The sequence below is a fragment of the Phenylobacterium sp. genome (assembly GCF_036264965.1).
GTDB lineage: Bacteria > Pseudomonadota > Alphaproteobacteria > Caulobacterales > Caulobacteraceae > Phenylobacterium.
In genome coordinates this window covers 54,486-95,899 of the sequence record NZ_DATAPY010000022.1, presented here as the reverse complement: position 1 = coordinate 95,899, position 41,414 = coordinate 54,486, and the positions used below count along the sequence as shown (strand labels likewise).

General features: G+C 66.8%; 36 protein-coding genes and 1 pseudogene (1 of these 37 only partly in view). 14 read left to right on the top strand and 23 right to left on the bottom strand.

Annotated elements, in window-relative coordinates; translation table 11 throughout:
- Nucleotides 1-312, bottom strand: a 312-nt coding sequence (locus tag VHS75_RS02505; RefSeq protein ID WP_329637022.1) for an SDR family NAD(P)-dependent oxidoreductase, incomplete at its 3' end; no start/stop codon positions are given.
- 123 nt (nt 313-435) lie between these two features.
- Between VHS75_RS02505 and VHS75_RS02500 the strand changes: the two genes are divergently transcribed.
- The 4 genes from VHS75_RS02500 to VHS75_RS02485 all read left to right on the top strand — a co-directional run bounded on the left by VHS75_RS02500 (nt 436) and on the right by VHS75_RS02485 (nt 3,038).
- Nucleotides 436-1,068 (top strand): TetR/AcrR family transcriptional regulator, encoded by a 633-nt coding sequence (locus VHS75_RS02500; RefSeq protein WP_329637021.1) that lies wholly within the window; start codon nt 436-438, stop codon nt 1,066-1,068.
- A 271-nt stretch (nt 1,069-1,339) separates the two neighbouring features.
- Nucleotides 1,340-1,591 (top strand): helix-turn-helix domain-containing protein, encoded by a 252-nt coding sequence (locus tag VHS75_RS02495; RefSeq protein WP_329637020.1) that lies wholly within the window; start codon nt 1,340-1,342, stop codon nt 1,589-1,591.
- Nucleotides 1,591-2,910: a type II toxin-antitoxin system HipA family toxin gene (locus VHS75_RS02490; RefSeq protein WP_329637019.1), complete on the top strand. Its 1,320-nt coding sequence runs from the start codon at nt 1,591-1,593 to the stop codon at nt 2,908-2,910. The genes VHS75_RS02495 and VHS75_RS02490 overlap by 1 nt, the downstream gene beginning before the upstream one ends.
- A complete protein-coding gene (locus VHS75_RS02485) occupies nt 2,907-3,038 on the top strand; it encodes a hypothetical protein (protein ID WP_329637018.1) in 132 nt (43 codons plus the stop codon). The genes VHS75_RS02490 and VHS75_RS02485 overlap by 4 nt, the downstream gene beginning before the upstream one ends.
- Before the next feature lie 155 nt (nt 3,039-3,193).
- Here VHS75_RS02485 and VHS75_RS02480 read toward each other — a convergent pair whose 3' ends face one another.
- The gene (locus VHS75_RS02480; RefSeq protein WP_329637017.1) at nt 3,194-3,655 is read right to left on the bottom strand and encodes a MarR family transcriptional regulator; all 462 of its coding nucleotides are present in this window, start codon (nt 3,653-3,655) and stop codon (nt 3,194-3,196) included.
- A 130-nt stretch (nt 3,656-3,785) separates the two neighbouring features.
- Here VHS75_RS02480 and VHS75_RS02475 point away from each other — a divergent pair.
- Together VHS75_RS02475 and hmgA are read left to right on the top strand one after the other, a co-directional pair.
- A pseudogene (locus VHS75_RS02475) lies at nt 3,786-3,878 on the top strand (hypothetical protein); the annotation flags it as partial.
- A 23-nt stretch (nt 3,879-3,901) separates the two neighbouring features.
- A complete protein-coding gene (gene hmgA, locus VHS75_RS02470) occupies nt 3,902-5,236 on the top strand; it encodes a homogentisate 1,2-dioxygenase (protein WP_329637016.1) in 1,335 nt (444 codons plus the stop codon).
- Nucleotides 5,237-5,282: 46 nt separating this feature from the next.
- On the opposite strand, the gene VHS75_RS02465 is transcribed toward hmgA, so the two are convergent.
- The 10 genes from VHS75_RS02465 to VHS75_RS02420 all read right to left on the bottom strand — a co-directional run bounded on the left by VHS75_RS02465 (nt 5,283) and on the right by VHS75_RS02420 (nt 20,959).
- The gene (locus tag VHS75_RS02465) at nt 5,283-6,059 is read right to left on the bottom strand and encodes a hypothetical protein (RefSeq protein WP_329637015.1); all 777 of its coding nucleotides are present in this window, start codon (nt 6,057-6,059) and stop codon (nt 5,283-5,285) included.
- 174 nt (nt 6,060-6,233) lie between these two features.
- Nucleotides 6,234-7,244: a FecR family protein gene (locus VHS75_RS02460; protein WP_329637014.1), complete on the bottom strand. Its 1,011-nt coding sequence runs from the start codon at nt 7,242-7,244 to the stop codon at nt 6,234-6,236.
- Nucleotides 7,231-7,752: an RNA polymerase sigma factor gene (locus VHS75_RS02455; RefSeq protein ID WP_329637013.1), complete on the bottom strand. Its 522-nt coding sequence runs from the start codon at nt 7,750-7,752 to the stop codon at nt 7,231-7,233. Before VHS75_RS02455 ends, VHS75_RS02460 begins: the two co-directional genes overlap by 14 nt.
- A 176-nt stretch (nt 7,753-7,928) precedes the next feature.
- Nucleotides 7,929-10,910, bottom strand: a complete 2,982-nt coding sequence (locus VHS75_RS02450; RefSeq protein WP_329637012.1) for a TonB-dependent receptor — start codon at nt 10,908-10,910, stop codon at nt 7,929-7,931.
- 120 nt (nt 10,911-11,030) lie between these two features.
- Complete coding sequence (locus tag VHS75_RS02445) at nt 11,031-13,727, bottom strand: TonB-dependent receptor (protein ID WP_329637011.1); 2,697 nt, start codon at nt 13,725-13,727, stop codon at nt 11,031-11,033.
- 185 nt (nt 13,728-13,912) lie between these two features.
- Nucleotides 13,913-15,685, bottom strand: coding sequence for a gamma-glutamyltransferase (gene ggt, locus VHS75_RS02440; RefSeq protein WP_329637010.1), 1,773 nt, complete (start codon nt 15,683-15,685; stop codon nt 13,913-13,915).
- Between the two features lie 59 nt (nt 15,686-15,744).
- Nucleotides 15,745-18,999 (bottom strand): TonB-dependent receptor domain-containing protein, encoded by a 3,255-nt coding sequence (locus VHS75_RS02435; RefSeq protein WP_329637009.1) that lies wholly within the window; start codon nt 18,997-18,999, stop codon nt 15,745-15,747.
- Nucleotides 19,000-19,126: 127 nt separating this feature from the next.
- On the bottom strand, nt 19,127-20,083 hold the full coding sequence (locus VHS75_RS02430) for a FecR family protein (protein ID WP_329637008.1): 957 nt from the start codon (nt 20,081-20,083) through the stop codon (nt 19,127-19,129).
- Nucleotides 20,080-20,652: an RNA polymerase sigma factor gene (locus VHS75_RS02425; RefSeq protein ID WP_329637007.1), complete on the bottom strand. Its 573-nt coding sequence runs from the start codon at nt 20,650-20,652 to the stop codon at nt 20,080-20,082. The genes VHS75_RS02430 and VHS75_RS02425 overlap by 4 nt, the downstream gene beginning before the upstream one ends.
- An 85-nt stretch (nt 20,653-20,737) precedes the next feature.
- A complete protein-coding gene (locus VHS75_RS02420; protein ID WP_329637006.1) occupies nt 20,738-20,959 on the bottom strand; it encodes a hypothetical protein in 222 nt (73 codons plus the stop codon).
- A 171-nt stretch (nt 20,960-21,130) separates the two neighbouring features.
- Here VHS75_RS02420 and VHS75_RS02415 point away from each other — a divergent pair, with 171 nt between their 5' ends.
- The gene (locus VHS75_RS02415) at nt 21,131-21,991 is read left to right on the top strand and encodes a DUF4118 domain-containing protein (protein WP_329637005.1); all 861 of its coding nucleotides are present in this window, start codon (nt 21,131-21,133) and stop codon (nt 21,989-21,991) included.
- Between the two features lie 37 nt (nt 21,992-22,028).
- Here the strand turns inward: VHS75_RS02415 and VHS75_RS02410 are convergent, their stop codons facing one another.
- From VHS75_RS02410 to VHS75_RS02400, 3 genes are all read right to left on the bottom strand, one after another.
- Nucleotides 22,029-22,499: a hypothetical protein gene (locus VHS75_RS02410; protein ID WP_329637004.1), complete on the bottom strand. Its 471-nt coding sequence runs from the start codon at nt 22,497-22,499 to the stop codon at nt 22,029-22,031.
- A 140-nt stretch (nt 22,500-22,639) separates the two neighbouring features.
- On the bottom strand, nt 22,640-23,293 hold the full coding sequence (locus tag VHS75_RS02405) for a TetR-like C-terminal domain-containing protein (RefSeq protein ID WP_329637003.1): 654 nt from the start codon (nt 23,291-23,293) through the stop codon (nt 22,640-22,642).
- 43 nt (nt 23,294-23,336) lie between these two features.
- Nucleotides 23,337-25,070, bottom strand: a complete 1,734-nt coding sequence (locus tag VHS75_RS02400) for an outer membrane beta-barrel protein (RefSeq protein ID WP_329637002.1) — start codon at nt 25,068-25,070, stop codon at nt 23,337-23,339.
- A gap of 441 nt (nt 25,071-25,511) precedes the next feature.
- Between VHS75_RS02400 and VHS75_RS02395 the strand changes: the two genes are divergently transcribed.
- A complete protein-coding gene (locus VHS75_RS02395) occupies nt 25,512-25,919 on the top strand; it encodes a heavy metal-binding domain-containing protein (protein WP_329637001.1) in 408 nt (135 codons plus the stop codon).
- 99 nt (nt 25,920-26,018) lie between these two features.
- On the opposite strand, the gene VHS75_RS02390 is transcribed toward VHS75_RS02395, so the two are convergent.
- Entirely contained in the window at nt 26,019-26,732 is a 714-nt protein-coding gene (locus VHS75_RS02390; protein ID WP_329637000.1) for a response regulator transcription factor, read from the bottom strand.
- Between the two features lie 164 nt (nt 26,733-26,896).
- Here VHS75_RS02390 and VHS75_RS02385 point away from each other — a divergent pair, with 164 nt between their 5' ends.
- Entirely contained in the window at nt 26,897-27,472 is a 576-nt protein-coding gene (locus tag VHS75_RS02385; protein ID WP_329636999.1) for a hypothetical protein, read from the top strand.
- Nucleotides 27,473-27,529: 57 nt separating this feature from the next.
- Here VHS75_RS02385 and VHS75_RS02380 read toward each other — a convergent pair whose 3' ends face one another.
- From VHS75_RS02380 to VHS75_RS23030, 7 genes are all read right to left on the bottom strand, one after another.
- Complete coding sequence (locus VHS75_RS02380; protein ID WP_329636998.1) at nt 27,530-29,944, bottom strand: TonB-dependent receptor; 2,415 nt, start codon at nt 29,942-29,944, stop codon at nt 27,530-27,532.
- 213 nt (nt 29,945-30,157) lie between these two features.
- On the bottom strand, nt 30,158-30,880 hold the full coding sequence (locus VHS75_RS02375) for a response regulator (RefSeq protein WP_329636997.1): 723 nt from the start codon (nt 30,878-30,880) through the stop codon (nt 30,158-30,160).
- Entirely contained in the window at nt 30,877-33,567 is a 2,691-nt protein-coding gene (locus VHS75_RS02370) for a sensor histidine kinase KdpD (RefSeq protein ID WP_329636996.1), read from the bottom strand. Before VHS75_RS02370 ends, VHS75_RS02375 begins: the two co-directional genes overlap by 4 nt.
- Before the next feature lie 30 nt (nt 33,568-33,597).
- The gene (gene kdpC, locus VHS75_RS02365; RefSeq protein WP_329636995.1) at nt 33,598-34,191 is read right to left on the bottom strand and encodes a potassium-transporting ATPase subunit KdpC; all 594 of its coding nucleotides are present in this window, start codon (nt 34,189-34,191) and stop codon (nt 33,598-33,600) included.
- 41 nt (nt 34,192-34,232) lie between these two features.
- Complete coding sequence (kdpB, locus tag VHS75_RS02360) at nt 34,233-36,296, bottom strand: potassium-transporting ATPase subunit KdpB (protein ID WP_329636994.1); 2,064 nt, start codon at nt 36,294-36,296, stop codon at nt 34,233-34,235.
- Between the two features lie 31 nt (nt 36,297-36,327).
- Nucleotides 36,328-38,040, bottom strand: a complete 1,713-nt coding sequence (kdpA, locus tag VHS75_RS02355) for a potassium-transporting ATPase subunit KdpA (RefSeq protein ID WP_329636993.1) — start codon at nt 38,038-38,040, stop codon at nt 36,328-36,330.
- On the bottom strand, nt 38,040-38,126 hold the full coding sequence (locus VHS75_RS23030; RefSeq protein WP_414694239.1) for a potassium-transporting ATPase subunit F: 87 nt from the start codon (nt 38,124-38,126) through the stop codon (nt 38,040-38,042). Before VHS75_RS23030 ends, kdpA begins: the two co-directional genes overlap by 1 nt.
- 328 nt (nt 38,127-38,454) lie before the next feature.
- Between VHS75_RS23030 and VHS75_RS02350 the strand changes: the two genes are divergently transcribed.
- From VHS75_RS02350 to VHS75_RS02330, 5 genes are all read left to right on the top strand, one after another.
- Nucleotides 38,455-38,904, top strand: coding sequence for a hypothetical protein (locus VHS75_RS02350; RefSeq protein ID WP_329636992.1), 450 nt, complete (start codon nt 38,455-38,457; stop codon nt 38,902-38,904).
- Nucleotide 38,905: 1 nt separating this feature from the next.
- Nucleotides 38,906-39,265 carry a hypothetical protein gene (locus tag VHS75_RS02345; RefSeq protein ID WP_329636991.1) on the top strand — a complete coding sequence of 120 codons (360 nt, stop codon included), beginning with the start codon at nt 38,906-38,908 and terminating at the stop codon, nt 39,263-39,265.
- A gap of 187 nt (nt 39,266-39,452) precedes the next feature.
- Nucleotides 39,453-39,677: a hypothetical protein gene (locus VHS75_RS02340; protein WP_329636990.1), complete on the top strand. Its 225-nt coding sequence runs from the start codon at nt 39,453-39,455 to the stop codon at nt 39,675-39,677.
- Nucleotides 39,678-39,905: 228 nt separating this feature from the next.
- On the top strand, nt 39,906-41,114 hold the full coding sequence (gene manD / locus VHS75_RS02335; protein ID WP_329636989.1) for a D-mannonate dehydratase ManD: 1,209 nt from the start codon (nt 39,906-39,908) through the stop codon (nt 41,112-41,114).
- On the top strand, nt 41,102-41,414 hold the beginning of the coding sequence (locus VHS75_RS02330; protein WP_329636988.1) for an MFS transporter. It continues 974 nt past the right edge of the window; the window shows 313 of its 1,287 coding nt (coding positions 1-313); it begins with the start codon at nt 41,102-41,104; its stop codon lies off the right edge, out of view. Before manD ends, VHS75_RS02330 begins: the two co-directional genes overlap by 13 nt.

Below are 41,414 nucleotides of genomic sequence, written 5' to 3'. Positions count from 1 at the left end.
TGCCGCAGTGATCACGCGCGCCTTGCCAGGAACCATGCCGGCATTGAGCAGCAGGAAATCGATCGGCCGACCTCGCTTGACGAGCGTTGCAAGCGCGGACTGAACGCTGGACGGTTTGTCCAGGTCCAGTTCCAGCGGTGTGAAGACCTTTCGTTTGGTCTCAGCCGCGAGTTGTGCGGCCGTTTCCCGGGTCTGAGCGACGCCGCGCCCGGTGATGATGATCTCGCGCCATCCCTGTTCGGAAAGTAGGCGGGCTGCCGCATCACCGAGCCCGGAGGTGGCGCCGGTGACGAGAGCGATCGAATGTTCCATGGGTGGCTCCGTGGTAAAGGTAAGATCAAGGCAGTCTCGCGAAGCGGGGGCCGCCTTGTCATTTTTGAACTGTTCGGTTATATATTCGTGCCTAGAGGTCGCGGTCAAGGAATTTAAAACTAAATGTTTCAAAAAGCTGAGAGGCCCCGTGGACGCCCACGTAGCTTCGACGAGAGCGCCGCGCTGGAAAAGGCGACCCGGGTGTTCCGGTCGAAAGGCTACGACGGAACGACGATCGACGATCTCGTCGCAGGCATGGGTGTGGGACGGCCAAGTCTGTATTCCGTCTTCGGGGACAAGCGGACGATATTCTTGCGTGTCCTTCGGGCGTACGCAGAGGCAAAGGGCGCTCGCGCTGCGAAGGCGCTGTTCTCGCCGCCGGCTCTTCGCGACTCGCTCGTCGGCTTCCTGAGGCACGCAGTAGAAAGTGCGACCGAGGAAGGATCGGCCCCAGGATGTCTTCTGGTGTGCGTCGCCCCCCTCGTAGACGACGCTGAGGTCAGGCAGTTCCTGAAGGACGCCGTCGCTGGCGGCGTGGCGCTAGTGAAACGCCGATTCTGCGACGCGATCAGCGCGGGAGAAGTACCGTCTGACTTTCCCGTAGCTGCGCGCGCGAGCCAGGTCCTCGACCTGTCGCGCGGTCTGACCATGCGTGCGCAAATGGGCACGCCGCGCAAGACGCTTCTAAAAGACGCCGAGGAAGCGGCCGAGTTGGTGCTCCTGCCGCGGCGTGGAAATGCAGCCCCAGAAGGTTGATGGTGGATGGGGTGGACGTCGTACCGACCGCTGGCGGCGTCATCTTTACAGGCAGGCCGGCGAAGTCTTCGCCGCAGACCAGGCTGTAGGCAGCCACGCGAAGCCGAATTCTCTCTGATCAAGATTCTCGCCTAAGGTGGCAAACTCCTACATCATACGGAATTCCGTATATTGTGTTATAATACGGTTTTCCGTATATGAAGGCTTTATGCGGTTTTTCGTATATTGACATTTGATACGGAAAACCGTATATTGTCGCCTGAGGTGAATCATGGATCAGGCGACCAGAACCCAGGCTCAATTAGGCGCATATCTGCGTCGGGCAAGGAAGACGAAGGGGCTGACGCAGGACAGCCTTGCTGAGCAAATCAACAAGCGTCAGGCGACGGTCTCCAATCTCGAATCCCCGGAAGGCGGAGCTACGCTTGAGACGCTATTCGCCGTGCTGTCAGCGCTCGACCTTGAGCTTGTCGTAAGGCCCCGCACCAAAGGCAACCGTGACAGCCTCGGGGATATATTCTGATGGCGCGGCGTCCAAAGGCTGTCCGCCTCGGCGTGTTCCTCAATAGCCGCCACGTTGGCTACCTCACCCAGGAAGCCAGTGGCGCAGTCGACTTCCGCTACGCGCCCGAATGGCTCGCGTGGGACTCCACCCTGTCCGTCTCGCTCTCACTTCCCCTGCGGGAAGATCGCTACATCGGTGCGCCCGTCCTGGCGGTGTTCGATAACCTCCTGCCGGACAATCAAGGCATCCGAAAGCGCGTCGCCGAGCGCGTTGGCGCGGAAGGGACCGACGCCATCAGCATGCTGGCGGCGTTGGGGCGCGACTGCGTCGGCGCGCTTCAATTTCTGCCTGAGGGCGTTGAGCCTGGCCCTCCCGGCGTCGTTGAAGGCACACCGATCTCAGATGCGGAAATCGCTGAAACGCTCCGCAACCTAGCGACCAATCCGCTCGGAATGGACAGAGCGAAGGACTTCCGCATCTCGATTGCCGGCGCGCAGGAAAAGACCGCCCTGCTCAAGCGCCGCGGCCGCTGGCAGCGGCCCACCGGCTCGACTCCGACGACCCACATCTTCAAGCCCCAGATCGGCAAACTCCCGAACGGGCTCGATCTCTCGAACTCCGTCGAGAACGAATATCTCTGCCTCAAGATCACCGAGGCCTTTGGCATACCTACCGCCTCGGCTGAGATCGCGACGTTCGAAGATAAGCGCGTCCTCATCGTCGAGCGCTTCGACCGGCTCTGGACGGACGACGGCCGGCTCTTACGCGTCCCGCAGGAAGATATGTGCCAGGTGCTTGGGCGGCCCTGGACGCAGAAATACGAGAGTGAAGGCGGCCCCGGCGTACTCGATATCGAGTATGCGCTCGGCGCCAGTGACGAACCGACCTTGGACCGGCTGAACTTCCTGAAGGCGAACTTGGTGTTCTGGCTCCTTGGCGCGACGGACGGTCACGCGAAGAACTTCAGCGTCTTCCTGTATCCGGGCGGAGGCTTTCGCCTGACCCCGCTCTACGACATCATCTCAGCGCAGCCGAGCTTCGATGCGAAGCATGTCCGCCACAAAGACTTTAAGCTGGCGATGGCGGTGGGGAAGACCCGCCACTACGGGATCCTCGGCATCCATCGCCGTCATTTCGTCGAAACGGCAGAGCTCGCCGCCCTAAGCCAACGCAGCGCGATCAGCATGATCGAAGAGGTGATCGAGGCGACCCCGAAGGCCCTTCACGGCGCGATCAGCAAGTTGCCCAAGGACTTCCCGGCCGACATTGCGGCCTCCATTCATAGAGGCGTCAAAGATCGCATCGCGCAGCTCGCCAAGGAGCGCGAAAAACCATGAACCTGAAGCTCGACCGGCGCCTGCTTGATGCATCGGATTGGAGCACAAGCGGCGGCGCCTTTCGCGCGACAACGCAGGCCCACGGGCTCTACACCACCACCGGGGACGCGACCCTGCGAACCCGGTAGGTTCGGCCTCCTTGTCGCGGACAGGCATCTCGCGCCGCGCCCAATCGCGTTTTGTCACGTTGGCGGCGCGTCTTGTACGTTTTGCGCACAAACACCGTGGCGCGAAAACACCAGGCGCCGAAAGCCGGTCCGAGCCCCGGGCCCCGAGCCGCCCTTCAGGGCTCTCGCCCGCCGACCCGAGCGGCGGACGCCTCAAGGCGTCGAAGCATGGCGATCAAGGTGTCCACCTCCTCCGCGCTGAAATCCGCGAGCACGGTGTCTTCCAGGGCCAGGGCCTTCGGCGCCACCTGGTCGTAGAGCGCCCGGCCCTGGGCGGTCAGGCTCAACAGGTGCGAGCGCTTGTCACGCGGGTTGGGGGCGCGGCGCATGAGGCCGCGCGCGACCAGGGCGATCGCCGCGCGACTGACCGTGACCTTGTCCATGCGGGTCGCAGCCCCGAGATCGAGCTGGGTGGCGCCGCCCTTCTCGGCCAGCACGGCGATCAGGCGCCATTCCGGAATGTTCAGCCCGAAAAGCGTCCGATAGGCGCCGGCGATCACCTCGCTGACGGTGTTGGTGGCGATCGAGAGCCGGTACGGCACGAACGCGGCGAGCCGCAGGGCTCGAGGCTTTTTCATGGTCCCGCCCTAAGCTGTGATCCTGAGTGATCAGGTTACGAGCCCACCACGGAGGTCCAGCCCGGCGCCTCGCAGAAAGTTTCAACAGACACTAGTTTTACCACGCAACTAGTATCATAAGATACTACTTTCCCAGCGCCTTGGGAACGGCGACGTCCAGGCGCTGTTTGAATCGATCGAGCTCGACCAGATCCGTCGCGGCGTGATCAAGGTCGACGCCTGATCTGTGCGGCAAAGGAGCGTCGAATGACCGTCCATGAGACCTTGGGCGCGGCCGCGGCCGCTCAGGCCCTGCGCGCGCCGCTGACGGGGTTCGGCAACCATTTCGAGACCGAGGCCGTGGCCGGCGCCTTGCCGATCGGCCGCAACTCCCCGCAGAAGACGCCCTTCGGCCTCTATGCCGAGCAGTTCTCGGGGACGGCCTTCACCGCCCCGCGGTCCGAGAACCGCCGCTCCTGGCTCTACCGACTGCGGCCCACGGCGAGCCACGCACCGTTTGCGCCCTACGCCGGCGCGCCCCTGCTCCGCTCGGGCCCTTTCGACGAGGTCCCCCCGACGCCCAATCGCCTGCGGTGGGACCCGGCGCCGATCCCCGAGGGCGCGGTCGACTTCGTCGACGGCCTTATCACCTATGGCGGCAATGGCGACGTGGCGACCCAGGCCGGCGTCGGCATCCACCTCTATGCGGCGACCCGGTCGATGACCGAGCGGGTGTTCTTCTCCGCCGACGGGGAGCTGCTGATCGTTCCGCAGGAGGGGCGCCTGGAGCTTCGGACAGAGCTTGGGGTGATCCCGCTGACGCCGCAGCAGATCGCGGTGATCCCGCGCGGCCTGCGGTTCGCCGTTGTCCTGCTGGACGGGGCGGCGCGCGGCTATGTGCTGGAGAACTACGGCGCGGCGCTGCGGCTGCCGGAGCTGGGGCCGATCGGCGCCAACGGCCTGGCCAACCCGCGCGACTTCGAGACGCCGCAAGCCTGGTTCGAGGACCGCGACACGCCCACCGAGGTGCTGCAGAAATTCCAAGGGCGCTTGTGGACCACCGCCCTCGACCACTCGCCACTGGATGTCGTGGCCTGGCACGGCAACCTCGCGCCCTACGCCTACGACCTCAGGCGGTTCAACGTCATCAACACGGTGAGCTTCGACCACCCGGATCCGTCAATCTTCACGGTGCTGACCTCGCCTTCGGATACGCCCGGGACCGCCAACTGCGACTTCGTGATCTTCCCGCCCCGCTGGATGGTGGCCGAAGACACCTTCCGGCCGCCGTGGTTCCACCGCAACGTCATGAGCGAGTTCATGGGCCTGATCCACGGCGCTTATGACGCCAAGGCCGGCGGGTTCACGCCCGGCGGCGGCTCGCTGCACAACCAGATGAGCGGCCACGGGCCGGACCGCGAAAGCTATGAGAAGGCCGTGGCGGCGCCGCTCGCCCCACATCGGCTCGCCGACACCATGGCCTTCATGTTCGAGACCCGCTGGGTGATCCGCCCGACCCGCTGGGCCACCAAAACGCCCCTCGCCCAGCTTGACTACGACGATGTCTGGCAAGGCTTCGACAAGGCGCAGCCTCCGCGATGATCCACGGGCTCGACGGTCGGCAGGCCGCCTTGGAACCTGGGACCCCCTAGCCGATCGGCACGCCGATGATGGCCTTGACGATCAGGCGATCTTCCGGCCGGCCGTAGCCCGTGCCGACGCCGAGGTTGAGATCCCACTTGCCGATGGACTTGTCGATGATGGCGAAGAATTCCTGATCGTTGTCGCCCAGCCGGCCGAACCGCTTGGCGTCGCCCAGGCCGTTGTAGCTCTCGAAACCGACGTCGAAGCCCTCGACGATCTTGCGGGTCACCATGGTGGCCAGCTGGTAGGAGGCGGGGCCTTTGGCGGGGCCGGAGACGGCCCAGTCGATGTTCAGGTTCGTGGCCAGGGTCCAGGGCCCGGTCCGGTAGCCCACGATGCCCTTCAGCTCGGCGTTCCACGGGTTGATGTCGATGTCGCGCCGCACCCGGCCGAGCTCGAAATTGACGCCCCAGAAGAACGGGTCGTCCTTGTCGTGCGGGGCGATGAACTTGATGCGGCCTTTCACGCCGCCGATCTCGCCATTGCCGTGATCGTCAAAGGTCATCAGGGGCAGGTAGGCGCCCAGCTCGATGTTGGGGGTGAGCCCATAGGCCCATTCCGGCGTGATCCGCAGCCGCCCCTGGGAGGCCTGCTCGCCCGCATAGTCGACGTTCGCCAGCCGCCCCTTGAGCACGTCGTTCACGTGGACGTCCAGGCCGTAGGCGCCCTGGGCGCTCATGTCGTCGATATAGACTTGGATCTCCTCGTCGGCGGCCCGCGCACCGCCGGCCAGACCCGCCAACGCCAAAGCAAGCGCCAACCCCTGCGACCTCGCGCCCATACGTCCCTCCGCCTTCGTCTCTCTGGATCACCGTTCGGCGCGAGCCTGACGAGAGGCTGACGACAGCCTGAAAGATAATTCAGATTCGCGTCGGGCGGACGTCATCTTGAACCGAAATCCTCCTCTGAAAGGAAGAGAGCGATATTGGGCGCAAAGTCACCGGCGGCGCGGCTCCTACTCAGACGTTGGCGCCGTGAGGACGCGCTGTCCGCCTCGGGCGGCGTCGAGGTGGAGCAGCGCTGAAACCATGGCGACGGCGTCGTCGGTCCGCCTCAGCCGGAAGCGCCCGGTGACCTTCAGCTCGCCAGTCCTCGCGTTGGCCACCGCGATCCGATCGCGGCTGTACCGGTTGAGCCGCGCCACGACATCCTTCAGCGGCATCTGGTCGGCGACCAGCCAGTCGGACCGCCAGGTGTCGTCCAGGGCCGGCGCGAACTGCCCGCTCACCGCCGGTTGGCCGGCCGCCAGGCGCAGCCACTCGCCCCGGTGGGCCAGATAGGCCGGGCCCTCGGGCCGCGCCACCCGCACCACGCCCTCGAACACGCGGACCTCCACGGCATCATCCAGCCGGTCGACCTCGAAGCTGGTGCCGACGGCGGTGACCGCCGCGGTCCCGGCCTGCACGACGAACGGCCGGCGCGGATTCTTCGCCACATCGAACATCGCGTCGCCCTTCTGCAGGGCGACATCGCGGGCTGAGCGGCTGAATCGGACGCTCACCCGTGAGTCGGCGTTGAGATGGACCACCGAGGCGTCTTCCAGCCGATAGTCGGACCGCGCGCCGACCGCGGTGGCGAGTTGAAGCGCCGCCTCAGGGCGGTCGGCGACTTGCCGTCCCACGACCACCGCCACCGCGACCGCGCCGATCAGGCTCGCGGCCATCAGGCCCAGACGCAGCGGCCGGCGCTGACTCTGCGGGCTTGCGGCGGCCACCCGACGCGGCTGGGCCGTGACCGGAAGCGCGGGCGGTGCGTTGCGCGCCTGCTCAGCCGCCTGCAACAGGGCCGGGTCCAGTAAGGTGTGCCGCATCCGCTCGAAGGCCTGGGCGTTGGCGTCAGACGCCCGCAGCCAGGCCCTCAGGTCCTGCTCGTCGGCCTCGCTGAGCTCACCCAGCCGGTCGATCCAGTCGGCGGCCTCTTCCAGCGCGAGCGCGTCCGCCGGCGCGGCGTTGTCATTGGCGCGCATGGAGCGGCCTCCGTTCCGGCGCAGCGCCCGTCGCCTGGTCCATGACCCCCGCCAGCTCCGCCATGGCCCGCACCAGATGCTTCTTCACGGATTCGAGGCTCATCCCCAGGGCGTCGGCGATGTCCTGCCGTGACTGATCATCCATGTGGCGGCGGATGAAGATATCGCGGCGCACGGGCGAAAGGCCGAGCAGGGCCGCCTCGAAGATCGCGACGCGCTGCTTGTGCTCCAGGATCTCGTCGGCGATCGGCAGGTCGCAGCCATAGTCGGCGTCGCCCAGCCGCTCCTCACGGCGGTCCTTGCGAACCTGCGCGTAGATCAGCGAGTCGGCCACGCGGTAGGCGTAGGCGAGCGGGCTGTCGATCTGATGCTTGCGGCTCTGTTGCATCACCGCCAGCAGCGTCTCCTGCAGGATGTCCTCGGCGCGCGAAGGATCGCGGTGGCGCCGGCCGATATAGCTGAGCAGCTTGGGTTCATGAGGCCTCAACTCCGCCAGGACGTCTCTCATTGTGTTTCCACAGAGTGGGACAGCGTCGTGCTGCGAAACCGGCGACCGAATCCGGTTTCAGCTTCTGCTGGACGTAGAGGCGCGAGCGTCTTCAGCGGGGACTGGGCGGGACCGGAATATTTCTCCACGCCGCCCTCATGCGACGCCGATGTGACAGCTATGCTGTCGTTGAGCCGTCAGAATTCGAAAGTCGCGCCGAACGCGAAGGTGCGCCCGCTGATGGTATTGACCTCGATCCGCTTGGCCGTGATGTCGGTGTACTGGATGATGTGCTGGTCGGTGAGGTTGATACCCTCCAACGTCGCCTTCAGGTGCGGCGTGACGTTGTAGTGCGCTGCGAAGTCGATGTTGTTGGTCGCTTCGATGCCCTCGCCGATGTTGCCGTTGCTGCCGGCGCCGATCAGATACTTGTCGCGATAGGCCTCCGAGACTCGCACGCCCCACTTGGCGGTCTCATAGTAGAGCGTGGCGTTCGCTGTGTATTTCGACAGGTTGAGCAGCGGCAGGTTGATCGGCGCCCCGCTGAAGATCACAGGCGAGGAGCCGTCGGCGTAGGTGCCGTTGGCGATCACGCCCAGGTGGTTGAACGGCGCGGGCAGGAAGTCGAAGTCCCGCTGGAGGGCCACCTCGACGCCCTTGATGGCGGCGCCCGGCCCGTTCACCGGATGGCTGACGTTGTAGAGGATCGAGCCGTCCTGGCCCGGCAGCAGAAACGACAGCGGGAAGCCGGTCGAGGCGTAAGGCACCACGCTGGTCTGGGTGGTGATGAAGCTATCCAGCTTCTTGTAGAATAGGCCGACCGAGAAGAAGCCGATGCGGCCCTGGTAGAATTCCACCGAACCCTCGACGGCGTCGGAGGTGAAGGGCCGAAGGTTCGGGTTGCCGGTCGAGATCGTGCCGCCGAAGGGCGCGGTGGTGAGCGACCCCGCCGCCGCTAGGTCCGACAGCGCGGGCCGGCTGATATCGCGGTTGGCGCTGAACCGCAGCAGCAGATCGTGGGTGGCGCTGACCGCGATGTTCAATGCGGGAAGCAGGCCACTGTAGTTGTGGCTGATGGAGACCGGTTGCAGGCTGGTCCCGGTATTCAGCGTGCCAGCCGAGGTCAGGTCGGTGGAGTAGTAGCGCAGGCCGGCGTTGGCCTTCACCGGGAAGTCGGCGACGGTCGTGTCGACGTCGTACTGCAGATAGGCCGCCGTGGTTTCCTCGGTCACCGTGAAGTTGGTCCCCGGGGTCGCGAACGCGGCGGAGTCAATATTGCGGGTCTGGCCGATGAACGGGTAGGTCCCGTTGACGTCGCCCACGGTGTAGTTGGTGATCGTGTCGTAGGGGACCTGGCCTTTCAGGCTTGCCGGGATGACGGTGTCTAGCGGAACGTTGTGGAACTCCTTGTCGCTGAACTGGCTGCCGCCGTTGACGAACTTCTTGTACTCGACCCCCGCCTTCAGGGCGCCCGAGTTGTTGACGGCGAAGACCGCGTCCAGCTTGCCGTTGGCGTAGGCCGAGGAGATGTAGTTCTCCTGCGTGTCCATCCGCATGAGATTCCACTGCGACGGGTCGGTGGTGTTGAAGCCATAGGTGTTGACCGGCATCGAGGGGCGGTCGTCGAAGCTGAACGGGTGGTTCTGGGATTCCAGGAACACCTTGTCGAACACTGGCAGGGCGAAGTCCGACTTTGAATAGCCGACGAAGCCCTTGAGCAGCAGGCGGCCGGTCGCTTGGTAGGAGACATGCAGTCCACCCTGGTAGAATTTGGTGGAGTCCTCTTCGAGGTTCTCCTCGCTGCGCAGATCGACGCCGGTATAGCTGGCCTGCACCAGGCTGTTGCCCCGGATCACGTCCGACTGGAGGACCTGCGTGCCCGTCACGTTGCCGATCAGGCCGTTGGCGCCCGAGGCCGCCAGGGCATAGTCCTTCCGGCTGTTGCGCAGCTCGCTGTAGAGACCGTCAAAAGCGACCTTCAGCCTATCGCCGGGCTCGTACTGAAAGGCCACGGTAGCGCCGAGGCGGGAGCGCCGGTCGGACCAGGTAGAAAGCGTATCGGCCTGCGGCGCGAAGACTTCCGAGGCGCCTGTGGACGTCAGGCGCGCCGCGTCTGCCGCGCTGACGCCGGCGTCGATGTTCGCCGGGTTGATGTGGATCTGGCCCCAGCCAAACGAGCGATAGCCGAACTCGTTGGAGTTGGCCGTTCCGTAGGCCACCGAGGCTAGAGCGCCGAAGTTGCCCCAGCGATTGGAGATCAGGCCTACCAGGCGCGGCGTGATCCCATCCACATTGCTATTGGCCTGCCCCTTGGCGGACAGCACCGCCTTGAAGCCCGGATAATCGAAGGGCTTGGAGGTCTCCAGCTGCACTGTGCCGCCGATCCCACCCTCGTCGAGCTCGGCGGCGTACGACTTCTGCACCGTCACCTTGTTGAACAGCTCCGAGGCGAACAGGCTGTAGTCGAAGGCGCGCGTTCGACTGACGCCGCCGCGGTTGTCCATGCCGGACGCCGTGTTGCCAAGCACCTCCATGCCGTTGATCTGGGCGCGGGTGAAGTCGGGGCCGAGCCCGCGCAACGCGATCTGCCGGCCCTCGCCGGAGTCTCGCGTGATGGTCATGCCGGGAATGCGTTGCAGAGACTCCGCCAAATTGAGGTCCGGGAAGGCGGCGATATCCTCGGCCAGGATCACCTCTTCCGAACCGACCGCCTCGCGCTTCAGATCACGCGCCTGTTGCTGGGTCTCGCGGAAGCCGGTGACCACCAGGGTCTCCACCTCGCCGACCGCCGTCGGCGCCGCCGCCGGCGTTGGCGGCGTTGCGGTCGGTGCGGTCTTCGCAGTCGCCTCGATGACGAAGCCGCCAGCCACCCGGCGGGCCTGCAATTTCTGGCCGCGGATCAGGGCCATCAGCGCCGCCAACGGCGCCAGCACGCCCTCGACCCGCTGAGCGCGCTTGCCGCTGAGGTCGGCGAAGGTCATCACCGGCTGGTCGGCCTGTTGTGAGAAGGCCTTTAGCGCCGGGCCGAGATCGCCTTGCGGGATGTCAAACCGGCGGCTGGATGGCGCGCTGTCCGCGGCGAAGGCGGCCGGTGCGGAGATCGCCAATACGGCAGCCAGCACCGCGGCGAGCGTCCGCCGCGATCCCCAGGCGAGCGACGCCGAATCTTCCCTCGCCATCTCGGCTGTCGATCACTGCCACTACCTCACCGACCCCTACGGATGTCTCGTGTCACAATTTTAAAGCAACGGGGTGGGGCCGCCGCCGAGGGGGCAGCGGCGGCCCCTTTTTGACGAAACCTAGAACTCGTAGGTCGCGCCGAACAGGATGGTGCGGCCGGCGCTGGTGTTGACCTCGATGCGCTTGGCCGTGATGTCGGTGTACTGAATGATATGCTCGTCGGTGAGGTTGATCCCCTCGAGCGTCAGCTTCAGGTGCGGGGTGACGTTGTAGTGCGCCGCGGCGTCGAGGTTGCGGGTGGCCTTGATGCCCTCGCCGATGTTGCCGTTGCCGCCCGCGCCGATCAGGTAGGGGTCGCGATAGGCCTCGGAGATCCGCGCGCCCCACTGGTCGGTCTCGTAGTAGAGGGTGGCGTTGAAGGTGTACTTCGACAGGTTCATCAGCGGCAGGTTGATGGGCGTGCCCGAGAAGATCACCGGCGAGGATCCGTCCGCGTAGGTGCCGTTGGCCACCACCCCGAACTTGTCGAAGGGCGCGGGCAGGAAGTCGAAGTCGCGCTGGAAAGCGACTTCGACGCCCTTGATGGTGGCGCCCGGCCCGTTCACCGGATGGCTGACGTTGTAGAGGATCGAGCCGTCCTGGCCGGGCAGCAGGAACGACAGCGGGAAGCCCGTGGTGGAATAGGGCACCACACTGGTCTGGGTGGTGATGAAGCTATCCAGCTTCTTGTAGAAGACGCCCACCGAGAAGAAGCCCACGTGGCCCTGGTAGAATTCCACCGAGCCCTCGACGGCGTCGGAGGTGAAGGGCCGCAGATTCGGGTTGCCGGTCGAGATCGTGCCGCCGAAGGGCGCGGTGGTCAGCGAGCCGGCGGCCGCCAGGTCCGACAGCGCGGGCCGGCTGATGTCGCGGTTGGCGCTCAGCCGCACCAGCACCTCGTCGGTGACGCTGACCGCCAGGTTCGCGGCCGGCAGCACGCCGTTGTAGTTGTGGTGGATCGACACCGGCGACAGGCTGGTCCCCGTGTTGAGCGTGCCGGCTGAGGTCAGGTCGGTGGAATAGTAGCGCAGGCCCGCGTTGGCGCGGACCTTGTGGTCGGCCACCAGGGTGTCGAGGTCGTACTGCAGATAGGCCGCCGAGGTCTCCTCGGTCACCGTGAAGTTGGTCCCCGGCGTCGCGAAGGCCGCCGAGTTGATATCGCGCGGCTGACCGATGAAGGCGTAGGTCCCATCCACGTCGCCCACGATGTAGTTGGTGATGGTGTCAAAAGGCACCGTCCCCTTCAGGTTGGCCGGGATGGGCGTGTCCGTCGGGACGTTGTGGAAGACCTTGTTGCTGAACTGGCTGCCGGAGTTGACGAACTTCTTGTACTCGACGCCGCCCTTCAGGGTGGAGCTCTTGTCGAAGGCCCAGGCCGCGTCCAGCTTGCCGTTGGTGTAGGCCGAGGAGATGTAGTTCTCCTGGGTGTCCATCCGCATCAGGTTCCACTGGCTGGGGTCAGTGGTGTTGAAGCCGTAGGTGTTGGTCGGCATGGTCGGGCGGTCGTCGAAGCTGAAGGCGTGGTTCTGCGATTCCAGGAACACCTTGTCGAACACCGGCAGCGCATAGTCCGACTTCGAATAGCCGGCGAAGCCCTTCACCATCAGCTGGTCGGTGGCCTGGTAGGACCCGTGCAGGCCCACCTGATAGAATTTCGTGGAGTCCTCTTCGCGGTTGAACTCGCTGCGCAGGTCGACGCCGGTGTAGCTGGCCTGCACCAGGCTATTGCCCTGGATCACGTCCGACTGGAGGACCTGGGTGCCGGTGACGTTGCCGGTGAGGCTGTTGGCGCCCGAGGTGGCCAGGGCGTAGTCCTGGCGGCTGTTCTTCAGCTCGCTGTAGAGGGCGTCGAAGCCCAGCTTGAACTTGTCGCCCGGCTCATATTGCAGGGAGAGGGTCGCGCCCAGGCGGGAGCGGTGGTCGTACCAGGTCGACAGCGTGTCGGCCTGGGGCGCGAACACCTCAGAGGCGCCGGTGGAAGTCAGCCGGGCGGCGTCGGCGGCGCTGACGCCCGGGCCGATGTTCGCCGGATTGATATGGATCTGGCCCCAGCTGAAGCTGCGGTAGCCGAACTCATTGGAATTGGCCGTGCCGTAGGCGATCGAGGCCAGGGCGCCGAAATCCCCCCAGCGGTTGGAGATCAGGCCCACCAGGCGCGGCGTCACCTGGCTCGCATTGCTGTTGGTCTCGCCCTTGGCGGAGAGCACGGCCTTGAAGCCCGGATAGTCGAAGGGCTTGGAGGTCTCCAGCTGCACCGTGCCGCCGATGCCGCCCTCGTCCAGTTCCGCGGAATAGGACTTCTGGACCGTGACCTTGTCGAACAGCTCCGAGGCGAAGAGGCTGTAGTCGAAGCTGCGGGTGCGGCTGACGCCGCCGCGGTTGTCCATGCCGGACGCCGTATTGCCCAGCACTTCCATGCCGTTCAGCTGGGTGCGGGTGAAGTCGGGGCCGAGGCCACGCAGGGTGATCTGCCGGCCCTCGCCGGAGTCCCGCGAAATGGTGACGCCGGGGATACGCTGCAGGGATTCCGCGAGGTTCAGGTCGGGGAAGGCGGCAATATCCTCGGCCACGATGACGTCGACCGAGGCGGTCGCTTGCTTCTTGATATCGCGCGCGTGCGCCAGGCTGTCGCGGAAGCCCGTCACCACGACCTCGTCGACGTTTGCCTGGGCGTCCGCCGCCGCCTCGGCGGCCCGGGCCGCCGGCGCAAGAGCCGTGGTCAAGCTTACGGCCAAGGCCGTCGTGGCCATCCAATTGGCCTTCACAGATTTCGACATAGATTTTTGTCCCCCAACATGGCCGTCGCGCTGGCCGAGGCCATCGGCTCAGCTGTCACGTGGGGGAGCGTCGGGAGCGCGCGGTGGGGACACCGGGAGCCCGGGTTCTCGTGTGAATTGTTTTTGACAGTCTCGGCGGGACGCAGATCGGCGGCGCGCGTCCGGGAGGACAGCGCGCCCTCATCCTAGCGCACAGGCACAGCCTCGGCGTCCGGCCTGCGGGTGTCGGCGGCGCCGTAGAATACGCCGTCCGGCCCGATCATGATCGACTGAGTCGCGCCGATGATCTGCGAGCGCTGGACCTTGTGGCCCTTGGCTTTGAGGCCGGCGACCAGGTCTTCGGGGATCGACTCCTCGAGCTCCAGCGGCCCGTCGGCGCCGGCCTGATAGACTCGCGGCCGCTCCGCCGCCTCGGCGATGTTCAGCTTGAAGTCGATGATATTGACCAGCATCTGGACCATGGTCGCCAGGATGGTGCCGCCGCCGGGCGTGCCGGTGGCGACCCACGGCTTGCCGTCCTTGAAGACGATCAGCGGCGAGATGGTCGACTGGGCGCGCTTACCCGGCTCGATCTTGTTGCCGAGGCTCTGGGGTCTGGCGCCCCAGTCGAAATTGCCCATCGAGTTGTTGAGCAGGAAACCGGTGCCCGGCGCGACCACGTGCGCGCCGAAGGAATCCGACAGGGTGTAGGTGTTGGAGACCACATTCCCGTACTTGTCGGCGACGGTGTACTGGGTGGTGTTGGGGCTGTCGTAGGGGGTCGGATCGAGCTTCGGCAAGGTCTTGGCGTCGAGCGAGCTATCCATCGAGATCAGCTTCGCCCGCTCCTTGGCGAAGTCCTTGTTGGCCAGGCCGTTGGCGGGCGTATGCCACTGCGGCGTGCCGCCGGCGTAGCGCCGATCCACCGTGACGATCTTCAGCGCCTCGGCCACCAGGTGCATCTCGTTCACGCCGCCCTGGCCATAGGAGGCCATCGGAAACTGTTCGAGGATGTTCATCGCCTCGGCGACGCTGGAGGCGGCCGAGGTCGGAGGCATGTAGGCGATCTTGTAGCCGCGGTAGCTCGACCAGATCGGAGCCTTCACATTGGCCTTGTAGGCGGCCAGGTCCTCCAGGGTGATGATCCCGCCGCCCGCCTTCACGCCGGCCACGATCTTCTCGGCCACGGCGCCCTTGTAGAAGCCGTCCGCGCCATGCGCCTGGATCTGTTTCAGGGTCCAGGCCAGGTCGGGGTTCCTGAAGATGTCGCCGGGCTTGTAGGGCGAGCCGTCGGGCTTGAAGTAGACCTTCTTCGCCCCGTTCGGATCCTTGGCCATCTGCGCCTGGCGGTCGGCGAGCGCGATGGCCTCGTCGTCGCTCATGACGATGCCCTTGGTCGCCAGGTCGATGGTGGGTTGGATCAGCTGCGCCCACGGCAGCTTGCCGAAGCGCTTGTGCGCTTCCCAAAGGCCCGCGACGGTGCCCGGGACGGTGACGCCCTTGAACGACAGCACCTTGGCCCGGTCGAGCTTGCCGTCGGCGCCCAGCAGCAGGTCCGGGGTCACGCCGTGCGGCGCTTCCCCATAGTACTCGATCGCCGTCGTGGTCTTGTCGGCGGCGTTGTAGAACAGCATGTAGCCGCCCCCGCCGATATTGCCGGCCCGCGGCAGGGTCAGGGTCTCGGCGATGGCGACCGCGACCGAGGCGTCCACCGCATTGCCGCCCTTGCGCAGGATCTCCGCGCCGATGCGCGCGGCGATCTTGTTCTGCGAGACCACCATGCCGTCGCGGCCGATGGTCGGATGGTGAATCGAGCCATAGCCGATCAGGTCGCCGCCGGTGCCGACGGCCGGCACCGCGAGCGCTTCCTCCTGGGCGAGAACCGCGAGCGGCCAGCCCACGGACAGGGACAGCGTGAGCACCCCCGCCAGCGCCGCGCGCGCCACCTTGAGGCGCGAAACCCCGATACGATCCGCCATGGTCGTTTCCCCCGAAAGCGAAGGCCCTCCCGAGGTTCGGAAGGGCCTGGGCCAGAATGCTAGAAGGTCTTCTTCACGTCGATGTACAGATAGCGGCCGTAAGGATTGTAGACGGCGCCGACATAGCCCCCGGAGACCAGCGGCGGGTCCTTGTCGAACAGGTTGCGGACGCCCAGGCGCACCTGCGTCCCCGCCCACCGACCGTCCTGGAATTCGTAGGCTGCCGAGACGTTGTGCATCAGCGTCGCCGGCACGTTGAAGAACGAGCCGTCGGTGTTCAGCAGCGCGGTCGAATAGAAGTCGCCCACATAGTCCATGAACCAGTTGGCGCTGACCGGGCCGCGCCGCCAGGTGAAGGAGGCCGAGCCGCGCCAGGCCGGAGCGCCGTTCTGGCCGATCAGGTCGGCCGCGCCGGTGATGATCGTGCCGGCGTTGATCTTGCCGGCCGCCCGCGCCGCCAGCAGCTGGGCGATGCCCGCGGTCGGCTCCTGGAACAGCTTGGTCTGGTGGGTGACGTTCACGTCGACGCCGAAGTCGCCGAAGTCGTCGGTGTTCAGGCGATAGACGAAGCCATAGTCCACGCCCGCCGCCTGCTGCGGCAGCTGGTTGACGTACTGGTCGTCGACGTAGAGCACGGTGCCGGCTGCCGCCAGGCCGGTGCCCGCGAAGGCCGCGATCTGGTCCGGCGTCGGGGCGGCGCGGTGGACGTTGGGGTTCGTCGTTCCGTTCAGGCGATCATAGTAGTCGAGGATGACGGCGTTGCCCTCGCCGAACAGGCCGATGATGTTCTGCTGGTTGATCTTCCAGGCGTCGACGGTGAGCGTCGCGTGACCGTACTGCCGCGGCAGGAAGTTCGATTCCAGCACCACGCCGTAAGACGTCGAGTCCGAGGTCTCCGGCTGCAGGTTGGGGTTGCCCGCCCGGTGCGCCTGCACCGGCTGCGTGCGGGTGCACTGGTTGAAGCTGGTGATCCGGCCGGCCCGCAGGTCCGCCTCGCACATGATGTAGTCGGTCCGCGTATTGCTGCGGCTCACCACCGAGACGTTCAGCTGCTCCAGGTTCGGGGCGCGAAAGCCCTCGTCATAGGAGGCGCGCAGGCGCAGGCCGGGAACCAGGTCCCAGGACGCCGCGATCTTCGGCTTGGCCACATCGCCGACGTCGCTGTAGTGCTCCGCGCGGCCGGCCAACTGGACGTCCACGCGGTTGACCAGCGGGAGGTGCATCTCGGGCGAGACCAGCGGGATCTGGAACTCCATGTAGGCGGAGCTGACCGTCCGGTGCCCCTTCACGTCGGGCGAGTTGCTGGTGCCCACGATGTCGCTCGGAGAGTTCACCCCGGTCACCGCGTCGGTGTAGGTGATCTGGCCGTCCACCCGCGGGTCGCGGTTGTCTTCGTAGGTCTCGCGCCGCACCTCGACGCCGGCGGCGACGCCGATGTCGCCGGACCAGATCGTGTAGAGGTCCGGGCGACTCACCTTGAAGTCCCACATCGCCAGCGTCGTCTCGTCTTTGCGGTAGACCGGGACCGTGATCGCGGCGAGCGCGCTCTTGCTGGACGGCGTAGCGTCGCCGATGCTGAGGTTGTTCAGCGTGCCGCCGTTGAAGGGGTTGTAGGCGTCAGGCGTCGACAGCGAGAGCGCCTGCTGCAGCTTGGTGTTGCTGACCCCGTAGGACTGGTCGTTCACCGTGGCCCAGGAATAGACCGCCGCCGACTCCCAGTTGAAGCCGAACTTCTTACCGCGCAGGCCGCCCAGAATCCGGTACTCGTCGTTGGTCACCTGGACCGGCGTGGCGCCGACATCCACCAGGCCATAGCTGTTGATCGTCACCGGTACGCCGGCCGCGGAGATATTGAGGCCGGGAAGCCGGTTCGGATTGACCTGGCCGTTGGGCAGCACGGCCGCACCGAAGGGGTTGTAGTAGGCCGTCGACGGGATGGTGATCGCCGTCGTCGACGTGGCGGCCGGCGGAGCGACGCTGCCATGGGTCACGGCGTTGTAGAAGCCGAGCTCGGAGAAGAAGGTGACGCTCGGCGTCAGGTCGTAGTTGAAGGTGCTGAAGAGGTTGTAGCGCGTGACCTCCGGGATCACCGACAGCTTGAACGAGGCGGCGGTGTCCAGGCGCAGGTTGCGGTCGGTGGTGGTGTTCTGCGAGCCGCTGTCGATGCAGAGGCCCGGGCTCACGGTGACGCCGCAGGTGGGATTCCCGATCGGCGAAATGTGGAACAGACCGGTCGAGCCGGTCACCGCGACGCCGTTGGAACGGATCGTCCCCGCCGAGGCGGGCGTCTGGAAGACGCCGAAGGCCGAGGTGGTCAGGCGCTGGTCCAGGCTGGTGGCGGTCGCGAACGGCGTACCCGCGAACAGCGGACGCTCGTCGGAGGACGCCGTGTAGTCCTGGTCGGACGCCAGCAGGGCCGAGCGGCGCACGGTGCTACCGAACAGGGTGAAGTTGCCCCGGCCGTCCTGGATGTTGCGCCCGAACAGGCCGTCGAGCTCACCTTCGCGAAGGTTGGTGCCCTGCGCCGCGCCGTACTGGGCGTTCATCTGGCCGCCGTCGTAGTGGTCCTGCAGCACGGTGTTGATCACGCCGGCGACCGCGTCGGAGCCATAGATCGCGCCGGCTCCGTCTCGCAGCACCTCGACGCGCTTCAGGCCGGCCACGGGGATAGCGTTGGTGTTGTAGGTGAAGACCGGCACCAGGGACTCAGCCTGCGTCGTCGGATGGACGACGGTGCGGCGGCCGTTGAGCAGCACCAGCGTGTTGCCGGAGCCGATATTGCGCAGGCTGATCGAATTGACGTCGCCCCGCGCCGAATTGCTCGAACCCGGAATGAAGCTGGAGTTGAAGTTGACGTTGCCGGCCTGTGGGATGGTGCGGAACAGTTCGTCGCCCGACACCGCCGCGGTGGCCCGGATCTCATCGAGGCCCACCACCGTAACCGGCAGGGCCGTGTTGACCTTGGCCCCTTGGATCTGGGAGCCGACCACCACCACTTCCTCGACGGAGGCCGCAGACGCCGCCGGCGCCGCCGCCGCGGCCGGCTGAGGGACGGGCGGCGCCTTCACCACCGCCACCGCGCCCGTGGCGTCGCGGCGAACCGTAAGCCCGGTGTTGGCCAGCAGGCCGGCGAGCGCGGCGTTGGCGTCCACCGAGCCGGTGACTCCGGCGGTCTTCGCGCCGCGTACGTCGTCGGTGCGATAGATCAGCTGGACGCCCGCCTGCTTGGCGTAGGCATCGAGCGCGGCCTTCAGGTCGCCGGCCGGGATGTCGAAATTCTTGGTCTGCGCGACCGCCGCCCCTGCCAAAGCCAAGGCGCACGCGCCTCCGGCCAGCACGGACCTTAGAACCCTTGAACGCAACATTTGATCAGCCCCCCGGCAGGCCATATGACGGCCTCGTGAAGCTATGACAGCAGGCTGACGCAAACCCGTAACAATCTCACTGCGAAATCTTCACCGTCTCGCCGGTGTCGTCGACCCTGAGCCCGTAGGCCTGCTGCAGCAGCCGGGCGAAAGCCTCGACATTCTCGGCCTCGAAGCTGCCGCCGATCCGCATCTGGGCGGTCGGCCCGTCAGCGATCACCAGCTTCTTGCGGTTGTAGCGGTTGAATTCGCCGGCCGCGTCCGCCAGCGTCGATTGATCGAACGTCAGCACGCCTTCGCGCCAGCTCAGCTCGTTGGCGACCCGCTCCACCGACTTGGCCGCCACGATCATGGATGGCCCGGCCGCGATGGCGGTGTCGCCGCGGGTCAGCACCGGAGGCGGTGTCACGGCGGGCCAGGACGCATCGGCGACGCGCACCCGGCCTTCCACCACGGCCACCTCCACCTGGTCGCCGTTGCGGCGCACCGAGAACTTGGTGCCCAGCACCGTCACGGTCTTCGCGCCGGCGTGGACGACGAAGGGGCGGCTCGCATCATGCGCCACCTCGAAATAGGCCTCGCCCCGATCCAGCCAGACCTCTCGCGTCCGCCGGGTCACGGCCGTGCGAAGGCGGGTCTGGGTGTTGAGCTCGACCTTGCTGCCGTCGGCCAGAGGCACCGTCTCACGCACGCCGATGTCGGTGTGGAAGTCCTTGGCCTGGAAGAGACCCGGGACCGACCAGACCGCCGCGCCGACCGCGAGGCAGGCGGCCACCGACGCCGCCACCGCGACAGGCCGCCAGAAACCGCGCAGGCGCGAAATGCGTCGCGGCGCTGCGGACGGGCTCTTCAGGGCGGCCAGGCGGTCGACCTTGCTCCAGCCGTGCTCGAGACGCCAATAGGCCACCTTGTGCTCGGCCGCCGCGTCCAGCCACGCGTCGAGCTCGGTCTGGTCGTCCGCCGACCATCCGTCCTCCTGCTGACGCAGCAGCCAGCGCGCCGCGATCTCCTCGGTGTGTCGGGCGTGGCTCATGGCTGCGCCTCCGAGGCGCGCGGCTTGCGCGACGATGGGCGGCGGATCTTGCCCGGACCGCCCGCCATGAAGTCCACCAGGGCGCGCATGCCGTGGACCATCTGCTGCTCTACCGCGTCGACGCCGATGTTGAGCCGCGCGGCCACCGCCTTTGTCGACAGCCCCTCGATCTTCCTCAGCACGACGACTTCCCGGCACCGCGGCGGCAGGCGGTCGAGCCCGGCCTGGACCCGGCGCAGCTCGTCCCGCGCCGTGACATGGCGGTCAGGCGTCACGGCGTCCACTAAGACAGGCGACGACTCCAAACCCGCAACATGGTCGATCGACACGACGTGGGCGCGCTTGGCCTGGTTGATGAGGTGGTTGCGCGCGATGGTGAAAAGGAACGGTTTGGTCTGCAGGGGCAGGCGCTCGCGCGCGGCGCTGTAGATGCGCGCATAAATCTCCTGGCGAAGGTCGGCGACCTCGCTCTCGTTGCGCCAGTTGCGCCGGATATACCGCGTCAGGGCCGGCTCCAGGGGAAACACCTCCCGGAAGAACCAAGCCCTGAGCGTTGCGTCGTCGATCATAGCGCCCTTCGCCAACCTTACTGAGACAACCGGCGCCGTGCGACCCTCAACATCGATCGAAGAATTCGCCGCCGCCGGCGCGGCGTCAGTGGGAAGCGCGGCCGTTCCACCATCGGCGCAGGGCGATGACCGACCAGACGCCCTCGACCAGGCCGAAGGGCCATGCGCCCTGCAGGAAGCCATAGGCCGAGCCTAGCAGGCACGCGGCGGCGAAGCCCAGGCCCCACCAATGCGAACGCGCGTCCAGGGCGTAGCAGACCAGCATGGCGGTCACGGCGAAGAGGCCGAAGGCGGTCAGGGCGTCCATCAGTTCAACTCAGACAATGACGGGGTGTTGGCGCGAGGCTTGCCGCCAGGCGCGCGCCGCGATGAGCCGGTCGGCCGCCCCGGTCAAGCCTCCGGACCCCAATTCCACATCGAACCCTTATGTGGAAGGAGCGTATGAGGTGCGGGCTCTTGGGCCATAAAGGAGGCTCCCATGACCAGCGACGTCGCGGCCCCGATCGTATCGCCGGAGACGGATGCCATCGCCGCGGACGCCGATGCGCCCGCGCAGACTTCGACAGCGCTCGGCTACGGCCTGAGCGTGCTCCTGGTCGCGGCGGCCGGCCTCGTCGCCTTCGTGGTCGACCACATCGTCTCGACACCCGATCTGTCCCTGATCTTCGTCCTGCCGGTGATCGTGGCGGCGCTCAGCTTCGGCTGGGGACCGGCGCTGATCGCCGCCATGCTCAGCGTCGCCATTGACGACTTCTTCTTCATCGAGCCCCGCTTCACGTTCCGGGTGGCCAGTCCGTCCGATGTCTGGGCGCTCGCGCTGCTGTTGGTGGTCGCGGCCATCGCCAGCACGGTGGGCGCCCAGTCCCGCGGCCGCGCGCTCGCGGCCCGCCGGGCGGCGCAGCAGGCCGAAGCGCTGCGCGGCCTGGCCCACGCGGTCATCGAGGCTGAGCCAACCTCCGCCCTGCTCAAGATCGCCGCCACCGCGCTCAGCCGGATCTTCGACGCCCCGGCCGTGGTGCTGGCCGAGAAAGCCGGCAAGCTTTGGCCGGCGGCCGCCAACGGCGGCGCCACGCTCTCCGCGGCGGATCAGGAGGCCGCCCACTGGGCGCTGGCCAACGACAAGCCGACGCGCGGCGAGACCTATCCGTTCGATCAGGCGGCCTTCGACTTCTGGCCGGTGCAGACGCCGGCCAACCACCGCCTGGTGCTGGGGGTGAAGCTGGTGGGCCTCTCCGGCGGCCGGCCGAGGGAGCCGGGCCGGCAGGTGGAGCTTGTGGCCGCCTATCTCTCGGCCGCCACGGCGCGGGGCGCGGGCGCCAAGCCAGGCGCGCAGGCCTAGGCGGCGGGACGGCCTGTCGCGCGATAGCTTCGGCCCCTCAGCGGGCGTCCTTGGCGTAGAACTGCAGGGTCCGGACGAACTGGTCGATGTCGGCGACGTACAGCCGGAACGCATCGAAGATGTTCAGGTCGAAGAAGGCCGAGATCGGGATGTAGATGTTCTTGCTCTTCTCCGAGACCGCCAGATAGCCGAGATCGGTCAGGGCCTTGACCTTGCGCCGAACCGTCTCGCGCGGGATGCCGGACGCGTCGGCGATGCCGAACAGCGAGACACCGATCGTGGCGGACTCCAGATAGATCTGCTCGATCGCGTCGCGGTCGGACGAGGCGCCGCCAAGGTTGAGGATCGCCTGGAAACAAGCTTCAACGACCACGAAGAAGATCATCACCATCTCGTAGTCGTAGGAGAAGATCTCGGCGAAGCGGCGGGTGGTGCGGGTGAATTGGCGGATAGAGAAATAGAGCTCCAGGCGCGTCAGCACCGAGATGTCCGCATTGGGATCGTCCATGTCACACCTAGCCGGGCGCCCGTCCTGGAAGCGTGACCTCATCTTGCAGACGCCGGCCGACATGACTAGGGCGCGGCCGGGCGCCGGGGCCCGTCCTGGGCGGGCCGCGCCCAAGTTGGCGCAAGCGCTGTGGCGAGACCCTAGCCTTGACTGGGGGCCCACGCCTCTGCGGCCGTGAAGACGGAAAGACTTGTCTCGCCCCGCACCGTCGCCCGCGCCGCCGCGTCCAGGATGCTCACCAGGCGGTCGAAATTCTCATCGATCTGCCGCTGGCGGCTTCGACGGTCGCTCGCTTCAAGGCAGATCGCCCCATGGACGGCGGCGCGGCAGCACCAGGCCAGCGCTTCAGCCTGGGGATCGGGCACCCCGCAGGCGCGCAGGGCGGCGCATTCAGCCCGGGTCAGGGGGTCCTGCTCGCGCACGCTTCCCGGCTTCGAATTCGCCGGGCGCAGGAGGGCGGCCTCATACATGCCCGGCTGGGCCTGAGCGTAGAGCCGCAGGGATTCGAACAGAGCTTCCAGCGCCGGCCGGCCGCGGCGACCGCCGATCGCGCCCTCGACCAACTCCGCCAGTTCCGTCTGCGCGCAGGCGGTGACCGCATCGCGGACCTCATCGAGGTCGCGGACGTAGCGCAGGATCGTCTCCGGCCGCATATGCAGGAGGCGCCCGATCGCCGCCAGGGTCAGGGCGGCAAGCCCCTCCTGGCGGACGATCTCGTTGGCGACACCGAGGATCCGCTCCTGGAGCAGGTCGGCTCCATCACGGCTGTTCCGCCGCCGTCCATCCACACGCATGGTTCCTCCTTAAAGGTCGCAGGGAGACGGCGGCGGCCACTGATCAGAAGTGGAAGATGATGTCGCCGGAGAGCACGGCCTCGGTCTTCTTGTTCGGCGCGATGCCCGTGTACGGATTGCCGTTGAACGCCGCCTTGCTCGCCCAGTAGTAGGTGACCTCCGGGCGCAGCTCGATCTGCGGGCTCAGCCAATGCTGCAGACCGATTCCCAGGTCTTCGTAGACCGCCGCCGTCCCGGTACGCTGGCCCACCGTGTCGTCGAACCACTCTGTGCGCAGCGAGATGTTGTCACGCGGCGTCGGCTGGTAGTTCCAATAGGCCAGAGCCGTGAAGGTGTTCGAGCGACAGGACAGAACCGTCGCGCTCTTGCACTGCGCGGCGTCGGGCGCGTTGAACGGCACGTATTGCGGCGAGAATGGCGTACCGCCGTTGGCGATGGCCGCGCCTGCAACCGGGTTGTTCAAGTTAGGGACGTTATCTTCGAAGGTATTGTAGGCCTCAAAGGAGACATGCATCTTGTCGTTGAACTTGTGGTAGTAGGTGAAGCCGTACCACTGAAGATTATTGTATCCCCACACGCCTTTATTGATCGCATCGGCGCAGAAGTAAGCGGCGTCATGTCCTGAGTCGGTCTGGAAGCGAGCGCAAGCCGTAACCGAAGGCGTCGCTCCGGGGTCCTTCAACATCGTGGTTTCGGGATAGAGCGGATTGGGATCCGGGTTCGCGATCTTCTTGCCCACGTGCCAGGGCGGCGCCTCGGTGCCGACGTTGACGCCCAGTTGCAAGATGACGTTCCTGTTGACCGCCAGCGTCGCCTGAAGTCCGTCATTGGTATAGTTGTCGAAGCTGTAGCCCATGGAATGCGAGTACATGTAGTTATTTGGTGCAAGTTGCGCTTCGATGTCTGGAACCGAGATGTATCGGCCCAGGCGAAGCATCAGACCGTCGGCAATCTGAGGAATATAGAGTTCCCCATAGACCATCGGAAAATCATAGCCGTACGTGTTGTTGTGCTTGAGGAACTGGTAGCTCGCGACGCCAAAGGCAGTCGTGTAGCGGTAGTCGGTGCCATAGATCGCCGAGATTCGGAAACCCCAGTCGATGTGGTCGGCCTGAACTGTGTCGGGCGAGCGCTCGACATAAATCACCGCCTGATCCAGTTGGGCCGAGTTCGGCTTGAAATCGTAGGCCGCGGGCGCATTGCCGAATTTCTGGCTGCTCGTGCTGATGTTTCCGCCGACATCCACCCAGCCGTAGGCCTGGATGCCCGTCTCGCTCAGGACCTTGCCGAGTCCGGTCGGGGCGATCGCCACCATCAGCGGGCTGTCGACCGAGGCGGTGCGGTTATTTCCGATGAGCGTGGAAGCGCCGTAGGGCCAGTCGGTGAACGGCATGGGCGGCGTGCTCTGCGGCGGCGCGGTCCAGCCTGGCTTCGTCGAGGCTGGCGCGTTCGGATCGGCCGGCGGTCCGGCTTGGCCCCACTCGGCGCCGTAATATTTGACGAAGCGCTCGAAGGGGTTGGAGCCGATCGCGGCGTTGACCGCATCGACCGTGTAGTTCGACTGCATGGCGGCGTCGGTGTCGACCGCGTGTGACGTCGCCGAGGGCGCGGCCTCCGCCGCGGGGCGCTCAGGCGCCGTCGTGGCAGGGTCGGCCATCGCGGCGTCGGCGACAGCGGCCAGCGCAAGCGCAGTCGTTATGGCGACCAGACTGGTCGCACCCCGGTAACTGCCACGAGCCTTCGCTTGCGATTTCAGCTCGTTTCTTAGTTTCAACATCGATCTCACGCCTCTGCAGTTGCGTCGCCGAGAACACGGCGGCGTCGGTTGAGCCGGGTTGGCGCCCAGCGTCTCCCTTGATGGATTTGGGTTGTCGGTCGGTCCCCCGTCAGGTTCGCGCCGCCTCAGCCGCCCCCCGTTTCACCCACAACAGGTTCGACGAAGTTGCCTCGGAATATGGCTGCCCATTTTGGTGCGGGATGGATAGGGGAGGCCCCCATCAAGGAACAATGAGGTCTTTGGCCCATTCCCGTAAGGAAGCCATAAAACTCTGACATAAAATCTTATAATTACAGTCAGTTGCTTAGATTCCGCGGCGCTTGTTGCGGGGTTGCCCCCGCCAGTCATGCAAATTACGTAATGGGCCATAGATGCCCAATATGGGCTTCACGATGCGCCTCAGAATTTGCGCAACCTCTGAAACCAAGAAGGAACTACGACGTGCGTTTCGATATGATGCTTTGCGCCGCCGCCGCGGCCCTGCTCGGCGGGACCCTGTCGCTCGCCGCGCCCGCGGTCGCAGCGCAGACGGGCGATCTGCCGATCTATGAGGTCGCCTCGGCCACGCCGCCGACCGACCGCGTGATCGGCCCGGTTCGCGTGCGGGAGTGCCGGACGGACTCGACGGAGGCGCGTTCGGCGGCGCTGGCCCGATTGAGCGAGAAGGCCTCGTCCATGGGCGCCAACGGCCTGGTGAACGTCCGGGTCGACGTGGCCCAAGCCTATCAACACTACATCAAGAACGGCATGCCCAACCCCTGCCTCTATCAGACGGTGGCCAGGGGCGATGCTGCGGTGCTTAGCGGCGCTGGGCGTCCTGCCCCCCAACTCACCGCCGCTTCGAAATAGCCCGCGCATGAGCCGCGCCCACCCCTCCTGGCGCGGCCTGGGACCGGTGTGGCGAGCCCCACGCTCGCCACACCGGATAAGTTTGAGCGATTGACGCCCTCAGGCGCCGGCGGGCCGGATCGCCTCGTCGATCATCAGCCGATAGCCGATTCCCGGCAGGGTGCGGATCAGCTTAGGCGCCGAGGGATCGGCTTCGATCTTCTGGCGAAGCTGGCCGATGAACACGCGCAGATACTGCATGTCCTCGCCGTGCGCCGGGCCCCATAGCGAGATCAAGAGCTCCTTGTGCGTCAGCACCTTGCCGTCCGCCTCGGCGAGCTTGATCAGCAGCTCATATTCCTTGGGAGACAGGTGGACCGGCTCACCGGCCCGGCTGACCAGCCGGCGCGGGACATCGATGGTCAGGTCGCCCGCCTGGACGATGGACGGCGGGGCGCCGGTCTGGCGGGCATGACGGCGGATGATGACCCGGAGGCGCGCCAGCAGCTCGCCCACACGGAACGGCTTTTCGACATAGTCGTCGGCGCCGGCGTCGAGCGCTTCGATCTTCTCCATCTCCCGGTCGCGGGCGGAGAGGATCACGATCGGGCCGTCGTAGAACTCCCGCGCCTTGCGGAGCACTTCTTGCCCGTCGATATCGGGGAGTCCGAGATCCAGCACGACCGCATCCGGCGGGCGCCGGGCGACCTCCGCCAGGGCCTGGCGGCCGGTGTCCGCCCGGGCCGGCTCATAGCCGGCGGCATTGAGCGCGGGACCCAGGAACCGGTGGATTTGCGGCTCGTCATCGACGACCAGGACTCGAAGCCTATGCATACGCCGTCGTCCGCCTCGCGCCGGACGGACGCCCGACGGAATTGGCGACCAGGATCACAGACCAACTTCGAACATCCATGGCGGGGACCGTGATACGGCGCACGCGCCTAAGGAGACCATTCGGAATGAGGCCGCGGAGGATCAGCATTTCATAAAGAGGCGCCGTGATCGCCGAGGTCGCCGCAGCCTTGATCTCTCGCTTATGGCCGAAACCGGCAATCCGAATGGAGACCTTACGCGCTCCCATGGAACACTGGGACGGGTCGGAGCTGGGCTCCATCGGTCGAGGGGCATCCATGCCGAAATCCACTGCGCGCCGCCTCTCCCGCACGGCGGCGCTGACGACCCTGTTCGACACGGTCGGCCTGACCCGATCCAGCGTCATCCGGGTCACCGGCGGCGGCGCGCTTGTCGGCCTGCTCTGGCTTCGCCGGCACGGCTACGACCACGTCGGCTATGGGTGGGCGGGCAGCGACGCCCTGCCCCAGGAGCCCGACGCCATCCTGGTCATCCATACGTGCGACGAGATCGCCCTCAAGCGCCTCCTCGCCGTCGGCCGCCAGGTGCGGCCGGGCGGATTGTTCATCTTCCCCCACCGCCTGGAATCCGAAGGCTGCGCGCTCGGGATCGAATGGCTGCTGGACCAGGCCGGCTTCATCACCGAACGGCGGCTCAACGGCGCCCGCCGCGCGCTGGTCATCGCGCGCCGCCGCGAGCTGGCGATATGCAAGGCGGCCTGACACAGCGGAGCGCAGGTCAGCGAGTTCCCGGCGATCGGGAACCCGCTGGCGCCTGAGCTAGAAGCGGTAGGTCAGGTCGATGCCCGCCGTGAGCGGCTGGTTGGTGACGATCCGGTTGAACGCCGCGCTGGGCAGAGCCTCCTGGAACAGGCTTTCCAGCTGGGCGTGCTTGTTGAACAGGTTATTGACGAACAGAGCCGCGCCCCAGCCGTCGGCGGCTTGCACGCCCACGCGGGCATTGGCCAGGTTGTAGCCCGGCAGCGGGATGTACTCGCCATTAAGCGAAAACCCGAAGGGGAAGGCCAGGGAGTAGCGCTGCCCGACATAGGAGTCCTCCACTCGCGCGGTCAGGGTGTACTTGTCGTTCAACTCCTTCGAATAGCTGAGGCCCACATTGGCGTTCACCGGCGCCACATCAGAGAGCTTGTGGGTCGGGGTGAGCTGCCAGTGGGGGCCCGGGTCGACCCACGCATGCGTCAGGCCGAGAGAGGCGTCCATTTGGAAGCCGCCGCCGAGAATGGCGCGGGTCTCGATCTCGCCGCCGTAGATGGTGGCCTTGTTGCCGTTGATGTTCAGGGCCCAATCGCCGGGGAGCGCCTCGAGCTGGATGTTGCTCCAGTCCTCGAAATAGAGGCTCGCATTGACGATCAGCCGGCGATCGAAGAACCGGGCCTTCTCGCCGACCTCGTAGCTCCAGACTGAGTCCGACTGGTAGCTGGTCGGCCACTTGCCGCCCGGGAAGTTGTAGGGTGCGAAGACCGCGCTCCAATAGGGGCCGGTCACCGGATAGACCGCGTTGCCGCCGCCAGGCCGGAAGCCCTTGGCGATGGTCCCGTAGACCATCAGGTCCTTGTCGAACTCATAGGACAGATTGAACTTCGGATTGAACCCGTTTTCGGATTGGCGGATCAGGCCGGAATCCGACGGGGTCGCCGCGCCCAGGCCGGAGCCCCAGCCGCTGATCACCGAGGAGAACTGGTAGTCATAGCTGTACCATCGCAGGCCGACGGTCGCCTTCAGTTGATCGGTGATGTTGTAGGTCCCTTCACCGAAGATCGCGTACTGGACCAGCTTGGTCGGCGATCTGGCGATGAACCACTGGGTGGTCGTGGCCGGCGCGAAGGTGCCGAGGTCCAGGAAGGCGGAGGGGTTGGCGGTGGTCCCGTCGAACTGCCACTTAGCGCTGAAGTTGCTGTAGAAGAGCCCGCCGACCCACTTGAACTTGCCGTCGCCCTTCGAGGCGAACCGCAGTTCTTCGCTGATCTGTCTGGAGGTGTCATCCTCCTTCCCGAAGACCATGCCGGAGCCTGTGGGTCCGTAGTAGCCGGGGTTGGGCAGGCCGTTGTTGGAGGCGAAGGTAGCGCCGGTGTTCGGGTTGTTGAAGTCTTCGCTGGCGTCTTCGATCTGCGTCGATTTGCGGCTCCACTGGGCAGTGCTGGACGTCACGTCGAAGGCGTCGAAGCTATAGTTCACGTTCAGGCTGAAGACGCTGATCGCGTCGGTCAGCGGCTCGGCGATGTCGAACGGCTGATAATGCGCCAAGGTCCCCGGATCGCTGTCGTAGGCGCTGATCCCGTTTTGCTTGCTGGTTTGGTAGAAGTAGGACGGCGTCATCGAGAGAGCGTCGGTCGGCGTCCACAGAAGGGTCGCGCGCACGGCATAGGCCTGCTCGTTGTTGACGCCCTTGTAATCCTTCTGCACGGGAGCCGCCTGGACGTTGCCACGGGTCGAGCCGTCGGTGCTTACTAACGGGAAAGCGCCGGGCGCAGCCACGATCCGGTCGATCCAGCCGCTGGTGTAGGCCTCGGTGCCCACCAGCCGCAGCGCCAACTTGTCTTGGACCAGCGGGATGTTGATCATCCCATTGACCGTATGGTTGAAGCCGCCGCCTTCGGTGCCCGACAGGATGGTCTGGGCCGAGGCGTGAAATCCGGTGGTGTCGGGTTGATTGGTGATCAGCCGGACCGTGCCGCCCATGGATCCCGCGCCGTAGAGGGTGCCTTGCGGCCCCCGCAGGACCTCGATGCGGCTGAGGTCGTAGAGTGTCGGATCGATCACCACCTTGCCATTCTGGGCGCCGGCCGGGGCGGTCATCGGGATGTCGTCGAGATAGAACCCGACCGTCGCGGAATTGCCGCCGCTGGAGGTCATGCCGCGCAGTTCGATCTCGGTCTGGCCCGGCCCTTCGCTCTTCAGCGAAACGCTGGGCGTGGACTGGGCGAGATTGGTGAAGTTGGTGATGCCACGGGCCTGCAGCTCGGCCCCGCCGACCGCGGAGATGCTGATTGGCGTGTCCTGAACGGTGCCGGCGCGCTTCGACGCGGTCACGACCAGCTCGGAGACCGAGTCCGCGTTCTCGGCGGCGACCGCGCCGTCGGCGCCGGCGGCCGGTTCCGCCTGGGCCGCCAGGGTGAAGGCAACGGCGGTGCTGCCCAGCAGGACGGCGATGGTGGTATTGCGACGCGAATTCATAACGTTCCCCAGCCGCATTGTTGCGGTGCAACACGGCGGTATCAGGGGGGTGCGTCAGGGTTCCATTCGTGTCCGTGCAAGGAGTGATAAACGGAACATAAGGCGCCCGATCTCAATGCTTTCGAGCCGGCGGAGGGACATCAAAGGTCCAGCTCAGTCTGGCAAATCGGCGCGCAAGGAGGTTGCGGCCGGCAGGCGCCCGCACCGTGAGAGTCAGGCCTGGGGCGCGATCCGGAACATATCGTCGGTGACGAAGCGGTAGCCGATCCCGGGCTCGGTCATGATCACCTGAGGCTCGGAGGGATCGCCCTCGATCTTCTGCCGTAGCTGGCCGATGAAGACACGCAGGTATTGGGTGTCCTCCGCGTGCGCCGGCCCCCAGATCGAGATCAGCAGGTCGCGGTGCTGCATCACCTTGCCGGCGTTCTGCGCCAGCTTGGCCAGGAGGTCGTATTCCTTCGGCGACAGGTGCACGAGTTCATCGCCCTTGGTGACCAGGCGCCGCGGGAAATCGATGGTGAGCGTCCCGGACTTGACGATCGGCGGCGGCGGTTCGCCGGCATGCACGCGTTGCCGTAACGCAGCTCGCAGCCGGGCGAGCAACTCCCCCACGCCGAACGGCTTTTCCACATAGTCGTTGGCGCCATTGTCCAGGGCGTCGATCTTCTCGGTCTCCCGGTCGCGGGCCGACAGGATGATGATCGGCTCGTGATAGAATTCGCGGGCTTTGATCAGCACCTGGCGCCCGTCCATGTCCGGCAGACCAAGGTCGAGGACCACCGCGTCCGGCGCGGCGCGGGCGATTTCCCGCAAGCCCTCCGCGCCGGTGTCGGCCCGCAACGGCTCGAACCCGGCCGCCTCCAGCGCCGCGCGAAGGAAACGATGGATCTGGGCTTCGTCGTCGATGACCAGGACGCGAGGGTGATGCGAACTCATGCGGTGATTTCAGGCCTTTGCGGCGATTTCGGCAGGCTGATCAACACGCGGGTCCCATGGTCGCCATGGATCGGGCTGGCGGCGGCGATCCGTCCTCCCATCGCCTCGATGAAGCCCTTCGAGATCGACAGTCCCAGGCCCGCGCCCTTGGTGCGGTCGGTGGGCTCCTCCATGCGGCGGAACTTCTCGAAGACGCGCTCCAGCTCCGCGGTGGGGATGCCCTTGCCCTCATCCTCGATGCTGATCACCACGTTGTTGCGGTCCTCGTAGGCGGCCAGGTCGATCGCCGTGTCGTCGGGACTATAGGCGATAGCATTCTCCAAAATGTTGACCACCGCCTGTTCCAACAGGTTTGGATCCAGCCTGACCGGCGGCAGGTCCGGCGGGAAGTCGCGCTCGATGTGGCGCCCGCCCAGCCGGCGCGAAACCCGCTCCGCCGCGCCCATCAGGACGTCGCGCACATCGATCCAGTCCTCGCGGATGTTCAGGCCGCCGCCCTCAAGGCGGGTCATATCCAGCAGGTTGCCGACGTAGCGGTTGAGACGTTCCGCCTCTTCGCGAACGCTCTGCAGGAGATCGGCGCGCGTCGCCGGCGGCATGCCTTCGCCGTATTCGATCATGGTGGTGGTCGAGCCCAGCACCGTGGAGAGCGGCGTGCGCAGGTCGTGGCTGATGGAGTTCAGCAAGGCGGCGCGGAAGCGGTCGGAGCGGCGCAGGGTCTCCGCCTCGACGGCGGCCAGCGCCAGGTCGGCGCGTTCCAGGGCGACCGCGCCCTGGTCGAGCAGGGCCAGGACCAGCTTTTCCTCGTCCGACCCGGGCGTCAGCGCATTGGCCTCGACGCCGGCGACGCCGACCCGGTTGCGGACCCCCTGCAGCGGCCAGAAGGTCCAGCTGCTTTGCGGCAGCGTGCCCGTGCCGGAACCGGCGGCCTCGCCCTTCTCCCAGGCCCAGCGCGCGGCGGCCATGGGTGCGGCGCCCAGGTCTTCGAGGACCGGGGCGCCCGCGACCGGCACGATCTCCTCGCCCTGCGGCAGGAGCACGATCGCCTTGGCATTGCCGGCGGCGGAGATCTGGTCGGCCAGGGCGTGGGCGGTGTCGTCGCGGGTGGCGGAGCCGGACAGCCGCCGGCTCGACGCCAGCAGCGACGCGATCGCCGACGCCCGGGCCGACGTCCTGAGCGACTGATCGCGGACCCGGCCCGTCAGCCAACCGGTGGTCATCGCCACCACGAAGAAGACCGCGAAGGTCAGTACGTCGGTGGGGTGGCCGATCACGAAGGACAGGCGCGGCTCGAGGAAGAAGAAGTTGTAGGCCAGCGCCGCGGCAGCTGCAGCAGTGACTGCGGGCCAGAGGCCGAACGCCAGGCCCGCGCCCAGCACGCTCAGCAGGAAGATCATCGCCAGGTTGGCGCCCGAGGCGAACTGATCGAGCAGGCCCGCGAGCCCGCAGGTGACCGCGACGAGGATCAAGGCGCCGGCATGACCGTGCCACCCCGCCAGGCTGAACGGCGGGAGATCGACCAGGGGGACCTTGCCGTCGTCGTCGCCGCGCTCGGTGACCACGTGGACCGCGGCGCCGCGCGCCTGGCGCAGAAGCGCCGTGGCCAGAGTGCGGCCGAGCAGTTCGCGCAGGCGGCTATCGCGCGACTTGCCGATGACGATCTGGGTGACGTTGTTGCGCCGCGCGTAGGCCATCACCGAGGCCACCACGTCGTCGCCGGTCAGCACGACCGTCGATCCCCCCAACTGCTCGGCCAGCTTCAGCGCCTCGCTGAGGCGGCCCTGCGCCGTCGGCGACGGGGGCCTCTGGTTCGGCCGCTCGACGTGGGCGACGGTCCAGGGCGCGTCCATCATCATGTCCGATAGGCGTCGGGCCGTGCGCACCAGAGCGTTGGCCATGGTGTCGCCCCCGACCAGGACAACGATGCGTTCGCCGGCCGCCCAGGGGCCTTCGACGCCCTTCTCGCGCATGGTGGCGATCAGCTGGTCGTCGACGGTCTGGGCCATGCGGCGCAGCGCCAGTTCGCGCAGCGCGGTCAGGTTCTCCGGCTTGAAGAAATTGTCCGCTGCGAGCCTGGCCGTCTCGGGCACATAGACCTTACCGTCGGCCAGGCGCGTGCGAAGCTCATCCGGCGTGATGTCGACGAGCTCGATGTCGTCGGCGCGGGACAGCGCCGAGTCCGGCACCGTTTCGCGCTGGCGCACACCGGTGATGCGCAACACCACATCCACCAGGCTTTCCAGGTGCTGGACGTTCAGCGTCGTCCAGATGTCAATGCCGGCGCCCAGCAGCTCCTCGACGTCCTGCCACCGCTTGGGGTGGCGCGATCCGGGCGCGTTGGAGTGGGCGTACTCGTCGACGATCAGCAGCTTCGGCCGCCGCGCCAGGGCGCCGTCGATGTCGAACTCCATCAGAGTCCGAGCCTTATACTCGATGGGTTTTCGCGGCAGGACCTCCAGGCCGCGCAGCAGGGCCTCGGTCTCGCGCCGGCCGTGGCTCTCGACGACGCCGATCACGACGTCATCGCCCTCGGCCTTGCGACGCCGCGCGGTGCGCAGCATCTCGTAGGTCTTGCCGACGCCCGGCGCCATGCCGAGAAACACCTTGAGGCGCCCGCGCCGCGCCTTGTTGGCGGCGGCGAGGAGCGCCTCGGGGTCAGGCCGGCGCGGTTCGTCGGTGGTCGTCATCGCCGCTCCCGCTTATCGGCGCCCGCGCGCCTAGCTGGCCGGCGGAGTGGGTCGAGCCGGCGCCGCCGCGTCGAGCGCGAGGTTGGTCTTTAGCACGTTCACATGCGGTTGGCCGAAGATGCCCAGCCAGGCGCCGGTGGTGTTGGCGTCGATCGCGCGAACGACCTCGCCGACCGGAACGCCGCGGACGACCGCGATCCGCGCCGCCTGGCGATGGGCGTTGGCGGGCGAGACGTCGGGGTCCAGACCCGAGGCCGACGTGGTGACCGCATCGGCGGGCACCGGGCCGGCGCCTTCGCTCTGCAGGCCCGCGGTGTCCTTGGCGATGCGTTTGGCGAGGTCCGGATTGAGTGGGCCGAGGTTGGATCCAGAGGAGTTGGACGCGTCGTAGCCGTCGTTGCCCGCCGCGGACGGGCGAGGATGCAGGTACTGGGGCTTGGCGAAGTTCTGAGCGATCAGCGACGAGCCGATCACCTCTCCCTTGGCGTCGTGGATCAGGCTGCCGCCGGCCTGGGCCGGGAAGGCCACGTGGGCGATGCCGGTGATGACCAGCGGATAGATCACGCCGAGCAGCAGGGTGAAGAACAGGGTGGCGACGATGGCGGGGCGGATTTGGGCGAACATGGCGGGTTCCTATAGGGCCTTCAGATGACAGGACGGCGCGGTCACGCCAGGCCCACGCCGGAGACGATGAGGTCGATGAGCTTGATGCCGACGAAGGGCACGATGACCCCGCCGACGCCATAGATCAGCAGGTTGCGCTGCAGGAGGCGGCCCGCGCCGATCGCCTGATAGCGGACGCCGCGCAGCGCCAGCGGGATCAGGGCCACGATCACCAGGGCGTTGAAGATCACCGCCGATAGGATCGCGCTCTTCGGGCTGTGGAGGCCCATGATGTTGAGCGCGCCCAAAGCCGGCAGGGTGATCACGAACAGCGCCGGGATGATCGCGAAATACTTGGCCACGTCGTTGGCGATCGAGAAGGTGGTCAGCGCGCCGCGGGTGATCAGCATCTGCTTTCCCACCTCGACGATCTCGATGACCTTGGTCGGGTCGCTGTCGAGGTCGACCATGTTGCCGGCCTCGCGGGCGGCCTGGGCGCCGGTCTGCATGGCCACGCCGACGTCGGCCTGGGCCAGCGCGGGCGCGTCGTTGGCGCCGTCGCCGCACATGGCCACCAGTCGGCCGCGGCCCTGCTCGTCGCGCATCAGCCTGAGCTTGTCCTCCGGCGTCGCCTCGGCCAGGAAGTCGTCGACGCCGGCCTCCGAAGCGATGGCCGCGGCGGTCACCGGGTTGTCGCCGGTGATCATCACCGTGCGCAGGCCCATGCGGCGAAGGTCGGCGAAGCGTTCCTTCACCCCCGGCTTCACCACATCCTTCAGATGGATGACGCCGAACAGGATTCCGTTCTCCGAAACCGCCAGCGGCGTGCCGCCGGATCGCGCGATGCGGTCGACGGCGGCGGTGAATTCGGCCGGCGCCTGGCTGGCTTCAAGCCCGGCGTCCTTCAGCACCGCATCTACGGCGCCCTTGCGCCACTTGGTGCCGTCGGCGTCCAGCCCGGACTGGCGCGTGGTGGCGGAAAACGGGATCACCGTCGCGCCCTTCGGCGCTTCCAGCACCAGGCCCTCATTGCGGGCCAGCTCGACGATGGAACGGCCTTCCGGCGTCTCGTCGCCGAGCGAGGCCAGCAGGGTGGCGCGCAGCATCATCTCCCGCCGCACGCCGGGTGCGGCGATCAGTTCGGTGGCCATGCGGTTGCCGAAGGTGATGGTGCCGGTCTTGTCGAGCAGCAGGGTGTCGACGTCGCCGGCCGCCTCCACGGCCCGGCCGGAGGTGGCCAGGACGTTGAACTTCAGCAGCCGGTCCATGCCCGCGATGCCGACGGCCGACAGCAGCCCGCCGATGGTCGTCGGGATAAGGCATATGAAGAGGGCGCCCAGCACCATCGGGTCGATCTTCACGCCCGAATAGGTCCCCAGGCCCAGCAGGGTCACCACTGCGATCAGGAAGATCAGCGTCAGGCCCGCCAGCAGCACCGCCAGCGCGATCTCGTTCGGGGTCTTCCGGCGGTCGGCGCCCTCGACCATGGCGATCATCCGGTCGAGGAAGGTCGAGCCGGCTTCGGAGGTGATGCGCACCTTGAGCCAGTCGGAGACCACCGTGGTGCCGCCGGTGACGGCGGAGCGGTCGCCGCCGCTCTCGCGGATCACCGGGGCGCTCTCGCCGGTGATGGCGGCTTCGTTAACCGAGGCGATGCCTTCGACGATCTCGCCATCGGAGGGGACCACGTCGCCGGCCTCCACGAGGACGACCTGGCCGACCTTCAGCTCATTCGCTGGCGTCAGGACGACCACCCCAGCGCCGTTGAGCAGCTTGGCCTTTGTGGTCACCCGCGTGGCCCGCAGGCTGTCGGCGGCGGCCTTGCCGCGGCCCTCGGCGACGCTCTCGGCCAGGTTGGCGAACAGCACCGTCGCCCAGAGCCAGAGGGCGATCTGCAGGGCGAAGGCCCAGTCGCCGCCGTCCTTGATCGCCAGGACCGTCGACATCGTCGCCAGGACCGCGACGATCCAGGTGGCGAAGATCACCGGGTTGCCGGTCAGCTTGCGCGGGTCGAGCTTGACGAAGGCGTCGCCGATCGCGCGGGTCAGGATCGGCCCCGAGAAGCTGCCGACGAGGGTGGCGGCCTTGCGGCGGTTCTCACCCAGAGATGCGGTTGCGGTGGTCATATGATGATCCCCAGAGCTTTCAACGGGGGTTTCAACGGGCCGCGGCGACAGCGTGGAGCACCTGGAAGTGCTCGACGATCGGGCCGAGGGCGAGGGCGGGGAAGTACTGCAGACCGCCCATGATCAGGATCACCCCGATCAGCAGGCCGATGAACAGCGGCCCGTCCGTGGGGAAGGTGCCGGCGGTGGCGCCCAGCTTGGGTTTCATCGCCATGGAGCCGGCGATGGCCAGCACCGGAATGGCGTAGGCGAAGCGGCCCAGCAGCATGGCGACGCCGAGGGTCGCGTTCCAATAGGGCGTATTGGCCGAGAGGCCTGCGAAGGCCGAGCCATTATTCCCCGTCGCCGAGGAGTAGGCGTAGAGGATCTCCGAGAGGCCATGCGGCCCGGGATTGGCCAGACCTTTGAGGGCCACGGGGACCACCGCGGCAACGCCGGCGAAGCCCAGGATCGAGACCGTCAGGATCAGCACCGCCAGCATGGCGTACTTCACCTCACGCGCCTCCACCTTCTTGCCCAGGTACTCCGGCGTGCGCCCGACCATCAGCCCGGCCACGAAGACCGCGATCAGCGCCAGGACGATCATGCCGTAGAGACCGGAGCCGACGCCGCCGGGGACGATCTCGCCCAGCTGGATCATGAACATCGCCATGCCGCCGGCCAGGGGCATGTAGCTGTCATGCATGGCGTTGACGCCGCCGTCGGAGGCGCCGGTGGTCGCCGCGGTCCAGATGGCGGTGGACGGAGCGCCGAAGCGGACCTCCTTGCCTTCCATGTTGACGCTGGCGTCGGCGTGGGCGGCGACCAGGGCCGGCGCCGGCTGGGTCTCTGCCGCATAGACGACCGAGGCCGCCACAGCGATGAAGATCGCCATCACCGCCACCAGGGCGCGCGCATCGCGCCTGGCCAGCACCACGCGTCCGAAGGCGACCGCACAGGCGTAGCTGAGGACGTTCATGATCACGATCTCGATGAAGTTCGTGATCGCGTTGGGGTTCTCGAACGGGTGCGCCGAGTTGGTGTTGAAGAGCCCACCGCCGTTGGTGCCGAACTGCTTGATCGCCTCCTGCGACGCGACGGGGAACAGCGCGATGGTCTGTTTGCCGCCCTCGACCGTGTGAGCGGTGACATGGGCGATCAGCGTCTGCGGTTCGCCCAGCGCCACAAAAGCCAGGGCGATGATGATGGCGAACGGCAGCAGGATGTAGAGGCTGATCCGGGTCAGATCGACCCAGAAGTCGCCGAGGTTCTCACTGCGGTTGGCGGCGAAGGCGCGCGCGAGGGCCGCGGCCACGGCGATGCCCGCCGCCGCCGACAGGAAGTTGTGCGAGGTGAGCCCCGCCATCTGCGAGAAGGTCGAGAGCGTCGTCTCCGGCACATAGGACTGCCAGTTGGTGTTGGTGACGAAGCTGATGGCCGTGTTGAACGCCAGGTCCGGCGAACAGCCGGGGAATCCCTGCGGATTGAGCGGCAGGAAATTCTGGAACCGCAGGATCAGGTAGAGCACCACGAAGCTGGCGACGCTGAACGCCAGGAAGCTCATGGCGTAGGCGATCCAGTTCTGGCCCTTCTCCGGCTTCACGCCCCCGGCGGCGTAGACCAGCCTCTCGACAGGCTTGAGCACCGGATCGAGCCAGGTCTTCTCGCCCTGCCAGACGCGGGCCATGTAGATGCCGAGCGGCCACGCAAGCGCGATCGTCACGGCGAGCGTAAGGGCGATCTCCGCCCAGCCCTGCCCGTTCATCAGAACTTCTCCGGCTTCAGGAGGGCGACCACCATGTAGCCGCCGATGACGAGGGCGCCGACGCCCCAGATGATGTTCGCGAGCATCAGATGCGCCTCAGGCTGTAGGCGTAGGCCGCGAAGATCACGAAGACCGCGACGCCACCGAGGATGTAGAGGAGGTCGAGCATTGGGCCGCTCCGCCAGAAAGCTAGAGGGGGAACCTACTAAGCCTCAGCGTAAGGACGCCATGCGGAACCACGCCCAGTGATATCAAGGAAGTATAAAGGGTTCACCGGCCCGCCGGAACGCTCGGGCCTTGACGTTTTGCTTATCCGACCGGTCGTCTTCCGTATCGAACGCTTACGGCCCTTTTTTGCACAATGCAGCCGTCTTGAGACGCCTCTGCGCCTCTCCGATGGAGTTTCGCGTTTCGATGTCCCACGAGTCAACGTCCGGCCTGCTCAGCAGCGACCCCCTGATATCGCTGCTCGAGCGGGCGCATGTGACCAGATCGAGCCTGATCCGCGTGACCGGCTCGAGCGGCCTTTCGGCCATGCTCTGGCTGTGCCGGCATGGCTATGAACAGGTCGGCTATCTGCGCCCCGGCGCGGGCCCCCACGAGCAGCCCGACGCCCTGATCGTCGCTCATACCTGCGACGAAGCCACGCTGGCGGACCTGCTGGTCACCGGCCCCCACGTCCGCGAAGGCGGCGCGCTGGTGTTCCAGTCGCCCCTGCCCCGCGTCCTGGCCTTCCGCGCCGACCCCATCCACCGGCTCCTCAAAGAGCACGGCTATGCGGTCGAGGAATGCCACCACGGCCAGCGTCGCGAACTGCATGTCGCGCGCCGCCTGCATCTGGCGCCGCTGAAGAAGGCCGCCTGAGATGATCGCCTCTTCCGACCTGTGGATGCTGGGCTTGCGCCCGGTCCGCACCGAAGAGGACCGGGCGGCGCCTCCTAGCCCTGCGGCTGGCGCCGCCCGCTCCGAAAAGTACGTCGTCGCCAAGCGGCTCGGCCGCTGGCGCGTGCGGCGGAACGACAAGGACACCGGCGCCTTCGCCAGCCTGGACGACGCCGTGCGTAACGCCTGCGGCCAGGCGCGCGAGCAGGCCACGGCCGGCGTCACCAGCGTCGTGGTGGTGCAGTCCGAGGTCCAGGAAATGCACTGCTTCACGCCGCCGGCTGGCGCCCATGACGCACCGCCCGCGTCCACGCTCCGCGTGGTCGGAGGCGCCGGCCGATGACGCCCCAAGGCCACAGCCCGACCGAAGCCTGGTATATGTGCCGGAAGGCCGCGCAGCGCCGCGGACTGGCGAGCCACTGGCCGTGGGTTTTCGCAGCGCTCGCCGTCGCGGTGGTCATCGGTGTCCTGAGCCCGGACCGCAGCAAACCCCACGCCGCCTCGGCGCCCGCGCCGGCCGCGTCCGTCAGATGAGGTCGCTTTCGCAAAGGCCGGCGTCGCCGCTGACGGGCGCGAGCCCTTCGCCCAGCGATCGGTTCCTGGCCCGGCGCAGGGCCATCTTCCTGCGCGACTGGATCCTTGCATTGATCGCCCTGGCTCTGGTCCTGGCGGCCAGCCTCTTCCGATCCGAGCCCAGAAATCCGACGCTCGACGGGCCCCACGCCGTCGCGCCGCTCGCCTCGCAACACGTCTGAACCTCGACCGCCGGCGAACGCCTCTTCGGTCTCACCGAACGCGTCGCAGCGGTCGGGTCTTCGGCGCGATCCCTCAAAATTGGTCAGTCCAGTGTGGACAAGCCAATTATTAGGCCATAGCAGAGAGAATGCTGCGGTTGGCGGCTGGCGAACCTTTTCTTCGGAGAGGTTGCCACGCGGTCGCCAGGGGCCGAGGTTCAGGGGTCGCACGGAAGAGATTCACCCGACATGCGCATCGCAGACGTAAGGGTCATCACCACCTGCCCGGGCAGGAATTTCGTGACGGTGAAGATCGTCACCGACGAAGGCGTCTACGGGATCGGCGACGCGACCCTGAATGGCCGGGAGAAGGCCGTCGCGGCCTATCTGGAAGAGCATGTCGCCCCTCTGCTCATCGGTCGCGATGCGCGGCGGATCGAGGATACCTGGCAGCTGCTCTATCGCGGCGCCTACTGGCGGCGCGGGCCGGTCACCATGCGGGCCATCGCCGCCGTCGACGTGGCGCTCTGGGACATCAAGGCCAAGGCCGCGGGGATGCCGCTCTACGATCTGCTCGGCGGTAAGAGCCGCGAGGGCGTCATGGTCTACGGCCACGCCAACGGCGCCGACATCGAAGAGACCTGCGACGAGGTCGAGCGCTACGTCGGCCTGGGCTACAAGGCGGTGCGCGCCCAGAGCGGGGTGCCGGGCCTGGACAAGCCCTACGGCGTCGGACGCGGCCGGATGTTCTATGAGCCGGCCGACGCGACGCTGCCGACCGAGACCGTCTGGTCGACGTCGAAGTATCTGGATCACACCCCAAAGCTCTTCGAGGCGCTGCGGGACCGCGTCGGCTTCGGGGTCGAGTTGCTGCACGACGCCCATCATCGGCTGACGCCGCTGGAGGCCGCGCGTCTCGGCAAGTCGCTGGAGCCCTATCGCCTGTTCTGGCTGGAGGATGTGACCCCGGCGGAGAACCAGGAGGCCTTCCGCCTGGTGCGCCAGCATACGGTGACGCCGCTGGCGGTGGGCGAGATCTTCAACACCATCTGGGACTGCAAGGATCTGATCCAGGAGCAGTTGATCGACTTCATCCGCACAACCGTCGTGGGCGCGGGCGGCGTCACCCACCTGCGCCGGATCGCCGACTTCGCCGCCCTCTGGCAGGTGCGCACCGGCTGCCATGGCGCGACGGACCTTTCGCCCGTCACCATGGGCGCGGCGCTGCACTTCGATACTTGGGTCCCGAACTTCGGCATCCAGGAATACATGCGCCACACCCCGGAGACCGACGCGGTCTTCCCGCATGATTACCGCTTCGAGGCCGGCCTCCTGTATCCCGGCGACAAGCCCGGCCACGGTGTCGACATCGACGAGGCCCTGGCCGCCAAATATCCTTACGACCCCAAACAGCTGCCGATCGCCCGTCTCGAGGACGGGACCATGTGGAACTGGTGACCCTGCGGCCGATGGCGACGCTGAAGCGCCTGCGGTGGTGGATCGTGGTCCTCGTTTGCATGGGCACGGTGCTGAACTATCTCGCCCGCAATTCGCTGGGCGTGCTGGCCCCGCAGCTGACCCGGGAGCTGGGCTTCACCACCCAGCAGTATTCCTGGGTCGTGGCGGCCTTCCAGGTCACCTACACCGCCATGCAGCCGATCTGCGGGGCGATCATCGACTCCCTCGGCCTGAAGCTCGCCTTCGCCCTTTTCGCGGTCGCTTGGTCGCTGGCCAACATGGCGCACGGCTTCGCCGGCG

Coding starts and splice junctions, on each gene's coding strand:
- VHS75_RS02400 (WP_329637002.1), bottom strand. CDS start 25,070: ATGTTGAAACTAAGAAACGAGCTGAAATCGCAAGCGAAGGCTCGTGGC.
- VHS75_RS23030 (WP_414694239.1), bottom strand. CDS start 38,126: ATGCTCGCGAACATCATCTGGGGCGTCGGCGCCCTCGTCATCGGCGGC.
- VHS75_RS02490 (WP_329637019.1), top strand. CDS start 1,591: ATGGCGCGGCGTCCAAAGGCTGTCCGCCTCGGCGTGTTCCTCAATAGC.
- VHS75_RS02405 (WP_329637003.1), bottom strand. CDS start 23,293: ATGCGTGTGGATGGACGGCGGCGGAACAGCCGTGATGGAGCCGACCTG.
- VHS75_RS02350 (WP_329636992.1), top strand. CDS start 38,455: ATGTCCCACGAGTCAACGTCCGGCCTGCTCAGCAGCGACCCCCTGATA.
- VHS75_RS02420 (WP_329637006.1), bottom strand. CDS start 20,959: ATGGACGCCCTGACCGCCTTCGGCCTCTTCGCCGTGACCGCCATGCTG.
- VHS75_RS02450 (WP_329637012.1), bottom strand. CDS start 10,910: ATGGCGAGGGAAGATTCGGCGTCGCTCGCCTGGGGATCGCGGCGGACG.
- VHS75_RS02500 (WP_329637021.1), top strand. CDS start 436: ATGTTTCAAAAAGCTGAGAGGCCCCGTGGACGCCCACGTAGCTTCGAC.
- VHS75_RS02410 (WP_329637004.1), bottom strand. CDS start 22,499: ATGGACGATCCCAATGCGGACATCTCGGTGCTGACGCGCCTGGAGCTC.
- VHS75_RS02460 (WP_329637014.1), bottom strand. CDS start 7,244: ATGCGCGCCAATGACAACGCCGCGCCGGCGGACGCGCTCGCGCTGGAA.
- VHS75_RS02425 (WP_329637007.1), bottom strand. CDS start 20,652: ATGATCGACGACGCAACGCTCAGGGCTTGGTTCTTCCGGGAGGTGTTT.
- VHS75_RS02375 (WP_329636997.1), bottom strand. CDS start 30,880: ATGAGTTCGCATCACCCTCGCGTCCTGGTCATCGACGACGAAGCCCAG.
- VHS75_RS02370 (WP_329636996.1), bottom strand. CDS start 33,567: ATGACGACCACCGACGAACCGCGCCGGCCTGACCCCGAGGCGCTCCTC.
- kdpB (WP_329636994.1), bottom strand. CDS start 36,296: ATGACCACCGCAACCGCATCTCTGGGTGAGAACCGCCGCAAGGCCGCC.
- kdpA (WP_329636993.1), bottom strand. CDS start 38,040: ATGAACGGGCAGGGCTGGGCGGAGATCGCCCTTACGCTCGCCGTGACG.
- VHS75_RS02430 (WP_329637008.1), bottom strand. CDS start 20,083: ATGAGCCACGCCCGACACACCGAGGAGATCGCGGCGCGCTGGCTGCTG.
- VHS75_RS02415 (WP_329637005.1), top strand. CDS start 21,131: ATGACCAGCGACGTCGCGGCCCCGATCGTATCGCCGGAGACGGATGCC.
- manD (WP_329636989.1), top strand. CDS start 39,906: ATGCGCATCGCAGACGTAAGGGTCATCACCACCTGCCCGGGCAGGAAT.
- VHS75_RS02480 (WP_329637017.1), bottom strand. CDS start 3,655: ATGAAAAAGCCTCGAGCCCTGCGGCTCGCCGCGTTCGTGCCGTACCGG.
- kdpC (WP_329636995.1), bottom strand. CDS start 34,191: ATGTTCGCCCAAATCCGCCCCGCCATCGTCGCCACCCTGTTCTTCACC.
- hmgA (WP_329637016.1), top strand. CDS start 3,902: ATGACCGTCCATGAGACCTTGGGCGCGGCCGCGGCCGCTCAGGCCCTG.
- VHS75_RS02340 (WP_329636990.1), top strand. CDS start 39,453: ATGAGGTCGCTTTCGCAAAGGCCGGCGTCGCCGCTGACGGGCGCGAGC.
- VHS75_RS02445 (WP_329637011.1), bottom strand. CDS start 13,727: ATGTCGAAATCTGTGAAGGCCAATTGGATGGCCACGACGGCCTTGGCC.
- VHS75_RS02495 (WP_329637020.1), top strand. CDS start 1,340: ATGGATCAGGCGACCAGAACCCAGGCTCAATTAGGCGCATATCTGCGT.
- VHS75_RS02345 (WP_329636991.1), top strand. CDS start 38,906: ATGATCGCCTCTTCCGACCTGTGGATGCTGGGCTTGCGCCCGGTCCGC.
- VHS75_RS02455 (WP_329637013.1), bottom strand. CDS start 7,752: ATGAGAGACGTCCTGGCGGAGTTGAGGCCTCATGAACCCAAGCTGCTC.
- VHS75_RS02390 (WP_329637000.1), bottom strand. CDS start 26,732: ATGCATAGGCTTCGAGTCCTGGTCGTCGATGACGAGCCGCAAATCCAC.
- VHS75_RS02380 (WP_329636998.1), bottom strand. CDS start 29,944: ATGAATTCGCGTCGCAATACCACCATCGCCGTCCTGCTGGGCAGCACC.
- ggt (WP_329637010.1), bottom strand. CDS start 15,685: ATGGCGGATCGTATCGGGGTTTCGCGCCTCAAGGTGGCGCGCGCGGCG.
- VHS75_RS02485 (WP_329637018.1), top strand. CDS start 2,907: ATGAACCTGAAGCTCGACCGGCGCCTGCTTGATGCATCGGATTGGAGC.
- VHS75_RS02465 (WP_329637015.1), bottom strand. CDS start 6,059: ATGGGCGCGAGGTCGCAGGGGTTGGCGCTTGCTTTGGCGTTGGCGGGT.